Raw genomic sequence first — 44,395 nt, forward strand, 5'->3', positions numbered from 1 at the left:
GACACAGGGAGTACCGACCGGCCCTTCGGCGCGGACGCGGGTTCAGACCGGCGGGATCAGACCCGCGAGGGCTCGCCCGCCTCGGCGGGGGCCGGAGCGGCCGCCTCGTCCGCCAGTTCCTGCCGGACGGCGGCCAGCGAGGGGTTGGCCCAGGCGCTGGCGACGCCCCAGTAGTAGAACGCGAGCGCGATCGCGGCCACGATCAGCAGGTCCCAGCCCTCGGGCAGGTAGCCGTGCCCGCCGAAGTCGCTGCTGCCCGCCCAGGAGACACCGGCCATCACGAACAGGTAGGCGACCATCCAGGCGCCCGCCTTGAGGTGCGGCTTCAGCTCGGCGAACGACTTGCGCAGCTCGTACCAGGCCCAGATCGGCAGACCGGCGGCCATCAGCAGGATGACCTTGCCGGTGAGCGGCCAGCGGGCCCAGTACAGCACCAGCGAGCCGAAGACCATCGCGACCGGGGCGATGACCGGCATGGCCCGGAGCCGGACCGGGCGGTTCAGGTCGGGGGCGAGGCGGCGCAGCGCCATCACGGCGACCGGGCCGGTGATGTACGAGATCACGGTGGCCACCGAGACGATCTCGGCCAGCGAGCCCCAGCCGCGGAAGACCGCGAGGAACAGGAAGGCGACCACCAGGTTGAGCACCAGCGCGGGGCGCGGGATGCCGGTCTTGGCGTCGACCCTGCCGAAGATCTTCGGGAGGTGGCCGTTCTCCTGCACGCCGTGGATCATGCGCGAGGTGGTGGCGGCGTAGATCATGCCGGTGCCGGACGGCGAGACGAAGGCGTCCGCGTACAGCACGATCGCGAGCCAGTTGATGCCCCAGGCGATGGCCAGGTCGGCCAGCGGCGAGGTGTAGGAGAGGCTGCTCCAGCCGTTCGACAGGTCGGCGGCGGGGATGGCGCCGAGGAAGGCGATCTGCAGCGCGACGTAGATCACCAGGGCGATCAGGATCGAGCCGATGACGGCCTTCGGCAGCGACTTGCCGGGGTTGCGGGCCTCGCCGGCCAGGTTGAGCGGGGACTGGAAGCCGTTGAACGCCCAGACGATGCCGGAGACCGCGACGGCGGTGAACACCGCGCTCCAGCCGTTCGGCGCGAAGCCGCCGTGGTCGGTGAAGTGGGAGGTGTCGAAGTGCGCGAGGAGCAGCGCACCGGCGGTCAGCGTCGGCACGACGACCTTGAAGACGGTGATCGCCGTGTTGGTCTTGGCGAACAGCGTGATCGCGAACCAGTTCAGGGCGAAGTAGACCAGGAGCAGCACACTGGCGAGCGCCACGCCGCTGAGGGTCAGCTCCTTGCCGTCGTACAGCCCCTTCGCCCAGTCGAAGTGCCAGGAGCTCATGTACTGGACGGAGGCGGTGGCCTCGCCGGGGATGACCGAGACGATGGCGATCCAGTTGGCCCAGGCGGCCAGGTAGCCGGCCAGCGAGCCGTGCGAGTACTGGCCGTACCGGACCATGCCGCCGGCCTTGGGGAACATCGAGCCCAGCTCGCTGTAGGTCAGCGCGATGGTGAGCGCCACCGCGGCGCCGATCACCCAGGCCAGGATCGAGGCCGGTCCGGCGAGCCTGGCGGCCCGCTCGGCACCGAAGAGCCACCCGGATCCGATGATCGATCCCAGCCCGACCGCGGTCAGGCTGATGGTGCCGAGCGATCGGCGGTAGTTCTGGTGTGATGCCGTCGGCGCTTCGGGCTCACTCAACGTATCGGTCCTCTCGCTCGGGGTTCATCGGGTGGTGTCGGTGTTTTTGAGATTTTGCGTCGCTATTCCGGACAAACGCACAGCAGCTTATGGTCCGAAAACGGGCGAATACCTCAGGGGAAGCTCAAACCGTTCGATCGTTGCCATCTCGTGTCCGCTTTCCGGACCGGTGGGCCCGCGCGGAGAGACCGGCGCCACACCGCCACGGGGGGTGGGGGTGCGGGGGACGGTCGAAAACCGGCCGGGAAAAAGGAAATTCCCCGCGGGTTCCTTTCGGATCCCACGGGGAAATCTTTTGTGTCCGAGGGGGGACTTGAACCCCCACGCCCGATAAAGGGCACTAGCACCTCAAGCTAGCGCGTCTGCCATTCCGCCACCCGGACAGGGTGTGTGCTTCGGGGGTTTTTCTCTCGCCCCCTCGGCGACAGAGAGAACATTACCAGGGTTCTGGAGTGCTTCTCACCTGCGTTTCCTCGGGTCCGCGCCGGGCCCGCCCCCCGCCGGGCCCGCCCATGGCCGTCCCGCCCCCGCCGCCCCGTCGGCCCCGCCCGGCCGCCCTGCCGGGCCTTCCCGGGCCGTCCCCGGGCCGGCAGAGGTTGGTACGGCTGGTGAACGCGCTCGAACCCCGCCCGAAGCGGTGGCGACCGCGAAGGAACCGGTCGACTCCACCACCGCTCGCGATCGGTTCCGGCCGGAAACGGTCCGACACGGGCAACTTGTCGACGGTGCCACAGCCGCCGCAGCCGCTCTCCTAGCCTCTGTGGACCGAGGGCGCCATGAGCGGATCGCCTGATTCCCGGGTCGCGGACGAAGGGCGGCTGGACGTGGAGCAGATCAGCGGGACGGCGGAGGCCGAACCGAGACGCGGCAGGCCGGGGGACGAGCCGGGCGAGGACGCCGGGCCCGACGGCCCGACAGGCGGTTGTCCGCCCGGAGGCCCGGCCGAGGGCGTGTGGCGCTTCCCGGTGCCCGCCACGGAAGCCTCGGTGCCGCGCACCAGGCACGCGGTGCGCGACCGGCTGCTGGCCCAGGGCATGGGCGGGGTGCGCTACCAGGAGCTGGTGGACGACCTGCTGCTGATCGTCTCGGAGCTGGTGAGCAACGCGGTGACGCACGCGGCCGAGCTGTCGCCGGAGGTGGTCACCGAGCTGTCGGTGCGCGGCGGCTGGGTGCGGGTGTCGGTCGAGGACGGCGACCCGTACCGGCCGAAGGCGCTGGAGAGCGACACCGGGCGCACCGGCGGGCGCGGCCTGCTGCTGGTGAAGAGCGTCACATTGCAGGCCGGCGGGGTGTGCGACGTCGAGCGGACGGGGGAGGGCGGCAAGGTCATCTGGGCCTCGCTGCCCGTCCCCCCGGAGCCCGATCGCTGACCGGGCGGCAGGCCCGGCCGGAGACGGCACCCGGGCGACCGAAGACGGTACCCGGGCGGCCGGAACGACCGGAGCGGCCCGAGCGGCCGGAACGGCGCACCGGCTACCAGTCCCGCCCGGCGATCTCCCGGATCCCCGGCAGCGCGGCCTCGAACACCGTCTCGAACCAGACGGAGAACGGCCGCTCGGCCCGCAGCTCCCGCAGCTCCTGCGCGGTCACGAAGGCGTAGTCGTCCACCTCGTCCGGGTTCGGTTCGACCGGTGCCGTGGCCAGCCCCACGAAGAGGTGGTTCCACTCCCGCTCGATCAGCCCGGAGGCCTCGTCGGGCAGGTCGTAGCGGACGGTGCCGGCCTCGCAGAGCAGGGCCGGGGCGATGCCGAGCTCCTCCGTGGTGCGCCGGGCGGCGGCGACGAAGGGCGCCTCGTCCGGGTACGGGTGGCCGCAGCAGGTGTTCGACCAGACGCCGGGGGAGTGGTACTTGCCGAGGGCCCGGCGCTGGAGCAGCAGGCGGCCCTGGCGGTCGAAGAGGAACACCGAGAAGGCGCGGTGCAGCCGGCCCGGCTGCTGGTGGGCCCAGTGCTTCTCGGCGGTGCCGATCGTGACGCCCTCGTCGTCGACCAGTTCCAGGAGGATCTCGGCACCGGGGGCCGAACCGGCCTGTGGTGCGGTCGTCACATCGGCCTCGACGTCGAGGCCGGTGTCGATCTCGGCGTCGAAGTGCGTCTGGTCGGTCGGCGGACTCTGCGGCATGGGGCCTCTTTCCGGGAGCGGGAGCAACGGGAGCATCGGGTGCGTCCGGCGCACCGGGCGGCGCGCGGCGGACGCAGCGGGGGCACCGGCGCCGGCGTCGGGCTCCAGTCTGCCGTATGGGTGGCACCGGGTTGGGGTCCCACGCACAACCGGGCGGATCATGACCCGGAGGAGTCGAAAACCGTGCAGAGACGGGTCAGAGAAGCGCCCGTAAGGGTCACGATCGTCGCAGAACCGTTCGACGGGCGTTCGGGGACCGTTCGACGCTCCGGGCGACCCGGCCCGACCGCCCGCGTGAGCGCCCGCGCGGGCCCCGGCCCGACCGCCCGCGTGAACCGGGTGTCGAGCGCCGGCCACCTCTCCGTCACCGCCCCGTCTCCGGGCGCGTTCGGGCAGGTCGCCCAAGTCGCCTACCATCACATACGACACGGTGCCCGGATCCGTGCCGGCACCGGCGCGCCGCTGCCCGGTCCGGTCGCACACCGGTCCGGCGAAGCAGCGCCCGCCCTTCGGCACGGCCCGCGCGCACAGCACGACGGATCAGGAGACCCCGCATGATCGGCCTCGTTCTGGCAGCCGGCGCCGGCCGCCGGCTGCGCCCGTACACCGACACCCTGCCCAAGGCACTGGTGCCGGTCGACGGGGAGCGGACCGTCCTGGACCTCACCCTCGGCAACTTCGCCGAGGTCGGTCTGCGGGACGCCGCGATCGTCGTCGGCTACCGCAAGGAGGCGGTGTACGACCGCAAGGACGCCCTGGAGAGCAAGTACGGCGTCAAGCTCCACCTGGTCGAGAACGACAAGGCCGAGGAGTGGAACAACGCGTACTCGCTCTGGTGCGCCCGCGAGCTGTTCTCCGAGGGCCTGCTGCTGGCCAACGGCGACACCGTCCACCCCGTCTCGGTCCAGCGCACCATGCTGGAGGGCAACCGGCGCCTGGCCGAGGCCGGCACCGCCCCCGGCATCCTGCTGGCCCTCGACACGGTGAAGAAGCTCGCCGACGAGGAGATGAAGGTCGTCGTCGACCCGGCCGCCGGCATGCGCCGCATCACCAAGCTGATGGACCCGTCCGAGGCCAGCGGCGAGTACATCGGCGTCACGGTGATCAACCCGTCCGCGGCCGCCGACCTGACCGACGCGCTGCGCGCCACCTACGAGCGCGACCCGCAGCTGTACTACGAGGACGGCTACCAGGAGATGGTCAACCGCGGCCTGCGGATCGACGTGCAGCCGATCGGCGAGGTCTCCTGGGTCGAGGTCGACAACCACGACGACCTGGCGAAGGCGCGGGAGATCGCGTGCCAGTACTGACCCGACTGGTCCCGTCGCCGCTGTTCGTGGAGATCCGCTCGGGCGCGCTGGACGCGCTCGGCGGGATCCTCGCGGACCAGCGGCTGTCGGCCTCGGGCCGGATCGCGGTGGCGATCAGCAACGGCTCCGGCGCGGCGATGCGCCGGCGCCTGGAGCCGGCCCTGCCCGGTGCCGACTGGTACAACGTCGACGACGGCAGCCTGGACAGCGCGGTGAGCCTGGCCGAGTCGATGCGCGGCGGCCACTACGACGCGATCGTCGGCCTCGGCGGCGGGAAGATCATCGACGCCGCCAAGTACGCCGCCGCCCGGGTCGGCCTGCCGCTGGTCGCGGTCGCCACCAACCTGGCCCACGACGGCATCTGCTCCCCGGTCTCGACCCTGGACAACGACGCCGGCCGGGGCTCCTACGGGGTGCCCAGCCCGATCGGCATCATCGTCGACCTGGACGTGATCCGGCAGGCCCCGCAGCGCTTCGTGGCGGCCGGCATCGGTGACGTCGTCTCCAACATCTCGGCCTGCGCGGACTGGGAGTTGTCGCACGCGGTCACCGGCGAGCCGGTGGACGGACTGGCCGTCGCGATGGCCCGCTCGGCGGGCGAGAACCTGCTGCGGCACCCAGGGAACACTCAGGATCAGGACCTCCTGACGGCCCTCGCCGAGGCCCTGGTACTGTCCGGCATCGCGATGAACATCGCGGGCAGCACCCGGCCTTCCTCGGGCGCCTGCCACGAGATCTCGCATGCCCTTGACGTGCTGTATCCCAAGCGGTCCGCCCAGCACGGCGAACAGGTCGGCCTCGGTGCCGCGTTCGCCAGCTTCCTGCGGGGCGAGCGCGAGCTGACCGGTCTGATCGTGGAGCGCCTGGCGAGCCACGGGCTGCCGGTGACCGCCGCTCAGATCGGCTTCACCGAAGCGGAGTTCACCGAAGCGGTGCACTACGCTCCGAACACCCGCCCGGGGCGCTTCACCATCCTTGAACACCTCGACCTCTCCCCCTCCGCTATCAGGGACGCGTACGCCGACTATGTCCAAGCCGTCAACAGCTGACCCCTCCACCACGGGCGCCGAACGGCCCCCGGTGGACCTGACCCGCCGCCCCTCGATCGAGGAGCTGCGCGCGGTGATCCACCCGGAGGGCATGCTCCAGCGCCGCAGCGCCGAGCACTGGGCCGGGCGCCTGTACATGCGGAGGATCTCGCTGCGGATCACCCGCGTGCTCTCCACCATGACGGCGATCACGCCCAACGGCCTGACGTACCTGATGATGGTCACCGGCATCCTGGCCGGTGCCGCGCTGGTGGTGCCGGGCATCGGCGGCGCGGTCCTGGGCGCCGTGCTGATCCAGCTCTACCTGCTGCTGGACTGCGTGGACGGCGAGGTGGCCCGCTGGCGCCGGCAGACCTCGCTCACCGGCGTCTACCTGGACCGGGTCGGCCACTACATGTCCGAGGCGGCGCTGCTGACCGGGCTCGGCCTGCGCGCCACCGACCTGCTGCACCGCGAGGGCGGCGGCTCGCACTGGGAGTGGGCCTTCCTCGGCACGCTGGCCGCGCTGGGCGCGATCCTGATCAAGTCCGAGACGGACCTGGTGGACGTGGCCCGGGCCCGCAGCGGCCTGACGGCCGTCGAGGACAGCGCCTCGGTGCCGCGCTCGTCCACCGTCGCCAAGGCCCGCCGGGCGGCGTCCCTGCTGAAGTTCCACCGTCTGGTCGGGGCGGTCGAGGCCTCGCTGTTCATCCTCGCGGCGGGGATCGCCGACGCGGTGCACGGCGGCCTGTTCTTCACCCGCCTCGCGGTGGTCGTCCTGGCGGCGATCGCGATGCTGCAGACCGTGCTGCACCTGCTGAGCATCGTCCTGTCGAGCAGGCTGCGATGAGCGCGCCCACCACCGCGGAGGACTTCCGCCTCGGCGCCGTGATCATCACCATGGGCAACCGGCCCGCCGAGCTCAACGCCCTGATCGAGTCCGTCCGCGCCCAGGAGGGCCCCGCGGTCGAGCTGGCCGTGGTCGCCAACGGCGCCCCGCTGCCCCCGCTGCCGGAGGGCGTGCGCAGTGTGGAGCTGCCGGAGAACCTCGGCATCCCCGGCGGCCGCAACGTCGGCATCGAGCTGTTCGGCCGGGACGGCGCGGAGGTGGACGCGGTCCTCTTCCTGGACGACGACGGCCGGCTGCCGCGCACCGACTCGGCCCGGCTGCTGCGCGAGGCCTTCGCCGCCGACCCGGAGCTGGGCATCGTCTCCTTCCGGATCGCCGACCCGGACACCGGGGCCACCCAGCGCCGGCACGTCCCCCGGCTGCGCGCCAGCGACCCGCTGCGCTCGTCCCGGGTGACCACCTTCCTGGGCGGCGCGAGCGCGGTGCGCTGCAAGGTGTTCGAGGGGGCCGGCCAGCTGCCCGCCGAGTTCTTCTACGCCCACGAGGAGACCGACCTCGCGTGGCGCGCGGCGGACGCGGGCTGGGCGATCGACTACCGGGCGGACGTGGTGCTGCACCACCCCACGACCTCGCCCGCCCGTCACGCCACCTACTTCCACAACGTGGCCCGCAACCGGGTCTGGCTCGCGAGGCGGAACCTTCCGGCCCTGTTGGTGCCTCTCTATCTGGGAACCTGGTTCCTGCTCACCCTGGCCCGCCGCCCCTCGCCCGAGGCGCTGAAGGCCTGGTGGGGCGGATTCCGGGCGGGTTGGCGCGAACCCTGCGGTCCGCGACGGCCCATGCGATGGCGTACCGTTTGGCAACTGACCAGGCTGGGCCGACCACCGATCATCTGATCTGATCGAATGATCGATCGCCGCGGCCGGTGACCACACACCGGCCGGCTCCCCCGAGATCCCAGTGGATCCCCCTCGGCGCAAGGCCGGCGGACCCCGCCGACCGGCCGCGCCCCGACCGATCCCGCGTGAAGGACGAATGTGTCGACAGTGAGTGAACCCGTCAACCTCTCGACCCCGAGGGGGGTGGACGCGGGCCTGACCGCCAAGCAGCTTGCGGACAAGTACGGCCTGTCGGTGAGCGGCGCCCGGCCGGGTCTGTTCGCCTACACCAAGCAGCTCTGGGCCCGGCGCTACTTCATCTGGGCCTTCGCCACCGCCCGCCTGGTGGCCCAGTACACCGACGCCAAGCTCGGTCAGCTCTGGCAGGTCGTGACCCCGCTGCTCAACTGCGCGGTCTTCTACCTGGTCTTCGGCATCATCCTGCAGAGCAAGAACGGGTTCCCGCCGGACACCTACATCGCCTGGCTCTGCATCGGCGTCTTCGTCTTCCAGTTCACCCAGAACGCGGTGCAGTCCGGCACCCGGGCGATCTCCGACAACCTCGGCCTGATCCGTGCGCTGCACTTCCCCCGCGCCAGCCTCCCGATCGCCTTCACCGTGATCCAGCTCCAGCAGCTGCTGATCTCGATGGTGGTGCTCGTCGTCACCGTGCTGGCCAGCGGCATCACCCCGGGCAAGACCTGGCTGCTGATCGTCCCGGCGCTGTTCCTGCAGACCATGTTCAACACCGGCATCTCCCTGGTGATGGCCCGGATCGGCGCCAAGACCAGTGACATCTCCCAGCTGATCCCGTTCGTGATGCGGGCCTGGATGTTCCTGTCCGGCGTGATGTTCAGCATCCAGGACAAGATCCAGACCTGGCCGCACTACATCCAGACGCTGATGGCCCTCAACCCGGCGTCGGTGTACATGGACCTGCTCCGGCACGCCTTCGCGCCGATCATCTACAACAAGCACCAGCCCGTCCACCAGTCGCTTCCGCCGCACCAGTGGGTGTACGGCATCAGCTGGGCGGTCGGCATGTTCGTCATCGGATACGTCTTCTTCTGGAAGGCCGAGGAGGAGTACGGCCGTGGCTGACGTCGACGTGAGCAAGACCGACATCGTCCGGGACACCGAGGTGGCCCGCGAGCCCACCGTCGTCGTCGACGACGTGCACATCGTCTACCGGGTGCACGGCGCCGGCTCCGGCAAGGGCAGCGCGACCTCGGCGATCAGCCGGATCATCAGCCGCAAGCGCGCGTCCGGCGTGCGCGAGGTGCACGCGGTGAAGGGCATCAGCTTCACCGCGTACAAGGGCGAGGCGATCGGCCTGATCGGCTCCAACGGCTCCGGCAAGTCGACCATGCTGGCCGCCATCGCGGGCCTGCTGCCGACCGAGAAGGGCGGCATCTACACCAACGGCCAGCCCTCGCTGCTGGGTGTCAACGCCGCACTGATGAACGAGCTCACCGGCGAGCGCAACGTCATCCTGGGCTGCCTGGCGATGGGGATGACCCCGGCCCAGGTGAAGGCCCGCTACCAGGAGATCGTCGAGTTCTCCGGCATCAACGACAAGGGCGACTTCATCTCCCTGCCGATGCGCACCTACTCCTCCGGCATGGGCGCCCGTCTGCGCTTCTCGATCGCCGCCGCGAAGACCCACGACGTGCTGCTGATCGACGAGGCGCTCGCCACCGGCGACCAGGCCTTCCAGCAGCGCAGCAAGCGCCGCATCGACGAACTGCGCGGGTCCGCCGGTACGGTCTTCCTGGTCAGCCACGACAACAACTCGATCCGCGAGGTCTGCGAGCGGACCATCTGGATCGAGGCCGGCGAGCTGGTCATGGACGGTCCCACCGACGAGGTCGTCGGCCGCTACGAGCGCGGCGAACGCCCGTAGCACCCCGCCAGGGCCGGTTCCGGAACCTCCGGGACCGGCCCTGCCGCTTGCCCGCGCGGTTACCCCGGGTGGCCGCCGCCGCGGGGGTGAGCACCCCGGTCGGCGGGCGGGGCGGTCTTCTCCGGCGCGGCTCGCGGTGTCAGGCTGGTGGGCGCGTGGGCGGTGTGCCGGACGGGGCGCCCGCGCTCGGACGCGTGTCCGAGTCGGACCGGTGGTACCCAGCGGTGTAGAACGGGGGAGTGACAGCAGTGTCGGCTTCGGCCCAGCCCAGTGATACGCCGGTGAACCGTTCCGCAGGTCGGACCCTGGAGAAGGCGGGCGCCGAGAACTTCCCGGTCGCCCCGTTCTTCCTGCCCGCGGCGTGGCGCGGCGACCTGATGGCGGTGTACGGCTTCGCCCGTCTGGTCGACGACGCCGGCGACGGGGACCTCGCCGACCCGGCCACCACCGCCCGCCTGCTCGGGGTCGGGCAGGCACCCCCGGCCACCCCTTCGGACCAGTCCGGCCCGCCCACCGCGCGGGAGACCGCCTTCCGGCTCGCCCTGCTCGACGGACTGGAGCACGACCTCGACCGGGTGTTCGAGACCGCGCTGCACCCCTCGGCCGCGGACGGCCCCCGCCACCCGCTGATGCGGGCCCTGGTCCCGCTGGTCGACCGGCACGGCCTGACCCCCGAGCCGTTCCGCCGTCTGATCGAGGCCAACCGGGTGGACCAGACCACCGCCCGCTACGCCACCTACGAGGACCTGATCGGCTACTGCACGCTCTCCGCGGACCCGGTCGGCCGCCTCGTCCTGGCCATCGCGGGCGTCTCCACCCCCGAGCGGATCGAGCTGTCCGACGCGATCTGCAGCGGCCTCCAGGTCGTCGAACACCTCCAGGACGTCGCCGAGGACCTCGCCCGGGGCCGGATCTACCTCCCGGCCGAGGACCTCGAACGCTTCGGCGTCACCGAACAGGACCTCGCCGCCCCCTCCGCCGACGGCGCCGTCCGGGAGCTGATCGCCTTCGAAGCGGAGCGGGCCCGCACCCTGCTCGATCACGGCGCACCATTGGTAGGTACGGTTCGGGGGAGGCTCCGACTGCTCCTGGCGGGATTCACCGCCGGCGGCTACGCGGCCCTGGCGGCCGTCGAGGACGCCGGGTACGACGTACTCGCCCGGCAGGCGAAGCCCGACAAGCGCCGCCTCGCAGCGAAGGCGGCGGCAATCTTCGCGAAGGGAAGGTGAACGCCCGCGTGGCGGCATCACCACTGGCGTCGGCCCAGGTCATGGCGGCGTACCGGTACTGCGAGGCAGTCACCGGCCTACAGGCGCGCAACTTCAGCTACGGCATCCGCCTGCTGCCCGAGCCCAAGCGGCTGGCCATGTCGGCCCTGTACGCCCTGGCCCGCCGGGTGGACGACATCGGCGACGGCGACCTCCCGGCCGACCGCAAGGCCGAGGCGCTGCTGCGCACCCGGGAACTGGTGGACGAGGTCCGCTCCGGGGTGGTCGCCGAGGACGACACCGACCCGATCAAGGTCGCCCTGGCCGACGCGGCCCGGCGCTTCCCGATCCCGCTCGGCGGCTTCGACGAACTGATCGACGGCGTCGAGATGGACCTCAAGGGCGCCGAGTACCAGACGTACGAGGAGCTGAAGGTCTACTGCCGCTGCGTGGCGGGTGCGATCGGCCGCCTCTCGCTGGGCGTCTACGGCTGCGACGACCCCGAGCGCGGGGCGGACTACGCGGACACCCTGGGCCTGGCGCTCCAGCTCACCAACATCCTGCGCGACCTGCGCGAGGACGCCCTGACCGGCCGCACCTACCTGCCCACCGAGGACCTGGCCCGGTTCGGCTGCGAGCAGGGCTTCGCCCTGCCCAAGCCGCCGGTCGGCGCGGACTTCACCGGCCTGGTCTCCTTCGAGGCCGCGCGCGCCCAGGCCGCCTTCGAGGAGGGCCTGCGGCTGCTGCCGATGCTCGACCGCCGCAGCCGCGCCTGCACCGCCGCGATGGCCGGGATCTACCACCGGCTGCTCGGCCGGATCGCCGCCGACCCCGAGTCGGTCCTGCGCGGCCGGGTCTCGCTGCCGGGCTGGGAGAAGGCGTACGTGGCGCTTTCCGGGCTCGCCGGGGGGCGTTCTTGATTCTCGCGACAGTTCTGTCACGCTGTGTCAGCGGGGAATCACGTGCGGGTAGTTCCGTGTTGACCGAACGAGTACCGGCTTCAGTGACCGCCTCCGGGCGGTCCAGCGACTGCAAGGGGGAGGGCCGATGACCGGGCGAGCCGATGCCGCGCGCCCGGCCGCCGTCGTGGTCGGCGGCGGTCTGGCCGGAATCACCGCGGCGCTGCGCCTGGCCGAGGCGGGCCACCGGGTCACCCTCGCCGAGGGGCGGCCCCGGCTCGGCGGCCTCGCCTTCTCGTTCAAGCGCGGCGACCTGACCGTGGACAACGGCCAGCACGTCTACCTGCGCTGCTGCACCGCCTACCGAGGCCTGCTGGAGCGGCTCGGCGCCACCCGGCTGGTCCACCAGCAGGACCGCCTGGACGTCCCGGTGCTCTCCGTCACCGGCACCGCGGCCGCCCCGGTGCGCACCCTCGGGCGGCTCCGGCGGGCCGGCCTGCCCGTCCCCCTGCACCTGGCCGCCAGCCTGGCCCGCTACCCGCACCTGTCCCCGGCCGACCGCGCCCGGGTGGTCCGCGGCGCGCTCGCCCTGAAGGGCCTGGACCTCGCCGACCCGGCGCTGGACCGGATCTCCTTCGGCGAGTGGCTGCGCCGCAACGGACAGAACGCCGCCACCCAGGCGGCCCTGTGGGACCTGGTCGGCGTCGCCACCCTGAACGCCCGGGCCGACCAGGTGTCGATGGCGCTCGCGGCCAAGGTCTTCCAGACCGGCCTGCTCTCCGACCCGGGAGCGGCCGACATCGGCATCGCCGCCGCCCCGCTCGGCGCGATCCACCACGACTGGGCGCTCGCCGAACTGGAGCGCGCCGGGGTCACGGTGCTGCTGCGCGCCCGGGTGGCGGAGCTCAAGCCGGCCTCGCCGCAGCACGCGGTGCGCCTGGAGGACGGGCGGCTGCTGACCGCCGACACCGTCGTCCTGGCCGGCGCCCAGGACAGCGCGGCGGCCCTGCTGCCGCCCAACGCGATCCCGGAGCAGGAGCGGCTGGCCGACCTCGGCATGTCGCCGATCCTCAACGTGCACGTGATCTACGACCGCAAGGTGCTGCGCCGGCCGTTCTTCGCCGCGCTCGGCTCCCCGGTCCAGTGGGTCTTCGACCGCACGGCGCACTCCGGCCTGGCCGCCACCGAGCTCGGCCGGGCCCACCCGGGCTCCCAGTACCTGGCGCTCTCGCAGTCCGCCGTGCAGGACGAGATCGACCTGCCGGTCGCCGAACTGCGCGAGCGCTACCTCCCCGAGCTGGGCCGGCTGCTGCCGGCCGCCGCCGGGGCCGAGGTGCTCGACTTCTTCGTCACCCGCGAGCGCACCGCGACCTTCGACCCGGCCCCGGGCAGCGGGGCACTGCGCCCCCCGGCCCGCACCGGGGTCCCCGGCCTGCTGCTGGCCGGCTCGTGGACGGCCACCGGCTGGCCCGCGACCATGGAGGGCGCCGTGCGCAGCGGCCACGCCGCCGCCGACGCCGCGCTCGCCGAGACCGGCACCCGGGTGCCGGTGGACGGCGGCGACGGGAGGTGGCCCCGGTGACGGCGGGCCCCGCTGCCGGAGAGCCCGCCAGAGCCGACGGGCGTACCGTCGAGCGCACCGGCGGAATCGGTCGGACCGGCCGCACCGACACCGTCGGCACCGGCGCCACCGGCACCACTCGAATCGACACCAGCCGTAGCGACGGCATCCGGCCGCCCCGTGCGGTCCGGCACCACGAGGGAGAGGGAACGCACGTGGAGTCACGCACCGGCTTCGCCGTCGGAGGCACGGCGCACGCCGAACCGGTCTCGGTGCCGGAGCTGCTCGCCCGCAGCCGTACGCTCTGCACCCCGCCGCTACGGGCCGCCGTCGCCCGTTTGGCCGCACCGATGGACACCGTCGCGGCCTACCACTTCGGCTGGATCGACCGGGACGGCACCCCGGCCGCGGGGGACGGCGGCAAGGCCGTGCGCCCCGCGCTGGCGCTGCTGTCCGCCCAGGCCACCGGTGCGGGGCCGGAGGCGGGGGTGCCCGGCGGGGTCGCCGTTGAACTGGTGCACAACTTTTCCCTCCTCCATGATGATCTGATGGACGGTGACGAGACCCGACGGCACCGGGCCACCGCCTGGACGGTCTTCGGTCCGGCCCAGGCGATCCTGGTCGGCGACGCCCTGGCGACGCTCGGCACGGAGGTGCTGCTCGACGCCGCGGTGACCGGCGGCGCGAGCCCCACCGACGCCGCCCGCGCCGTCCGGCTGCTGACCACGGCGACCCGCAGGCTGATCGACGGCCAGGCCAGGGACGTCGCCTTCGAACAGCGCGACAGCGTGACCGTCGCGGAGTGCCTGGAGATGGAGGGTGGCAAGACGGCGGCACTGCTGGCCGCCGCCTCGGCGATCGGCGCGGTCCTGGCCGGGGCCGACGACAAGGTCTCCGACTCCCTCCAGCGCTACGGCCACCACCTGGGACTGGCCTTCCAGGCGGTGGACGACCTGCTCGGCATCTGGGGCGCCACCGAGGTCACCGGCAAGCCGCACTGGGGCGACCTGCGCCAGCGCAAGAAGTCCCTGCCGGTCGCCGCCGCACTCGCCGAGGGCGGCCCGGCCTCGCGCCGGCTCGCCGAACAGCTGGCCGACCCGAAGGGACGCGGCGAGGAGGGCGAGCCCGAGCTCGCCGCCCGGGCCGCGCTCATCGAGGAGGCCGGCGGCCGGGCCTGGACCCAGGAGGAGGCCCGCCGCCAGCACACGACTGCCCTCGCCGCCCTGGACGAGGTGCCCATGACCGACGAGGTGCGCGAGCACTTCGTCGCACTCGCCGAATTCGTGGTGGTACGAGAGAGGTGACGTTACGTTGACAGCAACCGCGGACGGCCGGCTCGACCCTGAGTACGATTCCGAGCCGGTCGCGGTGGGCGACCGCCCCCCGGCCCTGCTGGGCACGGGGCGGTGGCAGCCCGAGGACGCCGACCGGCTGCCGGCCGGCGAAGCGGACCACGGACCGGCCGACGCGCGGGAGGCCCTGGCCCGCGCCACCACCCACCTGCTCTCGCTGCAGTCCTCCGAGGGCTGGTGGAAGGGTGACCTGGAGACCAACGTCACCATGGACGCCGAGGATTTACTGCTCCGCCAGTTCCTCGGGATCCGCACCGAGGAGCAGACGAACGCCACCGCCGAGTGGATCCGCTCCCAGCAGCGTGAGGACGGCACCTGGGCCACCTTCCACGGCGGACCGCCCGAACTCTCCACCACCGTCGAGGCGTACGTCGCGCTCAAACTGGCCGGCGACGACCCGAACGCCCCGCACATGCTGGCCGCCGCGCGGTACGTCCGCTCCGCGGGCGGCATCGCGGCCGCCCGGGTGTTCACCCGGATCTGGCTGGCCCTGTTCGGCTGGTGGCCCTGGGCGCGGCTGCCCGAGATGCCGCCCGAGATCATCTTCCTGCCCAAGTGGCTGCCGCTGAACATCTACGCCTTCGGCTGCTGGGCCCGTCAGACCATCGTCCCGCTGACCGTCGTCTCGGCGCACCGGCCCGTCCGCCCGGCGCCGTTCCCGCTCACCGAGCTGCACACCGACCCGGACGACCCCTGCCCCGAACGGCCGCTCGCCCCCGCCACCTCCTGGGACGGCATGTTCGAGCGCCTCGACAAGGCGCTGCACGCCTACCACCGCCGGGCCTTCCGCCCGCTGCGTCGGCTCGCCGTCTCCCAGGCCTGCCGCTGGATCATCGAACGCCAGGAGGCCGACGGCTGCTGGGGCGGCATCCAGCCGCCCGCCGTCTACTCGCTGATCGCCCTGCACCTGGAGGGCTACGAGCTGGAACACCCGGTGATGCAGGCCGGACTCTCCTCCTTCGACCGCTTCACCGTGCACACCGAGGACGGCAAGCGCTGGATGGAGGCCTGCCAGTCCCCGGTCTGGGACACCTGCCTGGCCACCATCGCGCTGGCCGACGGCGGGGTCCCCGCCGACCACCCGGCGCTGGTCTCCGCCGTCGACTGGATGCTCGGCGAGGAGATCCGCAAGCGCGGCGACTGGTCCGTCCAGCGCCCCGGCCTCCCGGCCGGCGGGTGGGCCTTCGAGTTCGAGAACGACACCTACCCCGACATCGACGACACCGCCGAAGTCGTCCTGGCACTGCGCCGGGTGGCCCACCCCGACCCGGCCAAGGTCGGCGCGGCGGTGGACCGGGGCGTGCTGTGGAACCTCGGCATGCAGTCCAAGAACGGCGCCTGGGCCGCCTTCGACGTCGACAACACCAGCACGCTGCCCAACAAGCTGCCGTTCTGCGACTTCGGCGAGGTCGTCGACCCGCCGTCCGCCGACGTCACCGCCCACGTGGTCGAGATGCTCGCGGAAACCGGCCGCGCCCGCGACCCCCGCACCCGGCGCGGCATCGAATGGCTGCTGCGCAACCAGGAGGCCGACGGCTCCTGGTTCGGCCGCTGGGGCACCAACTACATCTACGGCACCGGCTCGGTGCTGCCCGCGCTCGTCGCGGCCGGCGTCCCCGACGAGCACCCGGCGATCCGCCGGGCGGTGCGCTGGCTGGAGGACCGGCAGAACGCCGACGGCGGCTGGGGCGAGGACATGCGCTCCTACGACGACCCGGCGCGCTGGGCCGGGCGCGGCGACTCCACCGCCTCGCAGACCGCCTGGGCGCTGATGGCGCTGCTCGCGGCCGACGAGGGCCCGCAGGGCCGCGCCAACCCGGCGGTGGAACGCGGCGTGGACTGGCTGGTGCGCACCCAACTGCCCGAGGGCACCTGGGACGAGCCGCAGTTCACCGGCACCGGCTTCCCGTGGGACTTCTCCATCAACTACCACTTGTACCGGCTCGTCTTCCCGGTCACCGCGCTCGGCCGCTACGTCCACGGCTCCCCGGGCATGGCGACGCCGGGCGGCACCCCGACCACCAGGGCGGCCCGGTGACCACCGCCCCCCTGCTGGTGCTCTGCGCCCTGGGCCCCGAGGTCTGGGCCCTGCGCGGCGGCGACTGGCGCGGCTCGCCCGGCGGCTCCCCGGTGCTGGTACGCACCGGGGTCGGCCGACGGCGCGCCTCAGTGGCCGTCCGCCGGCTGCTCGGCTCCGCCCCCGGCGGCTACGGCGCGGTCGTCGTGGCCGGGTTCGGTGCCGCGCTCGGCCCGGGCGTGCTGCCCGGCGACGTCGTCGCGGCGGACGGCGTCCGGGACGCCGAGGGCCACCTGTACCCCGTCGGCTCCGGGTCGGAGCTCACCCGGGCGCTGAAGGGCCGCGGCCTGACCGTCCACACCGGGGTCCACCACACCGCCGACCACGTGGTGCGCGGCATCGAGCGGCGGGCACTGCACCTCCAGGGCGCGCTCGCCGTCGACATGGAGGCCGCCGCCGTCCTGGCCGCGCTGCGCGAGGTGCGGCCGGCGCTGCCCGCCGCTGTCCTGCGGGTGGTGGTCGACACCCCCGAGCGGGAACTGCTGCGGCCGGGCACCCTCCCGGCCGGGGTGCGCGCCTGGCGGACCCTGCGGGCGACCGTACCGGCGCTGGTCGACTGGTACCGGCAGGAGAGCGCGCCCCGCCCCGCAGACCTGAACCACCCCACATCCTCGACGCTCCCCCAGGAGGCGAGCTAGCCATGGCCATGCCGTTGCGCCAGACCGTGCGGGTCGGCACCTACCTCATGCAGCAGAAGCTCCTCAAGCGACGGGACAAGTTCCCGCTGATCGTCGAGCTGGAACCGCTCTTCGCCTGCAACCTCGCCTGCGAGGGCTGCGGCAAGATCCAGCACCCGGCGGGGGTCCTGAAGCAGCGGATGCCCGTCGCCCAGGCGGTCGGCGCGGTCCTGGAGTCGGGCGCCCCGATGGTCTCGATCGCCGGCGGCGAGCCGCTGATGCACCCGCAGATCGACGAGATCGTCCGCCAGCTGGTCGAGCACCGCAAGTACGTCTTCCTCTGCACCAACGCGCTGCTGATGCGCAAGAAGATGGACAAGTTCACGCCCTCGCCGTACTTCACCTTCGCCGTGCACATCGACGGCATGCGCGAGCGGCACGACGAGTCGGTGGCCAAGGAGGGCACCTTCGACGAGGCCATCGCCGCGATCAAGGAAGCCAAGCGGCGCGGCTTCCGCGTCACCACCAACAGCACCTTCTTCAACACCGACACCCCGCAGACCGTCATCGAGGTGCTCGACTACCTCAACGACGAGGTGAAGGTGGACGAGATGATGATCTCGCCCGCCTACGCCTACGAGAAGGCCCCCGACCAGGAGCACTTCCTCGGCGTCGAACAGACCCGGGAGCTCTTCCGAAAGGCCTTCGCGGGCGGCAACCGGCAGCGCTGGCGCCTCAACCACAGCCCGCTCTTCCTGGACTTCCTGGAGGGCAAGGCCGACTTCGAGTGCACCCCCTGGGGCATCCCCAACTACTCGCTGTTCGGCTGGCAGCGGCCCTGCTACCTGATGGCCGACGGCTACGTGCCGACCTACCGGGAGCTGGTCGAGAAGACCGACTGGAGCAAGTACGGCCGCGGCCGGGACCCGCGCTGCGCCAACTGCATGGCCCACTGCGGCTACGAGCCGACGGCCGTCCTCGCGACCATGGGCTCGCTGCAGCAGTCGCTGCGCGCCATCACCGAGACCGTCAGCGCCAACAGGAAGCGCTGAAACGGCAGCCGACCGCCAGGTCGGCACCACGGCCCGGGCCCCGTGCCCGGGCCGGCTCCGCCCCGCCGGGCGGAGGCACCACCGCACCGCTCCGAGTCGTGAGGTGTACCCATGTCACTGCTCTCCCGCGTCACGTCGCCGGCCGAGCTGCGCAAGCTCCCGGCGGCCGAACTCCCGCTGCTCGCCGACGAGATCCGCGACTTCCTGATCGACGCCGTCACCCGGACCGGCGGACACCTCGGGCCCAACCTCGGCGTGGTGGAGCTCACCATCGCGCTGCACCGGGTCTTCGACTCGCCGTACGACCGGATCGTCTTCGACACCGGCCACCAGAGCTACGTCCACAAACTCCTCACCGGCCGCCAGGACTTCACCCGCCTGCGGATGCGCGGAGGGCTCTCCGGCTACCCCTCGCGCGCCGAGTCCGAGCACGACCTGGTCGAGAACTCGCACGCCTCCACCGCGCTCTCGTACGCCGACGGCCTCGCCAAGGCCGCCCGGCTGCTCGGCCAGCACGACCGGCACACCGTCGCCGTGATCGGCGACGGCGCGCTCACCGGCGGACTCGCCTGGGAGGCGCTCAACAACATCGCCGAGGCCCGCGACCGGCCGCTGGTCATCGTCGTCAACGACAACGAGCGCTCCTACGCCCGCACCATCGGCGGCCTCGCCAACCACCTCGCCACCCTGCGCACCACCCAGGGCTACGAGCGGTTCCTCGCCCTCGGCAAGGAGGCGCTGCAGCGCACCCCGCTGGTGGGCCAGCCGATCTTCGACGCGCTGCACGGCGCCAAGAAGGGGTTCAAGGACGCCTTCGCCCCGCAGGGCATGTTCGAGGACCTCGGCCTCAAGTACCTCGGGCCGATCGACGGCCACGACCTTGGCGCGGTCGAACAGGCGCTGCGCCAGGCCCGCAACTTCGGCGGGCCGGTCATCGTGCACTGCCTGACCGTCAAGGGGCGCGGCTACCGGCCCGCCGAGCAGGACGAGGCCGACCGCTTCCACGCCGTCAACCCGATCGACCCGTACACCTGCCTGCCGATCTCGCCGAGCAGCGGCGTCTCCTGGACCTCGGTGTTCGGCGACGAGCTGGTCACCCTCGGGGCCGAGCGGCCGGACCTGGTCGCGATCACCGCGGCCATGCTCCAGCCGGTCGGACTGGCGCCCTTCGCCAAGGCGTACCCGGCACGGACCTTCGACGTCGGGATCGCCGAGCAGCACGCCGTCACCAGCGCGGCGGGGCTGGCGACCGGCGGGCTGCACCCGGTGGTCGCGGTGTACGCGACGTTCCTGAACCGGGCCTTCGACCAGGTCCTGATGGACGTCGCCCTGCACCGGCTCGGCGTCACCTTCGTCCTCGACCGCTCCGGGGTGACCGGGCCGGACGGCGCCTCGCACAACGGCATGTGGGACATGTCGATCCTCCAGGTCGTCCCGCGGCTGCGGCTCGCCGCCCCGCGCGACGCCGACCAGCTGCGGCTCCAACTGCGCGAGGCCGTCGACGTCGGGGACGCGCCCACGGTCGTGCGCTTCCCGAAGGGGAACGTCGGGCCCGCCGTACCGGCCGTCGAGCGGATCGGCGGGGTGGACGTGCTGCTGCGCACCGGGCGCCCGGCCGAGATCCTGCTGGTCGCCGTCGGCACCACCGCCGCCGCCTGCCTGGACGCCGCACGGCTGCTGCTCGCCGAGGGGTTCACCGCGACCGTGGTCGACCCGCGCTGGGTCAAACCGGTCGACCCGGCGCTGCCCGGACTCGCCGCCGCACACCGGCTGGTGGTCACCGTCGAGGACAACGGCCGTACCGGCGGGGTCGGTTCGGCGATCGCCCAGGCGCTGCGCGACGCCGACGTGGACGTACCGGTCCGGGTACTCGGCCTGCCGCAGGAGTTCCTCGGACACGCCTCGCGCGGGGAGATCCTGGAGGAGGCCGGGCTCTCCGGGACCGGGGTCGCCGCCCAGACCGCCGTCTTCGCCAAGAACCTGCTGCCGACCCGAGGAGCGAACCCGCGCCATGCCGGCTGAACCCGACCGCCCCGCCTTCGACCTCGCCGCGCTCCTCGCCGAACGCGGGCGGGAACGCTACGAGTTGAGCAGCCGGTACCTCAACCCGCAGCTGTCCCGGATGCTCCACACCATCGGCTTCGACAAGTACTACGAGCGTGCCGAGGGGCCGTACTTCTACGACGCCGAGGGCAACGAGTACCTCGACATGCTGGCCGGCTTCGGCATCTTCGCGCTCGGCCGCCACCACCCGGTGGTCCGCTCGGCGATCCACCAGGTGATGGACCTGGACCTGCCGGACCTGGTCCGCTTCGACTGCTCGCCGCTGCCCGGCCTGCTGGCCGAACGGCTGCTCTCCCACGCGCCCGGGCTCGACCGGGTGTTCTTCGGCAACAGCGGCACCGAGGCGGTGGAGACCGCGCTCAAGTTCGCCCGGTACGCCACCGGGCGCCGGCGGATCCTCTACGCCGACCACGCCTTCCACGGGCTGACCACCGGCTCGCTCTCGGTCAACGGGGAGAACGGCTTCCGCAAGGGCTTCGACCCGCTGCTGCCCGACACCGCCATCCCGCTCGGCGACCTCGGGGCGCTGGCGAAGGAGCTGAAGCGCGGCGACGTCGCGGCGCTGATCGTCGAACCGATCCAGGGCAAGGGCGTCCAGGCACCGCCGCCGGGCTGGCTGCGCGCCGCCCAGGCGCTGCTGCACGAGCACCGGGCGCTGCTGATCTGCGACGAGGTGCAGACCGGGATCGGCCGCACCGGCGAGTTCTTCGCCTACCAGCACGAGGACGGGGTGCTGCCGGACCTGGTCTGCGCGGCCAAGGCGCTCTCCGGCGGGTACGTCCCGGTAGGCGCGACGCTCGGCAAGGGCTGGATCTTCGAGAAGGTGTACTCCTCGATGGACCGGGTGCTGGTGCACTCGGCCAGCTTCGGGTCGAACGCCCAGGCGATGGCGGCCGGGCTGGCGACCCTGGAGGTGATGCGGAACGAGAAGGTGGTGGAGAACGCCCGCACGGTCGGCGACCAGTTCCGCGAACGGCTCACGGCGCTCGTCGACCGGTACGAGCTGCTCGCCGAGGTGCGCGGACGCGGGCTGATGATCGGCATCGAGTTCGGGCGCCCCAAGTCGCTCAAGCTGCGCACCGGGTGGACGGCGTTGCAGGCCGCGCGCAAGGGGCTGTTCGCCCAGATGGTGGTGGTCCCGCTGTTGCAGCGGCACCGGATCCTGACCCAGGTGTCCGGGGACCATCTGGAGGTGATCAAGCTGATTCCGCCGCTGATCATCACCGAGCGGGACGTGGACCGGTTCATGGACGCCTTCACCGACATCATGGACGAGGCGCACCGGGGGAGCGGGCTGATGTGGGACTTCGGGCGGACGCTGGTGAAGCAGGCGGTCGGCAGTCGTTGAACGCGGGAGCCATTGAGTACGGGAGTCATTGAGCGCGGCAGCCATTGAGCGCTGCAGTCATTGAGCGCGGCAGCCGTTGAGCGCGGGAGGCGCGGGAACCGGGGAGTGGGAAGTCGGCCGGGCCGACTTCCCACTCCGTGGGAGACACCGCGTCAGAGCTCGGTCCGGCGGCGCCGGACGACCACCACGAGATCGACGACGGCGAACAGGGAGAGCAGGCCGCAGGCGACGGCGAAACCGGTGAGGGTGCCCCGGCTGGGCGCACCGTCCACGGGGGAGACCGCCGCCCAGACCGCGAACCCCGCCGTGGCCAGCACGAACAGCGGCGTGAACGTGAGCGAGAGCAGATAGCGGAGCTTGAGGTCGCTGCGGGCGGTGGCCGGCTCGGTGCCGCTTCGCCACCGCCGCGGAGTCGTGGTGCGCATGCCGTTCACCTCCGGACCGCACGGGTCGGGCTACGATTCCAGCGTACGTCCGAGGGGCTAGCCGGGGGAGGCGCGATGTCGGGATCGGACGCGATGGGGCCGGGTGCGGCGGGGGCCGACGCCGAGGGGTACGCGGGGTTGCGGGTCGAGCGGGCCCGGGAACTGGCCCGGCGGCACGGCTGGGCCTCGGTCCGGGTGCTGGAGCCGGGGGAGCTGATGACCATGGAGTACCGGCAGGGGCGGCTCAACCTCGCGGTGCGGGACGGTGTGGTCGAGCGGAGCTGGGAGGGGTAGGGCCGCTTCGGCGGGCCGGGCTGCCCGGTGGCCCATGGCCCGGTGGGGCCGGAGCGGCGGTGGCTCAGTAGGGGAGGGGCCGGCGGGCGAAGCGGCGGTGGAGCCGCTGTTCGGCGGCGGCGACCAGGGGTTCCCACAGCGGCAGCGAGAGCAGGACGAGCAGTCCGGCGGCCCAGCCGGCCAGGACGTCGGTGACCCAGTGGGTGCCCAGGTAGACCGTGGTCAGGCCGATCGAGCAGGCCGTCGCGGCGGCGATCACGGCGCCGGTGCGTCGCCAGCGGACGGCGAGGTAGGCGAGCACGCCCCAGGTCACGACCGCGTTCGCGGTGTGGCCGGACGGGAAGATGGTGCCGCCGGAGAACAGCTCGGGCGAACCGACGTACTGGGCGTAGTGCGGGCCGAGCCGGCCGGTGACGATCTTGACCGCCCCGACCGTGACGTTGAGCAACAGCAGCGCGATGCCCATGACCAGCAGCGGACGCATCCGGTCGAGCCGGTGGGCGCGCCAGGCGAGCCAGGCGAAGGCGGCGATCGCCGAGGGCCCGCGTTGTCCGGCGACCACCCAGGTGTCGAGCAGCGGCTCCAGCCGGGGCCAGCGCTCGTACGGGCGGAGCAGGCGGACCGACCAGTCGAGGTCGACCAGGGCGGTGTTGAGCAGGACGCCGGCCAGCACCAGCAGGTAGCCGGCCAGGGTGGCGGCGAGCAGGGCGGCCTGCCGCCGGCTCATCGGTGGCCAGCCGGGGTCGCGGTGGTCGGGACCGGGCCGGTCGGGGCGGTCCCGGTGGGCGTACCGGTCCCGGCGGGTGGGGCCGACGGGGCCGCGGGCGCTGCCGGGGCGTCCCCGGCCGGTGGTGGCGGTGCGGTGTTCGGGCCCCTGTCGCGGAATGGAAGCGGAGGTAATCCTGGATTGCACGGAGTGACCTTACCCATCCGGGCAGGGCTATTCCGGTGGTAATTGTCATTTTCCCGGGAAATCGACAATCAGGTCGGCCGGGGGTGGCTCGGGGAGTGATTTCCACTAATCCGGGATCGAAAACCAGTGTGGTCTTCGAATGATTCTCCAAAAGCCCCGGTAAAGGAAACGGAGCGGGAGGCCGGTCGGCCCGGCTTCCCACTCCGTGGTAACCCTGTGTAGGTTCCGTGCTCAGTCGAGGGGGCCGCCCGCGACGTAGACGACCTGGCCGGACACGAAGCCGGCGCCCTCGCTCGCCAGGAACGAGATGGTGTGGGCGACGTCCTCAGGCTGACCGACCCGCTGGACCGGGATCTGCGAGGCCGCGGCCCGCTTGAAGTCTTCGAAGTCCATGCCGACTCGGGCCGCGGTGGCCGCCGTCATGTCCGTCGCGATGAAGCCGGGGGCGACGGCGTTGGCGGTGATGCCGAACTTGCCCAGCTCGATGGCCAAAGTCTTGGTGAAGCCCTGGAGGCCCGCCTTGGCGGTCGAGTAGTTGGCCTGGCCGCGGTTGCCCTGGGCCGAGGAGGACGACAGGTTGACGATGCGGCCGAAACCGGCGTCGACCATGTGCTTCTGCACCGCGCGGGTCATCAGGAAGGCGCCGCGGAGGTGAACGTTCATGACCGTGTCCCAGTCGGACTCGGACATCTTGAAGAGCAGGTTGTCGCGGAGTACGCCCGCGTTGTTGACCAGCACGACGGGGGCGCCGAGCTCGGCGGCCACCCGGTCGACGGCGGCCTGGACCTGCTCGGCGTCCGAGACGTCGGCGCCGACGGCCAGGGCCCGGCCGCCGGCCGCGGTGATCCGGTCGACGGTGTCCTTGCCTGCCGCCTCGTCCAGGTCCAGGACGGCGACCGCGTAGCCGTCGGCGGCCAGGCGGACGGCGGTGGCGGCGCCCAGGCCGCGGGCGGCGCCGGTGACGACGGCGACCCGGGGCGCGGTGTTCTGCTCGGTCATGCGCGCTCTCGTCTCTCTCGGGGGGTTGCCTCCGGGGGAGAGCCCCCGGAGAGGGTGGGCACACCCTACCGGCGAGTAGGGAGGGCTACCAGGGCGGAGAGGCGCAGGTGACGGTCGGTAAGGACCGACCGGTCGGCTTTCTGCTGAGAACGGGTTACTGCAAGGGTGTGGCAGCGCGTAAATATGCCAATGTTGCCGAACCTGCGTCTACTATCCGCCCCTGCCTGCCAGCAAGGGCCCGCCGTTTGTATAGTGTCCGCCAGCAGCCACCGGCTGCACGGCTGGAGCGCCCTCCCTCATAGCTGGACGCCCACTCGCCGTTACTGCCCCACCCGGGTGTCCCACACACACCGGGTGTGACATCGGGACGGATACATGGTGCTGGGGGAGATCCCGACAACCCGCGTGTCCGCGCGACTGCAGCAGTCGCCCGGGCACCTGATTCGCGTTGCACAGCAGGTTCACACCCGTCTGTGGTCCGAGCACGTCGGAGCCGATCTCACGGCTCCGCAGTTCGCCGTGCTGCTCGTCCTCGCCCTCGAACCGGGCGCGGACCAACGGACGGTCGGCGAGAGAGCCTCGCTGGACAAGGCCACGATGGCGGAGATGGTCGCGCGGCTGGTCCGCCGCGGCCTCGTGCTGCGCAGGCGCGACCCGGCCGACGGCCGGCGCAAGCTGCTGGCTCTCTCGCAGAGCGGCGCCCAGGCGGTGCGCGAGGCCACCGGTGGTGTGGTCCGCGTGCAGCGAGTCCTGTTCGAGCCGCTCAGTGCGGAGGAGCAGGTCGAGATCGTCCGGGTGATGGCCAAGATAGCCAGGCTGGAACCCGCCGCGGTCGCCGTCTTCACGGACGCGCGGCCGATACTGGACGCCCAGCGGGCGATCGGTTACCTGATCAGGGTGAGCCAGCAGGTGCACACCAAGCTCTGGTCGGAGCACGTCGGTTCGGAGCTGACGGCCCCGCAGTACGCGGTGCTGGACGCGCTGGAACTGGAGCCGGGCGCCGACCAGCGCACGGTCGGCGAGCTGGCCTCGCTGGACAAGGCCACGATGGCCGAGATGGTGAGCCGGCTGGTGCGCCGCGGTCTGGTGCAGCGTCGGCGCGACCCCTCGGACGGACGGCGCAACCTGCTCTCGCTCTCACCGGCGGGACAGGACCTGCTGCACCGTTCGGCCGCCGGAGTGGCCGAGGTCCAGCGGCTGTTGCTGGCTCCGCTGGAGGTCGTCGAGCACGAGGCTGCACTCGCGCTCATCGGCAAGGCGGCCAGGCTTTAGGCCAAGCCTCAGTAACAACAGCCAAAACGATTCGCCAACGTACCGAGGGTGCTTGCCCGTTGGTGCCGCGAATCGCGCACACCGAGGACCGCCCGCCCCCGACGGGGTGGGCGGTCCTCGGTGCGACCGGCGGCCGGGGGCCCGTCAGGGCCCGTCGCGGCGGTCGGGGCCGGCCGTGCGGCCCAGGGCCCGGATCAGTTCCAGTCGAAGCCCTGCGGGTCCGGGCCGATGCGCTTGCCGGTGGCGACGGTCGCGACCGCCGCGAGGTCCTCGGCGTCCAGCTCGAAGCCGGCGACGTCCAGGTTCTCCCGGATCCGGGACGGGGTGACCGACTTCGGGATCGCGATCACACCGCTCTGCAGGTGCCAGCGCAGCACCACCTGGGCGACGGTGCGGCCGTGCTTCTCGGCGACCTTCAGCAGGGCCGGCTCGGCGAGCAGCTCGCCGCCCTGGCCCAGCGGGCTCCACGCCTCGGTGGCGATGCCGTGCTGGGCGTGGAAGGCGCGGAGCTCCTCCTGCGGGAAGTACGGGTGCAGCTCGACCTGGTTCAGCACCGGGACGACCGAGGCCTCGTCGAGCAGGTGGGTCAGCTGCTCGGTGCCGAAGTTGGAGACGCCGATCGACTTGACCCGGCCGTCCGCCTTCAGCTGCTCCAGGGCCTTCCACACGTTGAGGTAGCTGCCGTGCATCGGGCGCGGCCAGTGGATCAGGTACAGGTCGAGGTAGTCGAGGCCGAGCTTGGCCAGCGAGGCGTCGAACTCGCGCAGCACCGCGTCACGGCCCTGCTCGCCGGACCAGTCGCGGGTGCCCGAGTTCCACAGCTTGGTGGTGATGTAGAGGTCCTCGCGGGCGACGCCGCCGACCAGGGCCGAGGCGATCGCCGCGCCGGTGCCGGCCTCGTTCTCGTAGATGGCCGCGGTGTCGATGGAGCGGTAGCCCGCGGCGATGGCGGAGCTGACGGCGGCGGTGGCCTCGCCGTCCGGGACCTGCCACACGCCGAAGCCGAGCTGCGGGATCTGTGCGCCGTCGTTGAGGGTGACGCTGGGGATGTTGCTCACGGGACGGGGTGCCCTCCTGGTCGTATGTCTTTCCAGTGGGGGGCAACTGGCACCGGAACGTGATTGTTCCCGCCAAACGGGCGAATCTTGGGTGAAGATTTGCCGGGCCTTGTCCGGGGCGCGGCGGGCGCGGAGCGGGGCCGGGCGGGCGCGCGGCCGGGCCGGAAGCCCGCCGGTGGGGCCGCGGTGGCGGGTGGGGGGAGAGGGGCCGCGCGGGCGGACCCCGGCGACGGCGGAAAACCTGTTGCGTGGGTCACAGCGGGGTTGGCAGGCTCGCGGACATGGCCTCCTGACATCAGGGCCCTTCGTGCCCTTCCCACGCCCGTCCGGCGCTCCCGCCGGACGCTTCGACGCCGCGACGCCGCGCCGCGGGTCCCTCGTCCGTCGCTTGCCGCCCGTCGCCCGGATCCTGCCGTCCGCGGGCTCGGGCTCCCGCACGGGCCGGGCCGCCGCGCCGTTCCGCCCGTTCCCCGGTTCCCCCGTACGCCCGCACCGTTCGCACCGTTCGCATCGGAGTGTCATGCCGCTGACCCCCCTGCCGCTGGCCGACCCCGGCAGTCCCGACCTCTCCTCACCCCTGGCCTTCCTGCGTTGGCTGCAGCGCAGCCAGCGGCGTGGGCAGCTGCTCGCCACCTGCTGGACGCTGCTCGAAATGGGGGGCCAGGCCGCCCTGCCGATACCGCTCGGGGCGGGCGTGCAGGCGGCCGTCGACGGCGACGCGGGCGGCATCTGGCGGGCCGGCGGGCTCGCCCTGCTGCTCGCCGCCTGCGCCGCGCTGGGCACCGTGCTGGCGCACCGGCAGGCGATCTGGAACTGGATCCACGCCGCCTGCCAGGTGAAGCAGTCGGTGTCCCGGCAGGCCTCGCACCTCGGGGCCGGGCTGTCCCGCCGGATCGCCACCGGCGAGGTCGTCGCCGTCGGCAGCGGGGACGTCGAGCGGATCGGCTGGTACGTGGAGCTCGTCGCCCGGGTCCGGGCCGCGGTGGTGGTCTGGCTGGCCGTCAGCTCGGTGGTGCTGGTGGTCGAGCCGGTGCTGGGCATCGGGGTGCTGCTCGGCGTCCCGGTGCTGGCGGCCTCCGTCTGGCCGCTGATCGGGCCGTTCGAGCGGCGCTACGAGAAGCAGCGCGAACTCGGCGGCAAGGCCACCGAGCTGGCCGCCGACACGGTCGCGGGGCTGCGGGTGCTGCGCGGCATCGGCGGCGAGGAACTGTTCCTGGAGCGGTACCGGGAAGCCTCCCAGAAGGTCCGGGCCGCCGCCGTCCGCTCGGCCCGGCTCTGGTCGCTGATGCAGGCCCAACAGGTGTTGCTGCCGGGCCTGTTCGTGGTCGGCGTCACCTGGTACGGCGCCCGGCTGGCGGCCTCCGGCGAGATCTCCGTCGGCACCCTGATCGCGGTGTACGGCGCGACCGCCTTCCTGGCGGCGCCGCTGCGGATCCTGGGCGAGGCGGCGCACGCCTGGAGCGTCGCCCGGGTCTCCGCCGGGCGGGCCGTCCGGGTCCTGTCGCTCGGCCGGACCGACCGTGCGGCCGGGGCCTCGCTCGCCGAGCCGGCCAAGTCCGACCTGTACGACCCGGAGAGCGGGCTGACCGTGCGGGCCGGCGAGCTGACCGCGGTGGTCTGCGGGGACCCGGACTTCGCCGGGGCACTCGCCGAGCGGCTCGGCGGCCACGTCCCGCTCGCCGAGGGCGAAGAGCCGCGGCCCTCCGTACGGCTCGGCGGGACGGAGCTGGACGCCGTGCCGCCGGCCGAGGCCAGGGCGGCCGTACTGGTCCACGACAAGGAGCCGGTGCTGCTCTCCGGCACGCTGGCCGAGCTGTTCGACATCCCGTGCTCGGGCCGGGTCCCTGTCGGGGCCGCACTGGCGGCCGCCCGGTCGGACGACGTCCTGGAGGCGCTGGTGGACGGCTCGCCGGAGTGCGCCGGAGACCCGATGCGGGCCCGGATCACCGAGCGGGGGCGCTCGCTGTCCGGCGGGCAGCGCCAGCGGCTCGCGCTGGCCCGGGCGCTGCTGGCGGACCCGCCGGTCCTGGTGCTGGACGAGCCCACCAGCGCGGTGGACGCGCACACCGAGTCCAGGATCGCCACCGGACTGCGGGACGTCCGGACGGGCCGCACCACGGTGGTGTTCGCGACCAGCCCGCTGCTGCTGGACCAGGCGGACCGGGTCGTGCTGCTGCGGGGCGGCCGGGTGGCCGCGGTCGGGCGGCACCGCGAGCTGATGCGGACCGATCCGGCCTACCGGGCCGTGGTCACCCGCGAGGAGGAGGCCGCCCAGCCGGTGGGTGAGGCCGTGTGAACAGCGCCCCGAACCGGTCCGCCGACTGTCGTGCCACACGAGCGAGGAGTACGTCATGAAGCCCCCCGTCCATGAGGAACAGGGGCCGGCCACCACCCTGCCGGTCGGCTCCCCGGCAGCCGTGCGCGGGTACCTGCTGCTGCTCGCGCGGCGGCACCGGGCCGGATTCTCGGGGGTGGTGGCGCTGCACTCGGTGGCCACCCTGGCCGGGCTGATCGGGCCCTGGATGCTCGGCCGGCTGGTCGAGTCGCTGGCCACCGGCACCGCCGCGGCCACCATCACGGTCGCGGTCGCCTGGTACCTGGCGGCGCTCGTGGCGCAGTCCGCGTTCACCGGCTGGTCGCGGATGCGCGGCGCGGTGCTCGGCGAGCGGGTGCTGGCCGACCTGCGCGAGGACTTCCTGATCCGCTCGGTCGCCCTGCCGACCGGCGTGCTGGAGCGGGCCGGCACCGGGGACCTGGTCTCCCGGGGCACCACCGACGTCGACCGGCTGGACAAGTCGGTGCGCGAGGCGGTGCCCGAACTCGCCGTCGCCGTCGTGTCGTTGCTGCTGGTGCTCGGCGCCCTGCTGGTCACCTCGCCACTGCTCGCACTGACCTCGCTGGTCGGACTGCCGCTGCTGCTGGCCACCTCCCGCTGGTACTTCCGGCGCGCGCCGCAGTCCTACCGCAACGAGTCGGCCGGGTACGCCGCCGTGAACACCGTCCTGGCCGAGACGGTGGACGCCGGGCGGACGGTCGAGGCGCTGCGCCTGGGCGAGCGGCGGATCGAGCTGACCGACCGCAAGCTGCGCGAGTGGCTGGCCTGGGAGCGCTACACCCTGTGGCTGCGTTCGGTCTGGTTCCCGACCATCGACGCGGTGTACACGGCGGCGGTGCTCGCGACCCTGGTGCTGGGCGGGCTGTTCACGCTCAAGGGCTGGATCACCGTCGGCCAGTTGACCACCGGCGTGCTGTACGCGCAGATGCTGACCGGTCCGGTGGACCTGATCCTGCGGTGGTACGACGAGCTGCAGATCGGGCAGGCCTCGCTGGCCCGGCTGGTCGGCGTGCGCGAGGTGCCGGAGCACGAGGAGGACGAGTCCGCCCGGCCGGACGGCCGCCGGGTGGAGGCCACCGACGTCCGGTTCGGCTACCGCGAGGGCACGGACGTCCTGCACGGGATCAGCCTGGACGTCGCCCCGGGCAGCCGGGTCGCGCTGGTCGGCCCGTCCGGGGCGGGCAAGTCCACGCTGGGGCGGCTGCTGGCCGGGATCTACGCCCCCGGGCGCGGCAGCGTGACCCTCGGCGGGGCGGCGCTCTCGCGGATGCCGGCCGAGCGGGTGCGCGCGGAGGTGGCGCTGGTGAACCAGGAGCACCACGTCTTCGTCGGCACCCTGCGGGACAACCTGCGGCTGGCCGCGCCCGCCGCCGACGACACCGCGCTGCGGGCCGCGCTGGACGCGGTGGACGCCGGCGCCTGGGTGGATGCCCTGCCGGACGGGCTGGACACCGAGGTCGGCTCCGGCGGGGCCTCGCTGACCCCGCCGCAGGCCCAGCAACTGGCCCTGGCCAGGCTGGTGCTGGCCGACCCGCACACCCTGGTGCTGGACGAGGCCACCTCGCTGCTGGACCCGCGCGCCGCCCGGCACCTGGAACGCTCGCTCTCCCGGGTGCTGGAGGGCCGGACGGTCATCGCCATCGCGCACCGGCTGCACACCGCGCACGACGCGGACGTGATCGCGGTGGTCGAGGGCGGGCGGATCAGCGAGTACGGCAGCCACCCGCAGCTGGTCGCGGCCGACGGCCCGTACGCGGCGCTCTGGCGCTCCTGGCGGGACGAACGGTAGCGGCGGCCGGCCCCCGGGCGCCGCGGCCCGGGTGAGCGCCGGAAGGTAGATCGGTAAACCCGCACGGGGTCGGATTGCCCCGTGCGGGTTACTCCCTGGCCCGGAAGGGCGCGTAACCGGGCAAAACGGCCGTCCGGCCCGCAGACTGCTCCGGTGACCAAGACTTCGGACGGCTCGTCCCGCGCCCCGCGCGGTGAGATCGGCGGGATCCCCACGCGCTACATCGGGATCGGCGTCATCGTCATCCTCGCCGTGTGGTTCCTGTTCGCCAACCTCGACAAGGTGAAGATCCAGTTCTGGGTGTTCACCGTCACCGCGCCGCTCTGGATCGCGCTGCTGGCCACGCTGATCGCCGGCGCCGCGCTCGGCTGGCTGCTGAAGGGGCGGCGCAACCGGTGACCACGCCTCCCGGGCCGGCCGCGGGCGGCACACCGGCCTTCACCCCGCTGATCGAGATGCGCGGGGTCAACAAGCACTTCGGGGACCTGCACGTCCTCCAGGACGTCGAACTGACGGTGGGCCGCGGCGAGGTCGTCGTGGTGATCGGCCCGTCCGGATCCGGCAAGTCCACGCTCTGCCGGGCGATCAACCGGCTGGAGCCGATCGAGAACGGCACCATCCTGATCGACGGCGAGCCGCTGCCCGCGGAGGGCAAGGGGCTCGCCCGGCTGCGGGCCGAGGTCGGCATGGTGTTCCAGTCCTTCAACCTGTTCGCGCACAAGACCGTGCTGCAGAACGTGTCGCTCGCACAGGTCAAGGTGCGCGGCCGGTCCAAGGCCGAGGCCGACGCCAAGTCCCGTGCGCTGCTGGAACGGGTCGGTCTCGCCTCGCAGGCCGACAAGTACCCGGCCCAGCTCTCCGGCGGACAGCAGCAGCGGGTGGCGATCGCCCGCGCGCTGGCGATGGATCCCAAGGCGCTGCTGTTCGACGAGCCGACCTCGGCGCTCGACCCCGAGATGATCAACGAGGTGCTGGACGTCATGCGCCAGCTCGCGCACGAGGGCATGACGATGGTCGTGGTCACCCACGAGATGGGCTTCGCCCGGGCCTCCGCGAACCGGGTGGTGTTCATGGCGGACGGCAGGATCGTCGAGGACCGCTCCCCGGAGGACTTCTTCAGCGCCCCCGAGAGCGAGCGCGCCCGGGACTTCCTGTCCAAGATCCTGAAGCACTGAGGTGGCGCCGTGAACCGTAGGACGACGCCCGGTGCCCGGGCGCGGAAACCCGTCGAGCGGGCCGGGACGCCCGGCGCCCGGTCCGGCCGGCCCGGCGCGGGGGCGCGCAAGCGGGCGCTCGTCGCCGCCGCCCTGCTGCTCACCGCGCTGGCGGCCGGCTGCGGCAAGGCCGGCACCCCGCCGCCCAAGGGCCCGCAGCCCAGCGCACTGCCCAGCTACCAGGTGCAGGACGCCTCCTCGATCACCGGCTCGCCGACCCTGGACGCCGCCCGAAGCCGGGGTCACCTGGTGGTCGGTGCCAAGGAGGACCAGCCCTACCTGGGCCAGAAGAACCCGGCCACCGGGGAGTACTCCGGCTTCGACATCGAGATCGCCAAGATGCTCGGCGCCTCGCTCGGCTTCCCGCCGGAGAAGATCCAGTTCAAGACCATCGCCTCGGCCAACCGCGAGACCGCGCTGCAGAACGGCCAGGTGGACTACTACGTCGGCACGTACACCATCAACGACAACCGGAAGAAGCTGGTCGGCTTCGCCGGGCCGTACTTCATCGCCGGGCAGTCGCTGCTGGTGCGCAAGAACGACAACACCATCCACGGCCCGCAGGACCTGGACGGCAAGAAGGTCTGCTCGGCGGCCGGCTCGACGCCGTACCAGCGCATCCAGTCGCAGTACCCCAAGGCGCACCTGATCGGCTACGACACCTACTCGGCCTGCGTGGACAACCTGATCACCGGCCAGGTCGACGCCGTCACCACGGACAACGCGATCCTGCTCGGCTACGCGGCCAAGGTGCCGGACGAGCTCAAGGTGGTCGGCCCGCTGTTCTCGGCCGAGCCGTACGGGATCGGCGTACCGAAGAACGACACCGTGCTGCGCCTGGCGCTGGACGACGCGCTGGCGCACCACGAGCAGAACGGCGACTGGAAGAAGGCCTTCGACGCGACCCTCGGCCTGTCCGGGGAAACCGCGCCCACCCCGCCGCCGATCGACCGGTACTGAGAGGGCCGCGCCGTGAAAACGCTGACCGACAACTGGTCGACCTACTGGGACGGCTTCCTCGGCACGCTCTCGCTCTTCGCGGTGAGCGCCGTGCTGTCCCTGGTGCTGGGGGTGCTGATCGCGGGCTTCCGGGTCTCGCCGGTCCGGCCGCTGCGGGTGTTCGGGACGGTGTGGGTGACGCTGCTGCGCAACACACCGCTGACCCTGCTGTTCTTCATCGTGGTGCTGGGCCTGCCCCGGTTCGACATCACGCTGCCCTTCTACACCTTCGCGGTGCTCGCGCTCGGCTGCTACACCTCGGCGTTCGTCTGCGAGGCGATGCGCTCGGGCATCAACACCGTGCCGCCCGGGCAGGGTGAGGCGGCCCGCAGCCTGGGGATGAGCTTCGGGCAGACGATGGGCGTGGTGGTGCTGCCGCAGGCGTACCGCTCGGTGGTGGCGCCGCTCGGCAGTGTGATGATCGCGCTGGCGAAGAACACGGCGATCGCCGGTTCGTTCAGCGTCACCGAACTGCTGGGCACCTACCGGACCATCAACGAGCTGGGCTACAGCATCATCTGGACCTTCGTCTGGATCGCCGTCGGCTACCTGATCATCACCCTGGCCATCAGCGCCGTCTTCAACCTGCTGGAACGACGAGTGGCGGTGTCCCGATGACCGTTGAATCCTCGGCGCTGTACGACATCCCCGGCCCGAAGGCGCTGGCCCGGCACCGGCTGTACGGCGGGATCGCGCTGGTGCTGATCGCGGCGCTGATCGGCTGGGTCGTCTACATGATGTTCCACACCCACCAGTTCACCTACGCCAAGTGGGAGCCCTTCGAGTACCGGGGGGTGCAGGACCTGCTGCTGCGCGGGCTGGGCAACACCCTCCAGGCCTTCGGCTGGACGGCGCTGTTCGCGCTGCCGTTCGGCGCGCTGTTCGCGGCCGGGCGGCTGTCCGACCACCGGGTGGTGCGCTGGTTCTCCACGCTGGTGGTGGAGTTCTTCCGGGCCATGCCGGTGCTGGTGATGATCTTCTTCGTGTTCGTCGCCCTCAAGGTGCAGCCGCTGTGGGCGCTGGTGGCCGGACTGGTGCTCTACAACGGCTCGGTCCTGGCGGAGGTGTTCCGGGCCGGCGTGCTCGCGGTGCCCAAGGGGCAGCGGGAGGCGGCCTACGCGCTCGGCCTGCGCAAGACGCAGGTCATGACGTACGTCCTGGTGCCGCAGGCCAACCGGGCGATGCTGCCGGCCATCATCAGCCAGCTGGTCGTCGCGCTCAAGGACACCTCGCTGGGCTTCCTGATCACCTTCGAGGAGTTCCTGCACGCGGGCAAGCTGATCGCCACCAACCTGGACTACGACCTGCCGTTCATCCCCGTGGTGATCGTGATCGCGCCGATCTACATCGGCATGTGCCTGCTGCTCTCCTGGCTGGCCCGGTTCGTCGAGAAGCGCAGCCGGCGCAGCCCGAGCACGCGGGGCGGAGCGCCGGTGGTCAAGGCCGGGGTGGCGATGGGACTGCCGCCCTCGGCGCAGCAGTGAGCAGCCTGGGTCGGGACTGAATCAAAGGTGCGGGTGGGGTCGGGGCCAATACCTCCAAATTCCTCTTATGATTGCGGGGCTGTACGGGACCGACAGGACGGTCCGGACGACGACCCCGGGCGGGAGGGCCATGGAGCCGGTGTTCGACTCGCGGCACATCAGGACGTTCCACGAGGTCGTCCGAGCCGGCTCCTACTCGGCCGCGGCCCGGGAGCTCGGCTACACCCAGCCCGCCATCACGCAGCAGATGAAGGCCCTCGAACGCACCGTCGGCGTCCCGCTGTTCACCCGCGCCGGGCGCGGGCTGCGGCTCACCGAGGCGGGCGAGGCGCTCTCCCGGCACGCCGAGGTGATCCTCGGCAGCATGTCCGCCGCCCAGCAGCAGCTCGCCGCGCTCGCCCGGCTGCGCGCCGGACGGGTCCGGGTCTGCGCCTTCCCCAGCGCCAACGCCACCCTGATACCCGAGGCGATGGCCCGACTGCTGGCCGAGCACCCCGGCGTGCGGGTCGAACTGCTGGAGGCCGAGCCGCCCGACTCCGTCCAGCGGCTGCTGCGCGGGGAGTGCGACATCGCGCTGGCCTTCCGCTACCCGGGCGGGGCCACCGAGGTGCCGGACGGCCTGGACGAGATCCCGCTGATGGAGGACCTGCTCACGGTGCTGCTCCCGGTCGGCCACCCGCTCGGGCGACGGCACGCCGTACGGCTCTCCGACCTCGGCGGCGAGCGCTGGATCGCCGGCTGCCCGCGCTGTCGGGCCAACCTGCTGCACGTGTGCGCGGAGGAGGGCTTCGCGCCCGACATCGTGTTCTCCACGGACGACAACCTCGCCGTGCAGTCCCTCGTCGCCGCCGGGGTCGGCATAGCCCTGATGCCCGCGCTGGTGCTCTCCTTCATGTGCCACCGCAAGGTCACCGGGCGGGCCGTCGAGCCGCACCTGCGGCGGCAGGTGAGCGCGTACGTGCTGCGCGAGCACCGGCGGATCCCGGCCACCGGGCTGGTGCTGGACCATCTGCGGCAGGCGGCGGCGAGCCGGGTCGGGTGCTGACCCATAAGGCTGGGTAGGGGTATTGCTTACGAACCCTCCTTGGACGTGATAGGTCGGTAGGTCCGAACCTGCTGGCATGACACCCTCAGCCACGGTCGGCAGCGACCGACTCACCGAGCGGATGACCGCGCTGGTCAGTGAGATCCGCGCCGTCGTCGACCGCGGACTGCCTCCGGAACTGACCGCCTACCTCGTCGGGGAGCGCCTCGCCCCGCACCTGCACGCCGACCCCGACGGGCCCGACGCGCTGCTCACCCCCGCCCAGCGCGAGGGCGACCCGCAGCGCTACCGCCAGCACGTCCTGCACGCCGAGGAGGACGGAAGCTTCTCCGTCGTCGCCCTGGTCTGGCTGCCCGGACAGCAGACCCCGATCCACGACCACGTCTCGTGGTGCGTGGCCGGCGTCCACCGAGGCCAGGAGAGCGAGACCCGCTACCGGCTGGTCTCCGACGGCCGCACCGCCCGGCTGGTCGAGACCGAGCACGTGGCCGGCCCGGCCGGCACCGTCGCCGCCTTCGCCCCGCCCGGCGACATCCACCTGGTACGCAACTCCTGCAACACCACGGCCATTTCCATCCACGTCTACGGCGCGGACGTCTCCCGCCTCGGCACCAGCATCCGGCGCGTCTACCGGCTGCCCGCCGACCAGCAGCAGTGAGCGCGGCGTGGCACTGACTCTCCGGCAGCGCACCACCCGCACCCGCTCGCTGCCCCCGATGGGCGGCGACGCCCCCGGGCTGCTGCTCGCGGCCCTCGGGGTGGCCGCCGCGATCGCCGTCCACGCGGCCGTACCGGCCGTCCCCAAGCTCACCGCCGCCGTCCTGCTCGGCATGGCGGCGGCCCACCTGCCCGGGCTGCGGCCCGTCGTCCGCGGAGTCGCCAGACCGGGGCTGTCCACGGCCGGGAAGCGGCTGATGCGGCTCGGGATCGTCCTGCTCGGGCTCAAGCTCAGCCTGGGTGACGTGCTGGGCCTCGGCTGGGCCACCGTCGCCATGGTCCTCGCGGTGGTCGCGGCCACCTTCGCGGGCACGCTCTGGCTGGGCCGGCGGCTCGGCCTGCCGGGGGACCAGCCGCTGCTGGTCGCCACCGGGTACTCGATCTGCGGCGCCTCGGCGATCGGCGCGGTCAGCCAGGCGGCGGGCAGCGAGGAGGAGGACGTCGCGGCCTCGGTGGCCCTGGTCACCCTGTGCGGGACGTTGGCGATCGCCGTCCTGCCGCTGCTGCAGCACCCGCTCGGGCTCGGCGAGGTGGAGTTCGGGCGCTGGGTCGGCGCGAGTGTGCACGACGTCGGCCAGGTCGTCGCCACCGCGCAGGGCAGCGGGGCGGGGGCGCTGCGGGAGGCGGTCCTGGTCAAGCTGATGCGGGTGGTGCTGCTGGCGCCGCTGGTCGCGGGGGTGGCCGTCATGGTGCGGCGGAACCTGCGGGCGGCGCGGGCGGTGGGTGCGGGGGCTGGCTCCGGTTCCGGTGCGGGTGCGGGTGCGGGTGCGGGCGTGGGGGCTGGTTCTGCGGCTGCGGGCTCCGGTGCGGGTGCGGGTGTGGCGGTGGCTGTGGCTGCGGAGGCGACGCAGGGGGCTGCCGGGACGTCGGCGAAGGCCGCCAGCCGTCCGCCGATCGTGCCGCTTTTCGTGGCGGGGTTCCTCGCGATGATCGTCCTGCGGACCACCGGGGTGCTGCCCGAGCGGGCGCTCGGACTGGCCGGGGACGCCCAGGAACTGCTGCTCGCCGCCGCGCTGTTCGGCCTCGGCAGCGCCGTGCACCTGCCGACCATGCTCCGGACCGGTGGGCGGATCGCCCTGCTCGGGCTCGGCTCCTGGGTGGTCGTCGCGGGTGTGTCCTACGCGGGGGTGCTGATCACGACCTGACGGGCGCGGGTGCGGACTCGGCTATTGTCGGGCGGGTACTCGTCCGCACCGGTACGGTCCCGCGACCGGGCCGGTGCGGTCCGGGGCCGTAGCAGGGCGATCCCGCAGCCGAGTTCACCCAGGTCCGCCCGGGTCCGCCCGGGTGCTGCCCGGGTTTCCGCCCGGGGTGTGTCCGGGTCGAGTCCGAACCCGCCCGAGCCCGTCTGAGTCCGCCGAGGAGCACGGATGACCACCGCACTGCCCGAACGGGACGGCCCCGAGGCCGTCGTCACGCTCGACCGACGGGAGGGCCCGTACGGCGAGGTGGTGCTGCGGCAGCGCGGTCGCGACTTCGAGATCATCGCCAACGGCTGCTTCCTGATGGACACCGCCGACGGGCGCTCGGAGCGACTGCTGATCCAGGCGGCGCTGGACGAGTTGGACCGCACGGGCGGCCGGGTCGAGCGGCCGGCCGTACTGATCGGCGGCCTCGGGGTCGGCTTCTCGCTCGCGTACGCGGCAGCCGAACCGCGCTGGGGCCGGATCGCCATCGTCGAGCGGGAGACCGCGATCATCGACTGGCACCGGAACGGCCCGCTCGGCGCCTTCTCGGACGGCGCGCTGGAGGACGACCGGGTCGCGGTGCTCCACACCGACCTGCTGGAGTACCTCGCGGCGGCGGACGGCGAGCGCTATGACGCGCTGTGCCTGGACATCGACAACGGGCCGGACTGGACCGTCACCGACTCCAACAACGGGCTGTACGGCGCCGACGGGCTCGCGGTGCTCTGGCACCGGCTGCTGCCGGGCGGGGTACTCGCGGTGTGGAGCGCGCAGCCGTCGACGGCCTTCGAGGACGCGCTGCGGGCGGCGGGCTTCTCGGACGTGGTGACGCACGAGATCCCGGTGTCCCGGGGGGTGCCGGACGTGGTGCACCTGGCTCGGCGCGCGGCCTGAGGCCGGGGCTGGGGTGCCGGTGAACCCGGGCCCCGCGCTTGGTCGTTGACGCTTCGATGGCCGGGTGATGGGCGGTGGCGGAGGCCGGGCTCCCTCCGGGCGGCACGGCGGGCCTGGGGCACGGCGGCTGACAGCCGACAGCTGACCGGTGACATGTAACAGAAGACAGCTGACAGATTTCAGATTTCAGCGAACGAAATCTGAAATCTGTCAGCTGTTACTTGTTCGTGTTGCTGCGCCCGCGCCCGCGCCTGGACGCAGCCCCGCCGCCCCGGCTCAGCCGAACGGGCGGTGCTGCGGCTTGGCGTCCGCGTCCTCGTCGGCGTTCGGCTCGGGCTCCGCCATCGGTTCGGACGGGAGGTCCGTCATGGCGAAGGGGTCGAAGTCCGGCGGCGGGACCATCACCGGCGTGCCCTTGCGGGGAGCCGCCTCCCCGTCCGCCGTCGCGGTGGGCGCGGCGGGACCGGCCTGCGCCGGGATGACCGGCGGAGTCGAGGGCGGCGGCGGGACGGCCGGGCCCTGCGAGGCGAGGGTGGTGCCGAACGGGTCGCTCTTCTGCTCGGCCGCGACCGTCGTGCCGAACGGGTCGGCGGCCGGGGGCGCTCCGGCGGACCGTGCGGCGGGCGCGTCGTCGGACGGGCCCGGGAGGGTGTCCGGGGCGAAGGGGTCGAAGTCCGGGGGCGGAACCGTGACCGGCGTGCCCTTGGGCCGGTCGGCCGGCGCGGGCTCGGCGCCGTCGCCCGCCGGCCCGGAGGCCGGGGCGAAGGGGCTGAAGTCGGCGGGCGGTACACGGACGGGCGTGCCAGGCAGGTGCACCGGCAACTCCTCCGGCTCCGCCGCCCGCTCCTCCCCGGCCGGGGCCGTGACAGGAGCCGGAGCCGTGACAGGAGTGGGGGCAGCAGTAGGAGCAGGGGCGGCAGCCGGCGCGGCAGCGGGGGCCGCGGCGGCCGTGGCCGACTCGCCGTCCCAGCCGAACTGGATGCTCTTCAGCAGTTCCGCGAACGCCTCGGTGTACAGCTCCCAGTCCTCCTGCCGCGCCGTGGACAGCTGGGCGCACAGCACCGTCCCGCCGTCCGGCAGCGGGACGAAGGCCTGGACGGCCGAGGTGACCACCCAGCGCCGCTGTCCGTCGGAGGCCAGCGGTCCGGGCACCGGGACGGTCCGTCCCTCGACCAGGACGGCGGCCGGGCCGGCCGGCAGCAGGACCGTCCACACCTCGGCGTGCCGCCGGACGGTGGCCAGTTCGGTGGCGAGCGAGGTGATCGGCAGCGGGTGCCGGGCGAGCGAGACGACGAGGGCGGCGTCCGAGGTGCGTCCGTCGAGTTCCAGGGCGCAGACGCCCGCGTACACGACGCCCGCCTCGTGGATCAGGTCGGCCAGGGTGGCGGAGACCACCGCGAAGTCGCGGCGCGGCTCGGGGCCGGTGGCGCTGAACAGTTCCTCGGCGACCTCCGCGAGGTGCCCGGTCAGTTCCGCGGCGGCCGCCACGGTGGCGGGGGCGGCCCCGTCGGCCGACTCCGTGTCGGCGGGCCGCGCGGGAACGGTACGGGCGGAGACCCCGGGGGGCCCGCCGGGGGAGGTCAGCGGGTGGAAGCCGGGCGGGACGACCAGCCGGACCTCGGCGCCCGCGCCGGTGGGCAGTTCGACCGGGTGCCGGGTCTGCTGTCCCGCCGCCAGCGCGGCCAGCGCCGGGGCGAACGGCGGGCGCAGCTTGGCGTCCGCGAACTCGCCGGTGACCGGCAGCTGGAACAGCGCGGCCGAGGTGGTGCCCCGGTCGGCGATGGCTCCGCGTACCGCTCCGCCGCCGTAGCGGGTCTGGAGCGCGTCGATCACCCGGTCGGCGATCCGCGCGCCGGTGCCGGGGCGGGCGGTGCCGGCGGTGAGGACCGTGCCGAGCCGGTCGAGGGCGGCGTGCACCGGGCCGTTGGGGGCCAGCGGCAGGCCGAACAGCGCCTCGGCGGCGGGGAGTCCGGCCGTCCGCAGCGCGCCCAGCGAGGCCGCCGGGTGGCGCGAGGTGTGCTCGTCGAAGAGGGCGTCGGTGAGCGTGCCGAGGGTCGCGCAGACCTGCTCGGCTGCCGCGAAGGGGTTGGCCTCCGCACTGAACTGGACGTCCTGGGTCAACTGGTGAGCCCCCCGCTCTGCTCCGTCTGCCGTCGGTGGTTCGGACGGGACCGGACCCGCCTCGGCGGCGTGCCGTCAGATCCCCGCCCATTCCTATCAGAGGCCACCGTCCTGACCGAACCGCAGGATGACCCGATGATCACCCGGACGGGCACTCCCGGCACCGGGCCGGCCGCCGTGGTCCGGTCACCCGGCTGTGGTCCCACCCGTCCCACCGGCCCCACCAGTCTCACTGGTCCCACCGGTCGCGCCACCTCCGGCAGCCCCGCCGTCCCCGGCGGTCGGCCCGCCCGGAGCCGCGGCGGCGAGCCCGGTGACCGCGTCGAGGATCCCCGGGACGGCGAACAGCCCGGCGAGGTCCCGGACCAGGCGCCCGGTCGGGCCCTCCGGACGCTCGTCGGCGAAGAACGAGGCCAGTTCGGCGGCGAGCGCCGGTTCGCGGGCGGCGGTGAGGGTGAGCGCCGCGACGAACTCCTGCACCAGGTGCAGCTGCAACTCCTCCAGCGGCAGCGAGCGTTCGCCGAGCCACTCCAGCGAGGTGATCTCGGCGTTGGCGATCCAGGCGCGGACGGTCAGCCGCAGCCCGGTGCTGGGCGAGGGCACCGACAGGTGGGCCAGGATCTGCTCCTGCGCGGCCCGGCGCACCTCGTCGATCACCGCCGAGGTGCCCGCGCTGGCCGCGACCGAACCACCCCGCAGCAGGGCCGCGAAGCCCGGCCCGTGGCTCTGCACGAAGTCCAGGTAGCGGCCCATCACCCGGTACAGCCGCTCCGACAGCGGCCCTTCCATGGGCTCCTCGAAGCGGGCCGACAGTTCCCGGCCGGCGCGCCGCAGGGACTCCTCGTACAGCGCCTGCTTGCCGGGGAAGTAGTGGTAGACGAGCGGCCGGGAGGCGCCCGCGGCGGCGGCGATGTCGTCGATCGACACCTCCTCCGGCGGGCGTCGGCTGAACAGCTCCAGCGCCACGGCGATCAGCTGCTCCCGCCGTTCGTCCACGCTCAGCCGCCGGCGGGGCCGCGCGCCCGCTGCGGCCCGGTCGGGTGCGGGGGTCCGTGCTGCGCGGTCGGCCGTCGGGGACGGCGTGCGGGAGGCCATGCGCGTCAGCCTATCCGGCGGCCGTCCGGGGGCCTATGCGGCCCGGAAGTCCAGGTAGCGGCGGTAGGCCTCGACGCCGTCGGGGACGAAGGTGTCGCGGGCGAGGCGGTCGGCGAGCTCCTCGGGGGTGAGCCAGGCGTGCCAGGCGACCTCGGACTCCTGCGGGTCGACCGGGCCGTCCCACTCGGCCTCGTACATGTCGCACCACCAGTTGAGCGGGCCGCCGTCGGGCTCCCGGAAGAGGAACTTGAACATCGGGCGGGGGACGATGCCGGTCACGCCGAGTTCCTCCTCGGCCTCGCGCACGGCGGCCTCGGCGTAGGTCTCGCCGGAGCCGACGACGCCGCCGACGAACATGTCGTACGCGCCGGGGGAGAACAGCTTGGTGTCGGTGCGGCGGTGGACGAAGATCCGGCCGGCAGGGTCGCGGACCATGATGAAGACGCAGCGGTGGGTCAGGCCGCGCCGGTAGACCTCGCCGCGCAGGGCGGTTCCGATCACCCGGTCGTGCTCGTCGACGACGTCCAGCAGTTCTTCGGCAGGGTTGGTCATGACTGACAGGTTAGGGTTTCGGGGCCCGGTTCGAACGCGTTCCCGCGATCCGTCGAACGCGGGCGGACGATGACGGTCGGAACGGCTGAAGGCGGCACGCGGTGGTGGAGATCTGGGGCGAGGCGACCGAGGGGTTCGAGCCCGTACGGGCGGCCTTCGCGCGGAACTTCGCCGAGTTCGGCGAACTCGGCGCGGCCTTCGCGCTGTACGTGCGCGGCCGCAAGGTGGTCGACCTGTGGGGTGGCGACGCCCGGCCCGAGGTCGGCGGACGGCCCGCGCCCGCGGTGCCGTGGACGGCCGACACCGCGCAGGTGCTGCGCTCGGTCACCAAGGGCCTGACCGCGACCGCCGCGCTGCTGCTCGCCGAGCGCGGCCTGCTGGACCTGGACGCGCCGGTGGCCTCGTACTGGCCGGAGTTCGCGGCGGCGGGCAAGGGCGGGGTGCCGGTCCGCTGGCTGCTCTCGCACCAGGCCGGGGTGCCCGCGCTGGACGTGCCGCTGCGGCTCGAGGACGTGCTCACCTGGGAGCGGGCGGCGGCGGCCGTGGCCGCGCAGGCGCCCGCCTGGGAGCCCGGCACGGCGCACGGCTACCACCCGTACACCTTCGGCTGGCTGGTCGGCGAGGTGGTGCGGCGGGTCAGCGGCCGGACGGTCGGACAGTACTTCGCCGAGGAGATCGCCCGGCCGCTCGGGCTGGACCTGTGGATCGGGCTGCCGGCCGGGGCCGCGCCCCGGGTCGGGAAACTGGTCGACCTGCCCGCCCCCGAGGCGGCCCGGACCGGCCCGAGCGGGCTGCGGCTGCGGCCCAAGCAGTCCGTCCGGGACGCCTACCAGGACCCGGCCTCGCTGACCGCCCGGGCCTTCGCCTCGGTCCGGCCCGGGGTGGACCTCAACGACCCGGCGGTGCAGGCCGCCGAGATCCCCGGCGCCGGCGGCATCGGGACCGCCCGCTCGCTGGCCCGCTTCTACGCGGGGCTGATCGGCGCGGCCGACCGCCCGGACGGCTCCGGCGCGCTGCTGCCGCCGCTGCTCGGGGCCGAGGTGCTGACCCGCGCGGTCGGCCCGGCGGTGGACGGCCCGGACCGGGTGCTGATCGTCAACTCGACCTTCGGCCTGGGCTTCTGGCGGCACGGCGCGACCGCGCCGATGGCCTCCCCGGCGAGTTTCGGGCACCCGGGCCGGGGCGGCTCGCTGGGCTTCGCCGACCCGGAGCTGGGGCTGGGGTTCGGGTACGTCACCAACGGCATGCAGCCGGGGGTCACCGGGGACGTCCGCTCGCGGAACCTGATCCGCGCGGTGCGGGGGTGCCTGGGGCTCTCCTGAGCCGGTCGGGGTGCTCGGGGCGGGCCCTGCGCCGGGCGGCCCCGCGCCGGGTGGGCCCCGCGCCGGGCGGGCCCCGCGCCGGGTGGGCCCTACGCGGGGCGGGCTCTCCGCCGGTGGGCTCTACGCCTGGCCGGTATCGAAGCGGCTGATCCGCTTGCCGTCGACGGTGAACCGCCAGGCGGTCCGCATCGTGCCCCAGGTGTCGTTGGTGAACTCGGCGACCAGCGCGTGGCCGTCGTGCGACTCGGTGTCGACGTTCATCCGGCCGTGGACGCTGAAGATCTCCTTGTCGATCCACTCGGCGACGTCGCGGTCGGAGCCGTCGTCGGACATGGTCGCGTCCGGGGTGAGGGCGGCGACGAAGGCCTCGCGGTCGCCCGCGTTGATCGCGGTGACGAAGGCGCGCACGGCCGGGTCGGAGAGCTTGGCGGGGGCGATGGTCATGCGGGACTCCCGGAGACGGGCGAGGGGTTGGGGAGTCCTGTCTACGGCGTTCGCGGGGGCCGTCCGGGCATGTCGGCGGCGCGTCGGGAAAATAGCGGGATTCATGTGCTTAGATCCAGAAACAGGCGTTTTGTCGGGTCGCGCGAACGCCCGGGTGCTCGCCACGGGGAGTGGCGGTGGGGGGGGGGGGCGGGGGTGGGGGGGGGCCGCCCCCCACGGAACGGGGGCGCGCCGGGGGGGCGGGGGGGGGGGGGGAACCGGC

General features: G+C 73.0%; 40 protein-coding genes and 1 tRNA gene. 30 read left to right on the forward strand and 11 right to left on the reverse strand.

Going from position 1 to position 44,395, the window contains the following annotated elements; genetic code table 11:
- Positions 1–56: 56 nt before the first annotated feature.
- Together ACFQ6N_RS32230 and ACFQ6N_RS32235 are read right to left on the reverse strand one after the other, a co-directional pair.
- Positions 57–1,706: an APC family permease gene (locus ACFQ6N_RS32230; protein ID WP_380656825.1), complete on the reverse strand. Its 1,650-nt coding sequence runs from the start codon at positions 1,704–1,706 to the stop codon at positions 57–59.
- A 298-nt stretch (positions 1,707–2,004) separates the two neighbouring features.
- Positions 2,005–2,089, reverse strand: a tRNA-Leu gene (locus ACFQ6N_RS32235).
- A gap of 393 nt (positions 2,090–2,482) precedes the next feature.
- Between ACFQ6N_RS32235 and ACFQ6N_RS32240 the strand changes: the two genes are divergently transcribed.
- A complete protein-coding gene (locus ACFQ6N_RS32240) occupies positions 2,483–3,076 on the forward strand; it encodes an ATP-binding protein (RefSeq protein WP_380656828.1) in 594 nt (197 codons plus the stop codon).
- A gap of 103 nt (positions 3,077–3,179) precedes the next feature.
- Here the strand turns inward: ACFQ6N_RS32240 and idi are convergent, their stop codons facing one another.
- Positions 3,180–3,827 (reverse strand): isopentenyl-diphosphate Delta-isomerase, encoded by a 648-nt coding sequence (idi, locus tag ACFQ6N_RS32245; protein ID WP_380656831.1) that lies wholly within the window; start codon positions 3,825–3,827, stop codon positions 3,180–3,182.
- A 554-nt stretch (positions 3,828–4,381) separates the two neighbouring features.
- Between idi and ACFQ6N_RS32250 the strand changes: the two genes are divergently transcribed.
- The 15 genes from ACFQ6N_RS32250 (at position 4,382) to ACFQ6N_RS32320 (ending at position 21,974) form a co-directional block, all read left to right on the forward strand.
- Positions 4,382–5,137 carry a sugar phosphate nucleotidyltransferase gene (locus ACFQ6N_RS32250; protein WP_380656835.1) on the forward strand — a complete coding sequence of 252 codons (756 nt, stop codon included), beginning with the start codon at positions 4,382–4,384 and terminating at the stop codon, positions 5,135–5,137.
- The gene (locus tag ACFQ6N_RS32255) at positions 5,125–6,186 is read left to right on the forward strand and encodes an iron-containing alcohol dehydrogenase family protein (RefSeq protein WP_380656838.1); all 1,062 of its coding nucleotides are present in this window, start codon (positions 5,125–5,127) and stop codon (positions 6,184–6,186) included. Before ACFQ6N_RS32250 ends, ACFQ6N_RS32255 begins: the two co-directional genes overlap by 13 nt.
- 91 nt (positions 6,187–6,277) lie before the next feature.
- Positions 6,278–7,015: a CDP-alcohol phosphatidyltransferase family protein gene (locus tag ACFQ6N_RS32260; RefSeq protein WP_380656914.1), complete on the forward strand. Its 738-nt coding sequence runs from the start codon at positions 6,278–6,280 to the stop codon at positions 7,013–7,015.
- Entirely contained in the window at positions 7,012–7,911 is a 900-nt protein-coding gene (locus ACFQ6N_RS32265; protein ID WP_380656841.1) for a glycosyltransferase family 2 protein, read from the forward strand. The genes ACFQ6N_RS32260 and ACFQ6N_RS32265 overlap by 4 nt, the downstream gene beginning before the upstream one ends.
- Before the next feature lie 141 nt (positions 7,912–8,052).
- Positions 8,053–8,994, forward strand: a complete 942-nt coding sequence (locus ACFQ6N_RS32270) for an ABC transporter permease (protein WP_380656844.1) — start codon at positions 8,053–8,055, stop codon at positions 8,992–8,994.
- Complete coding sequence (locus ACFQ6N_RS32275) at positions 8,987–9,796, forward strand: ABC transporter ATP-binding protein (protein ID WP_380656847.1); 810 nt, start codon at positions 8,987–8,989, stop codon at positions 9,794–9,796. The genes ACFQ6N_RS32270 and ACFQ6N_RS32275 overlap by 8 nt, the downstream gene beginning before the upstream one ends.
- A gap of 281 nt (positions 9,797–10,077) precedes the next feature.
- On the forward strand, positions 10,078–11,025 hold the full coding sequence (gene hpnC, locus ACFQ6N_RS32280) for a squalene synthase HpnC (RefSeq protein WP_380656850.1): 948 nt from the start codon (positions 10,078–10,080) through the stop codon (positions 11,023–11,025).
- Positions 11,026–11,066: 41 nt separating this feature from the next.
- Positions 11,067–11,924 (forward strand): presqualene diphosphate synthase HpnD, encoded by an 858-nt coding sequence (gene hpnD / locus ACFQ6N_RS32285; protein ID WP_380656916.1) that lies wholly within the window; start codon positions 11,067–11,069, stop codon positions 11,922–11,924.
- 127 nt (positions 11,925–12,051) lie between these two features.
- The gene (gene hpnE, locus ACFQ6N_RS32290; RefSeq protein ID WP_380656853.1) at positions 12,052–13,485 is read left to right on the forward strand and encodes a hydroxysqualene dehydroxylase HpnE; all 1,434 of its coding nucleotides are present in this window, start codon (positions 12,052–12,054) and stop codon (positions 13,483–13,485) included.
- A gap of 194 nt (positions 13,486–13,679) precedes the next feature.
- Positions 13,680–14,768 carry a polyprenyl synthetase family protein gene (locus ACFQ6N_RS32295; RefSeq protein WP_380656855.1) on the forward strand — a complete coding sequence of 363 codons (1,089 nt, stop codon included), beginning with the start codon at positions 13,680–13,682 and terminating at the stop codon, positions 14,766–14,768.
- 127 nt (positions 14,769–14,895) lie between these two features.
- Positions 14,896–16,854, forward strand: a complete 1,959-nt coding sequence (shc, locus tag ACFQ6N_RS32300; RefSeq protein WP_380656919.1) for a squalene--hopene cyclase — start codon at positions 14,896–14,898, stop codon at positions 16,852–16,854.
- Entirely contained in the window at positions 16,851–17,531 is a 681-nt protein-coding gene (locus ACFQ6N_RS32305; RefSeq protein WP_380656857.1) for a 1-hydroxy-2-methyl-2-butenyl 4-diphosphate reductase, read from the forward strand. The genes shc and ACFQ6N_RS32305 overlap by 4 nt, the downstream gene beginning before the upstream one ends.
- A gap of 2 nt (positions 17,532–17,533) precedes the next feature.
- Positions 17,534–18,562 carry an adenosyl-hopene transferase HpnH gene (hpnH, locus tag ACFQ6N_RS32310; protein ID WP_380656859.1) on the forward strand — a complete coding sequence of 343 codons (1,029 nt, stop codon included), beginning with the start codon at positions 17,534–17,536 and terminating at the stop codon, positions 18,560–18,562.
- Between the two features lie 111 nt (positions 18,563–18,673).
- On the forward strand, positions 18,674–20,584 hold the full coding sequence (gene dxs, locus ACFQ6N_RS32315; protein WP_380656862.1) for a 1-deoxy-D-xylulose-5-phosphate synthase: 1,911 nt from the start codon (positions 18,674–18,676) through the stop codon (positions 20,582–20,584).
- Positions 20,574–21,974 (forward strand): aspartate aminotransferase family protein, encoded by a 1,401-nt coding sequence (locus tag ACFQ6N_RS32320; protein WP_380656865.1) that lies wholly within the window; start codon positions 20,574–20,576, stop codon positions 21,972–21,974. Before dxs ends, ACFQ6N_RS32320 begins: the two co-directional genes overlap by 11 nt.
- Positions 21,975–22,126: 152 nt before the next feature.
- Here the strand turns inward: ACFQ6N_RS32320 and ACFQ6N_RS32325 are convergent, their stop codons facing one another.
- Positions 22,127–22,399 carry a DUF6343 family protein gene (locus ACFQ6N_RS32325; protein ID WP_380656867.1) on the reverse strand — a complete coding sequence of 91 codons (273 nt, stop codon included), beginning with the start codon at positions 22,397–22,399 and terminating at the stop codon, positions 22,127–22,129.
- A 75-nt stretch (positions 22,400–22,474) separates the two neighbouring features.
- Between ACFQ6N_RS32325 and ACFQ6N_RS32330 the strand changes: the two genes are divergently transcribed.
- Positions 22,475–22,693 (forward strand): I78 family peptidase inhibitor, encoded by a 219-nt coding sequence (locus ACFQ6N_RS32330; RefSeq protein WP_380656870.1) that lies wholly within the window; start codon positions 22,475–22,477, stop codon positions 22,691–22,693.
- 64 nt (positions 22,694–22,757) lie between these two features.
- Here ACFQ6N_RS32330 and ACFQ6N_RS32335 read toward each other — a convergent pair whose 3' ends face one another.
- Both ACFQ6N_RS32335 and fabG read right to left on the reverse strand, forming a co-directional pair.
- Positions 22,758–23,606 carry a phosphatase PAP2 family protein gene (locus ACFQ6N_RS32335; RefSeq protein WP_380656873.1) on the reverse strand — a complete coding sequence of 283 codons (849 nt, stop codon included), beginning with the start codon at positions 23,604–23,606 and terminating at the stop codon, positions 22,758–22,760.
- A 231-nt stretch (positions 23,607–23,837) separates the two neighbouring features.
- Positions 23,838–24,605, reverse strand: a complete 768-nt coding sequence (gene fabG / locus ACFQ6N_RS32340; RefSeq protein ID WP_380656876.1) for a 3-oxoacyl-ACP reductase FabG — start codon at positions 24,603–24,605, stop codon at positions 23,838–23,840.
- Positions 24,606–25,010: 405 nt separating this feature from the next.
- Between fabG and ACFQ6N_RS32345 the strand changes: the two genes are divergently transcribed.
- Positions 25,011–25,877, forward strand: coding sequence for a MarR family winged helix-turn-helix transcriptional regulator (locus ACFQ6N_RS32345; protein WP_380656879.1), 867 nt, complete (start codon positions 25,011–25,013; stop codon positions 25,875–25,877).
- Between the two features lie 194 nt (positions 25,878–26,071).
- Here ACFQ6N_RS32345 and ACFQ6N_RS32350 read toward each other — a convergent pair whose 3' ends face one another.
- Complete coding sequence (locus tag ACFQ6N_RS32350; protein WP_380656882.1) at positions 26,072–26,935, reverse strand: aldo/keto reductase; 864 nt, start codon at positions 26,933–26,935, stop codon at positions 26,072–26,074.
- A gap of 520 nt (positions 26,936–27,455) precedes the next feature.
- On the opposite strand from ACFQ6N_RS32350, the gene ACFQ6N_RS32355 reads away from it, so the two are divergent.
- The 11 genes from ACFQ6N_RS32355 (at position 27,456) to ACFQ6N_RS32405 (ending at position 38,599) form a co-directional block, all read left to right on the forward strand.
- The gene (locus ACFQ6N_RS32355) at positions 27,456–29,231 is read left to right on the forward strand and encodes an ABC transporter transmembrane domain-containing protein (RefSeq protein WP_380656884.1); all 1,776 of its coding nucleotides are present in this window, start codon (positions 27,456–27,458) and stop codon (positions 29,229–29,231) included.
- A gap of 55 nt (positions 29,232–29,286) precedes the next feature.
- Positions 29,287–31,059 (forward strand): ABC transporter ATP-binding protein, encoded by a 1,773-nt coding sequence (locus ACFQ6N_RS32360; RefSeq protein ID WP_380656886.1) that lies wholly within the window; start codon positions 29,287–29,289, stop codon positions 31,057–31,059.
- A 153-nt stretch (positions 31,060–31,212) separates the two neighbouring features.
- Positions 31,213–31,458, forward strand: coding sequence for a lipopolysaccharide assembly protein LapA domain-containing protein (locus ACFQ6N_RS32365; RefSeq protein WP_380656889.1), 246 nt, complete (start codon positions 31,213–31,215; stop codon positions 31,456–31,458).
- 47 nt (positions 31,459–31,505) lie between these two features.
- Complete coding sequence (locus ACFQ6N_RS32370) at positions 31,506–32,234, forward strand: amino acid ABC transporter ATP-binding protein (protein WP_380656922.1); 729 nt, start codon at positions 31,506–31,508, stop codon at positions 32,232–32,234.
- Positions 32,235–32,366: 132 nt separating this feature from the next.
- Positions 32,367–33,233 carry a glutamate ABC transporter substrate-binding protein gene (locus ACFQ6N_RS32375; RefSeq protein WP_380656924.1) on the forward strand — a complete coding sequence of 289 codons (867 nt, stop codon included), beginning with the start codon at positions 32,367–32,369 and terminating at the stop codon, positions 33,231–33,233.
- A 12-nt stretch (positions 33,234–33,245) separates the two neighbouring features.
- Positions 33,246–33,890, forward strand: a complete 645-nt coding sequence (locus ACFQ6N_RS32380) for an amino acid ABC transporter permease (RefSeq protein ID WP_380656892.1) — start codon at positions 33,246–33,248, stop codon at positions 33,888–33,890.
- A complete protein-coding gene (locus ACFQ6N_RS32385; RefSeq protein ID WP_380656895.1) occupies positions 33,887–34,756 on the forward strand; it encodes an amino acid ABC transporter permease in 870 nt (289 codons plus the stop codon). Before ACFQ6N_RS32380 ends, ACFQ6N_RS32385 begins: the two co-directional genes overlap by 4 nt.
- A gap of 139 nt (positions 34,757–34,895) precedes the next feature.
- Complete coding sequence (locus ACFQ6N_RS32390) at positions 34,896–35,801, forward strand: LysR family transcriptional regulator (RefSeq protein WP_380656927.1); 906 nt, start codon at positions 34,896–34,898, stop codon at positions 35,799–35,801.
- A 76-nt stretch (positions 35,802–35,877) separates the two neighbouring features.
- On the forward strand, positions 35,878–36,459 hold the full coding sequence (locus ACFQ6N_RS32395; protein WP_380656897.1) for a cysteine dioxygenase: 582 nt from the start codon (positions 35,878–35,880) through the stop codon (positions 36,457–36,459).
- Positions 36,460–36,517: 58 nt separating this feature from the next.
- Positions 36,518–37,663, forward strand: a complete 1,146-nt coding sequence (locus ACFQ6N_RS32400) for a YeiH family protein (RefSeq protein WP_380656930.1) — start codon at positions 36,518–36,520, stop codon at positions 37,661–37,663.
- Positions 37,664–37,888: 225 nt separating this feature from the next.
- Positions 37,889–38,599: a spermidine synthase gene (locus ACFQ6N_RS32405; RefSeq protein WP_380656899.1), complete on the forward strand. Its 711-nt coding sequence runs from the start codon at positions 37,889–37,891 to the stop codon at positions 38,597–38,599.
- Positions 38,600–38,875: 276 nt separating this feature from the next.
- Here ACFQ6N_RS32405 and ACFQ6N_RS32410 read toward each other — a convergent pair whose 3' ends face one another.
- From ACFQ6N_RS32410 to ACFQ6N_RS32420, 3 genes are all read right to left on the reverse strand, one after another.
- Positions 38,876–40,720 (reverse strand): hypothetical protein, encoded by a 1,845-nt coding sequence (locus ACFQ6N_RS32410; RefSeq protein WP_380656901.1) that lies wholly within the window; start codon positions 40,718–40,720, stop codon positions 38,876–38,878.
- A gap of 186 nt (positions 40,721–40,906) precedes the next feature.
- The gene (locus ACFQ6N_RS32415) at positions 40,907–41,815 is read right to left on the reverse strand and encodes a TetR/AcrR family transcriptional regulator (RefSeq protein ID WP_380656903.1); all 909 of its coding nucleotides are present in this window, start codon (positions 41,813–41,815) and stop codon (positions 40,907–40,909) included.
- A gap of 33 nt (positions 41,816–41,848) precedes the next feature.
- Positions 41,849–42,367: an NUDIX hydrolase gene (locus ACFQ6N_RS32420; protein ID WP_380656906.1), complete on the reverse strand. Its 519-nt coding sequence runs from the start codon at positions 42,365–42,367 to the stop codon at positions 41,849–41,851.
- Between the two features lie 101 nt (positions 42,368–42,468).
- Between ACFQ6N_RS32420 and ACFQ6N_RS32425 the strand changes: the two genes are divergently transcribed.
- A complete protein-coding gene (locus tag ACFQ6N_RS32425) occupies positions 42,469–43,689 on the forward strand; it encodes a serine hydrolase domain-containing protein (protein ID WP_380656908.1) in 1,221 nt (406 codons plus the stop codon).
- A 120-nt stretch (positions 43,690–43,809) separates the two neighbouring features.
- On the opposite strand, the gene ACFQ6N_RS32430 is transcribed toward ACFQ6N_RS32425, so the two are convergent.
- On the reverse strand, positions 43,810–44,133 hold the full coding sequence (locus tag ACFQ6N_RS32430) for a nuclear transport factor 2 family protein (RefSeq protein ID WP_380656911.1): 324 nt from the start codon (positions 44,131–44,133) through the stop codon (positions 43,810–43,812).
- Positions 44,134–44,395 lie beyond the last annotated feature (262 nt).

Origin of the sequence: Kitasatospora sp. NPDC056446 (assembly GCF_042796115.1) — a bacterium.
In the GTDB taxonomy this organism is placed as follows: Bacteria; Actinomycetota; Actinomycetes; order Streptomycetales; family Streptomycetaceae; genus Kitasatospora.

Coding starts and splice junctions, on each gene's coding strand:
- ACFQ6N_RS32260 (WP_380656914.1), top strand. CDS start 6,278: ATGCTCCAGCGCCGCAGCGCCGAGCACTGGGCCGGGCGCCTGTACATG.
- ACFQ6N_RS32400 (WP_380656930.1), top strand. CDS start 36,518: ATGGGCGGCGACGCCCCCGGGCTGCTGCTCGCGGCCCTCGGGGTGGCC.
- hpnH (WP_380656859.1), top strand. CDS start 17,534: ATGGCCATGCCGTTGCGCCAGACCGTGCGGGTCGGCACCTACCTCATG.
- ACFQ6N_RS32415 (WP_380656903.1), bottom strand. CDS start 41,815: ATGGCCTCCCGCACGCCGTCCCCGACGGCCGACCGCGCAGCACGGACC.
- ACFQ6N_RS32265 (WP_380656841.1), top strand. CDS start 7,012: ATGAGCGCGCCCACCACCGCGGAGGACTTCCGCCTCGGCGCCGTGATC.
- fabG (WP_380656876.1), bottom strand. CDS start 24,605: ATGACCGAGCAGAACACCGCGCCCCGGGTCGCCGTCGTCACCGGCGCC.
- ACFQ6N_RS32330 (WP_380656870.1), top strand. CDS start 22,475: ATGTCGGGATCGGACGCGATGGGGCCGGGTGCGGCGGGGGCCGACGCC.
- ACFQ6N_RS32395 (WP_380656897.1), top strand. CDS start 35,878: ATGACACCCTCAGCCACGGTCGGCAGCGACCGACTCACCGAGCGGATG.
- ACFQ6N_RS32385 (WP_380656895.1), top strand. CDS start 33,887: ATGACCGTTGAATCCTCGGCGCTGTACGACATCCCCGGCCCGAAGGCG.
- dxs (WP_380656862.1), top strand. CDS start 18,674: ATGTCACTGCTCTCCCGCGTCACGTCGCCGGCCGAGCTGCGCAAGCTC.
- ACFQ6N_RS32430 (WP_380656911.1), bottom strand. CDS start 44,133: ATGACCATCGCCCCCGCCAAGCTCTCCGACCCGGCCGTGCGCGCCTTC.
- ACFQ6N_RS32240 (WP_380656828.1), top strand. CDS start 2,483: ATGAGCGGATCGCCTGATTCCCGGGTCGCGGACGAAGGGCGGCTGGAC.
- hpnE (WP_380656853.1), top strand. CDS start 12,052: ATGACCGGGCGAGCCGATGCCGCGCGCCCGGCCGCCGTCGTGGTCGGC.
- ACFQ6N_RS32250 (WP_380656835.1), top strand. CDS start 4,382: ATGATCGGCCTCGTTCTGGCAGCCGGCGCCGGCCGCCGGCTGCGCCCG.
- ACFQ6N_RS32360 (WP_380656886.1), top strand. CDS start 29,287: ATGAAGCCCCCCGTCCATGAGGAACAGGGGCCGGCCACCACCCTGCCG.
- ACFQ6N_RS32420 (WP_380656906.1), bottom strand. CDS start 42,367: ATGACCAACCCTGCCGAAGAACTGCTGGACGTCGTCGACGAGCACGAC.
- ACFQ6N_RS32325 (WP_380656867.1), bottom strand. CDS start 22,399: ATGCGCACCACGACTCCGCGGCGGTGGCGAAGCGGCACCGAGCCGGCC.
- ACFQ6N_RS32320 (WP_380656865.1), top strand. CDS start 20,574: ATGCCGGCTGAACCCGACCGCCCCGCCTTCGACCTCGCCGCGCTCCTC.
- ACFQ6N_RS32355 (WP_380656884.1), top strand. CDS start 27,456: ATGCCGCTGACCCCCCTGCCGCTGGCCGACCCCGGCAGTCCCGACCTC.
- idi (WP_380656831.1), bottom strand. CDS start 3,827: ATGCCGCAGAGTCCGCCGACCGACCAGACGCACTTCGACGCCGAGATC.
- hpnD (WP_380656916.1), top strand. CDS start 11,067: ATGGCGGCGTACCGGTACTGCGAGGCAGTCACCGGCCTACAGGCGCGC.
- ACFQ6N_RS32405 (WP_380656899.1), top strand. CDS start 37,889: ATGACCACCGCACTGCCCGAACGGGACGGCCCCGAGGCCGTCGTCACG.